This is a genomic window from Streptomyces sp. NPDC008125, from assembly GCF_042957125.1.
Classification (GTDB): domain Bacteria; phylum Actinomycetota; class Actinomycetes; order Streptomycetales; family Streptomycetaceae; genus Streptomyces.
In genome coordinates, this window is record NZ_JBIBHR010000007.1 from 254267 (window position 1) to 311937 (window position 57671).

Sequence of the window (57671 nt, forward strand, 5' to 3'; positions counted from 1 at the left end):
CTTCGGAACATCAGCGAGTGATCTTTCGAAGCGCTTCGATGCTCGGTGTCCGACGGGCAAAGTGTCAAGAGTGCAAGGGGGTTGACTCGGCCTGCCCGGCTCACGTGGGCCTCCCGGGAGCGCAGGAAACGTTACGGAAACAGCTCCGAGGAATGTGGGGACGAACCCTTGTGCGACCGGTCCCGTTCACTTAACCTCGCTGCAACATCGAAGCGCTTCGACAGCACTTCGAGGGTGCTCAGCCGGTGTCTCCGGACAGTGCCGCAGGTGGCCTGGTCCCCCGCGGTCCGTTCCCGGTCTCGCCGCCGGCGGTGGCTTCAAGCCGTCACCGCCCGGTCGGGTACCGCTCGATCCGAGTGGTTCCGTCCAGTTACGCCCACCTCAGACTCAGGAGCCGAACGGCGGTCGCCCGCCGGGTGTCGTCCTGGTGCGCCATGAAGGGTTGACGCAATGACGCCGAATTCCTCCCCCGCCATGAACCGGTCCGAGAACAACGCGACGGGCCTCAGCGCCATCACTCCGAACCGCCGGAGCTTCCTCGCTTCGAGCGCCTTCGCAGCGGTGGCCGTGGCGGGCGGCGTACCGCTGCTGGCCGCGTGCGGCGGCTCCGGATCCGACTCGGGGACCCGGGAGGGCACGACGACCGGCAAGGCGCTCAGCAAGGTCGTGCCGAGTTACGTCCCCTCCGACCTGGTGCAGCCCGACGTGGCCAGCGTCAACGGGTCGAGCCCCGGGTTCACCAAGCTGCCCGACCCGCTGGCGAAGTCGGTCAAGTCCGTTCCCGGCAAGGGCTCTTCCTTCCGGGTGATGACCCCGCTGTGGGGCACCGTCCCGAAGAAGAACAACCCGTACTACACGGCGGTGAACAAGGCGGTCGGCGCGACGCTGAACTTCGATCCGCAGGACGGCAACACGTACCAGGACAAGATCGGCGCCGTCCTGGCCGGTGACGACATCCCGGACGTGATGACCATCCCCGGCTGGAACATGCAGGGCCAGATCCGCAACGCCATCACCGCGAAGTTCGCCGACCTCAGCCCCTACCTGGCCGGCGACGCGGTGAAGAAGTACCCGAACCTCGCCAACATCCCCACCGGGTCGTGGCAGTACTCGGTTTTCGGCGGCAAGCTGCGCGGCCTGCCCATGCCCTCGCCGGTCATCGGCAACGCGATCTTCTACCGCAAGGACATCGTCGGCTCCGGCGCGGTCCCGGCCAGCGCCGACGACCTGCTCGCCTTCGGCAAGGAGTACACCGCGCCGAAGAGCAAGGTCTGGGCCTTCGACGACCTGTGGACCTGCATCCAGAGGATCTACGGCGTGCTGCCGGACGCTCCGCACTACTGGCAGCTCCAGGACGGCAAGCTCGTCCACAAGCTCGAGACGAAGGAGTACCGCGAGGCCCTGGCCTTCGCCCGCAAGCTCCACGACCTCGGCTACGTCCACCCGGACGCCGAGGCGAACAAGGACGCGGACTCCAAGATCCGTTTCACCAGCGGCCACATCGTCATGTACAACGACGGCACCGGCGGCTGGAAGGGCATGGTGACCGAACAGAAGACCGCCAACCCGAAGTTCGACATGCAGGCCCTCGACTTCTTCTCGGCCGACGGCGGCAAGCCGGTCCTCTGGCAGGACGACCCGGCCGGGATCTTCACCTTCCTCAGCAAGAAGCTCCCCAAGGCGAAGATCGAGGAGATGCTCGCCATCGCCGACTTCGCCGCCGCCCCGTACGGCACCGAGGAGTTCATGCTCACCAACTACGGCGTCCAGGGCACCCACTACGAGGTGAAGGGCGGCGTACCGACCTTCACCGACCAGGGCATCCAGGAGGCCCAGCCCTCCACCTTCCTCTTCCTCGCCTCTCCGCCGCACACCATCGCCTTCCCCGACGAGCCGAAGCTGGTCCAGGACTACGCGGGGTGGATGGCCCGGCAGGCGCCGAACATCAAGAAGCCGCTCTTCTTCGGCATGCAGATCGTCGAGCCCCAGCGGTACGCCTCCCTGTACACCCCCTTCGACGACCTGCAGAAGGACATCCGGCGCGGGCGCAAGAAGGTCAGCGACCTGGAGTCGGCGGTGTCGACCTGGAAGAAGAGCGGCGGCGACGAGCTCCGCTCCTGGTACCAGGACATCCTCGACAAGAACGGCTCCGGCAACTGACCGTACGCGGCAGACCGCAGGACCCACGCACGAACGGATAGTGGCCGCCGGGCGCAGTGACGCCCGGCGGCCGGGGCGGAGCAGCACGACATGGGGAGCTCACGGTGAAGCCACGGGCCACGGCGGCGGCCGGCACGGGCCGCGCGGCGGACGGGACCGACGTCCCGGCCGGCGAGGACGGCCGGCACGCCGCGCGGGACGGCAGTACGCCGGACGGCGGGGGCAGGGACGGCGGGGGCAGGGACGGTACGGACGGGCCGCGGGCCACCGGCAGGAGCGCGGTTTCCCGCGCGCGCGGCGGCCGGTCCGGCAAGGCGGCGGGGGGCGGCGGACGCCCGGCCTCCGGGCTGCCGTCCGGGGGCATCACCTGGCGGCACCGGCTGCGGCGGGACCGCACGCTGGTCCTGATGACGGTCCCCGCCATCGTGCTGTTGCTGATCTTCAACTACATACCGCTGCTCGGGAACATCGTCGCGTTCCAGAACTACGACGTCTACGACCTGGGCATCACCGGCAGTCCCTTCGTCGGCTTCGACAACTTCACGCGGATCTTCGACGACTACCGCTTCTGGGAAGTCCTGATCAACACGCTGGTCATCTTCCTGACGCAGCTGATCCTCTTCTTCCCGATCCCGATCGCCATCGCGCTGCTCCTGAACAGTCTGATGAGTGCACGGGTGAAGGCGTGGGTGCAGGCGATCGTCTACCTGCCGCACTTCTTCTCCTGGGTCCTCGTCGTCACCGTCTTCCAGCAGATGTTCGGCGGCGCCGGGCTCGTCGCCCAGTGGCTGCGCGAACACGGCCACGAGGGCTTCGACCTCATGACGAACCCCGGGTTCTTCAAGTTCCTGGTGACCGCGCAGGCCGTCTGGAAGGACGCGGGCTGGGGCGTCATCGTCTTCCTCGCCGCGCTCGCCGCCGTCAACACCGACCTGTACGAGGCCGCCGCGGTGGACGGCGCCGGACGCTGGCGCCGCATGTGGCACGTCACGCTGCCCGCGCTGCGCCCGGTGATCGCCCTGCTGCTGGTGCTGCGGGTCGGCAGCGCGCTCAACCTGGACTTCGAGCAGATCCTGCTCCAGCGCGACCAGGTGGGCGCCGGCGCCTCCGAGATCCTCGACACCTACATCTGGTGGACGGGCATCAAGACCGGCGACTTCGGCTACGCCGCCGCGGCCGGGATCTTCAAGGGACTGTTCAGCGTCGCCATGGTGCTGGGCGCGAACAAGGTCGCCCACATGCTGGGCGAGCAGGGGGTGTACTCCAAGAAATGACGACTCTCCTGGACCTCGAGAAGACCCCGGGCGGGTGGCCCGTGGACGCCCCGGCCCGCACACCGTTGCAGCGTCTTCTGGGCACCGAGCGACGCCCCGCCTGGGAGGACGAGCCGACGAAGGCCGGGCTCGCCTTCAAGGGCTTCGGCCTGGTGGCGATCTGCGCCGTGATCCTCATCCCCATCTGGGTGGTGGTCGTCACCAGCCTCTCCGACACCAAGGCCATCAACGACGCGGGAGGCCTGGTCGTCTGGCCGAAGAGCGTTACCTTCGTCGCGTACAAGGAGCTGCTGAGCGGCGGCGCGGTCACCCGGGCCGCGATGGTCAGCATCGGGCTGACCGTCGTCGGCACGGTGTTCAGCATGGTGATCTCGATCCTCTGCGCCTACGGACTCAGCCGGCGCGACTCCATCGCCCACCGGCCGCTGCTGATGACGCTCATGGCGACGATGTTCTTCGGCGCCGGTCTCATCCCCACGTACCTGCTGGTGACCGGGATCGGCCTGAGCGACAGTTACTGGTCGATGATCCTGCCGAGCGCGATCTCGGTCTTCAACATCCTGGTGCTCCGGGGCTTCTTCATGGACACCGCGCCCGAACTGATCGACGCGGCACGCATCGACGGCGCCGGCGAGTGGCGCATCCTGCTCCAGATCGTCATGCCGCTCTCCCGCGCCGTGGTCGCCGTCATCTCCCTGTTCTACGCGGTGGGTTACTGGAGCCAGTGGTTCAACGCCATGCTCTACATCCAGGACAGCGACAAGTACCCGCTCCAGATGATCCTCCGTCAGCTGGTGCTCCAGCACCAGGTGCCGCCGGGTGCGATGGGGGCGGCGGTGAGCAGCGGGCAGATCAACAGCCTCGCGGTGCAGATGGCCGTCATGGTCCTCGCGCTGATCCCGGTGGCGGTGCTGTCGCCGTTCGTCCAGAAGCACTTCCAGAAGGGGATGCTCACCGGGGCCGTGAAGGGCTGAGCCCACCGCGTTCTCCGCTGCCGTACGTGCCGCGCGCCGGTCCTCCCGCGCGCGGCACGGAGCGTCCTCGCCCCTCTCCCGCTCCCCTCTCCACCCGCTCCTCGCCCGCTCCCGGAAGGACTCCGCCATGCCCGCGTTCCGTTCCGATCCCGGTCCCACCGCCGCGACCGCCTCCACCGAGCCGTCGTCGCCCGGGCGACGCTCGGTGCTGGCCGGGGCGGCCGCCGTCGCCGCGGCCACCTGCGTGCTCCCCGCCGCCGGTACGGCTTCGGCGGCGGAACGGTCCTCCGGCCGGCCGAGGACCGAGGCGTACCGCTGGCGGACCGCCGCCATCGGCGGCACCGGGTTCGTCACCGGGCTGATGTTCCATCCGTCGGTGCGCGGCCTGGCCTACGCCCGGACGGACATCGGCGGCGCCTACCGGTGGGACGCCGCGAAGGCCCGCTGGACGGCGCTCACCGACTTCACCGGCTGGGACGACTGGAACCTGCTCGGCGTCGAGGCGATGGCCGTGGACCCGGCCCACCCGGACCGGGTGTACCTCGCGCTCGGTACGTACGCCCAGTCCTGGGCGGGGCCGGGTGCGGTGCTGCGCTCCGAGGACCGGGGCGCGACCTGGACCCGTACGGACCTGGCGGTGCGGCTCGGCGCCAACGAGGACGGCCGGGGTACCGGTGAGCGCCTGCTGGTCGACCCGCGCGACAGCGGGACCCTCTGGCTCGGCACCCGGCACGACGGGCTGCTGCGCTCCACCGACCGGGGCGCCACCTGGGCACCGGATTCCTCCTTCCCCGCCGTCCCGTCCGCCTCCGGCCAGGGGGTCACCCTGCTGGTGGCCGCGGGGCGGACGGTGTACGCGGGCTGGGGCGACGGCACCACTTCCCTGTACCGCTCGACCGTGTCCGGCGGATGGGAGCCGGTGCCCGGCGCGCCGGTGGCCGACGGAGCGACCAGGGTGCCGGTCCGCGCCGCGTACGACGCCGCCTCCCGCGCCCTGTACGTGAGCTGGGCGAACGGTCCCGGGCCCAACAACCAGAGCGACGGCGCGGTGCACCGCCTCGACACGGTGACCGGCGCCTGGTCGGACGTGACGCCCGTGGTGCCGGGCGGGGCGGACGCGTTCGGCTATGGAGGAATCGCCGTGGACGCGCGGCGCCCCGGAACGGTCGTCGTCTCCACCAACAACCGCTGGGGGCCGGTCGACACGCTCTTCCGCTCCACCGACCACGGGCGCACCTGGACCTCCCTCAAGGACACGGCGGTGCTGGACGTCTCGGAGACGCCGTACCTGCGCTGGGGCGGGGAGGCGAAGTTCGGCTGGTGGATCCAGGCAGTCGCGGTCGACCCCTTCGACTCGCGCCACGTCGTGTACGGAACCGGCGCCACGGTCTTCGGCACCCGGGACCTGGTGCACTGGGCGCCGGAGATCCGGGGCCTGGAGGAATCGTCGGTACGCCACCTGGTCGCGCCGCCCACCGCCCGGGGCGCCCGGCTCCTCAGCGGGCTGGGGGACATCGGGGTGATGTACCACGAGTCGCTCACCTCCTCGCCCTCGCGCGGGATGGCGTCGGACCCGGTCTTCGGCACCGCGACCGGCCTGGCCCTCGCGGCGCGCGTCCCCTCGTACGTCGTACGCACCGGCTGGCCCTCGGGGTCGGACGCCGCCGGGGCGTACTCCCTCGACGGGGGCGCCAGTTGGCGGCCGTTCGCGGCCCAGCCGGAGATCGCGGCGTCCGCGCCGGGACCGATCGCGCTGAGCGCGGACGGGAAGACCCTGCTCTGGACGTTCATCCACTGGGACGGCACGAAGTACCCGGCGCACCGGTCCGTGGACGGCGGCGCGAGCTGGAGCGAGGTGCCGTCGTTCCCGAAGGGCGCGACACCCGTCGCCGACCCGGTGGACTCCGCCCGTTTCTACGCGTACGACACGGACACCGGTACCGTCCACCGCTCCACGGACGCGGGCGCGAGCTTCACCGCCGGCGCGACCGGACTGCCCTCCGGGGACGCCCAGTTCAAGCTGGCGGCGGCGCCGGGCAGGACGGGCGACCTCTGGCTGTCGGCGAAGACCGGCGGGCTGCGCCGCTCGACGGACGGCGGCCGGACGTTCACCGCCGTGGCCGGGGTCCAGGAGTCGCACGCGCTGGGCTTCGGCAGGGCGGCCCCTTCCGCGAAGGGCCGGCCCGCACACCCGGGGTATCCCGCGGTCTTCCAGACGGGACGGGTGTCCGCGACCCACGACGGGGTGGCGGTACTGCGCTCCGACGACGCGGGCGCCACCTGGATACGCATCAACGACGACCAGCATCAGTGGGGGTGGACCGGCGAGGTGATCACCGGCGACCCCCGTGTCCACGGCCGGGTGTATCTGGGCACCAACGGCCGGGGCATCCAGTACGCCGACCCGGAATGAGGATCGAGAACACCATGCCGTCCCTGCGTGACGCCACCCGTGGCCGCCTGCTCTTCGGCGGCGACTACAACCCCGAGCAGTGGCCCGAGGAGGTGTGGGCCGAGGACGTGGCCCTCATGAAGGAGGCCGGGGTCAACTCGGTGACGCTGGGCGTCTTCTCCTGGGCGAAGATCGAACCCCGCCCCGGTGCACGGGAGTTCGGATGGCTCGACCGGCTGATGCGGCTCATGGAGGAGAACGGCATCGGGGTGGTCCTCGCCACCCCGACCTCCTCCCCGCCGCCGTGGATGGGCGCGCTGCACCCGGAGACGCTGCCGCGCGCGGAGGACGGTTCCGTCGTCTGGTACGGCTCGCGCCAGCACTTCTGCGCGAGTTCACCGGTGTACCGCCGGTACGCCGCAGCCCTCACCGAGGACCTGGCGGCCCGGTACGCCGGCCATCCGGCGCTGACCATGTGGCACATCAACAACGAGTACTGCACGCACTGCTGGTGCGACGGGACGGCGGCGCACTTCCGCCGCTGGCTCGCCGGCCGGTACGGCTCGCTCGACGCGGTCAACGAGGCCTGGGGGACGGCCTTCTGGAGCCAGCGGTACGACACCTGGGCGGAGATCCTGCCGCCCCGCAAGGCCCAGTACACGCGCAACCCCACACAGACGCTCGACTTCAAGCGGTTCACCTCGGACGCCCTGCTGGAGTGCTACTCGGCCGAGCGCGACATCGTGCGCCGCCACTCCCCCGCTCTTCCGGTGACGTCCAACTTCATGCCGCTCTGGTCGGGTCAGGACGCGTGGGCGTGGGCCGGGCAGGAGGACGTCGTCTCGGTGGACGTCTACCCGGACCCGGCGGACCCGGGCGCGGGGCAGTACAACGCGATGCTCGCCGACATGACGCGCTCGCAGGCCCGGGGGCCGTGGATGCTGATGGAGCAGGCCGCGAGCGCGGTCAACTGGCGCCCGGTGAACCACCCGAAGCCCCGCGGGCTGAACCGGCTCTGGTCCCTCCAGTCGGTGGCCCGGGGCGCGGACGCCGTCTGCTACTTCCAGTGGCGCCAGTCCCGGCAGGGCTCGGAGAAGTTCCACTCCGGGATGGTGTCGCACGCGGGCCCCGAGGGCCGATCCTTCCGGGAGATCACCCGCATCGGCGCCGAACTGGCCACCCTCGCACCGGAGGTGAGCGGCACCCACGCCCCGGCCGAGGTGGCGGTGCTGCACGACTGGGACGCCTGGTGGGGCAGCGCGCAGGAGGGCCGCCCCTCCTCGCACCTGGACTACCCGGAGATCGTACGGGCCTGGCACCGGGCACTCTGGGAGAACGGCACGGCGACCGATTTCGCCCGCCCGGAGGCGGACTTGAGCGGCTACCGGATGGTCGTGGTGCCGCAGCTCTACCTCCTGACCGACGCGGCCGTCGACAACCTGGTCGCGTACGTGGCGGCTGGCGGCACCCTGGTCAGCGGGTTCTTCACCGGCGTCGCCGACGTGGACGACCGCATCCGGCCTGGCGGCATGGACGCGCGGCTGCGCGAGCTCTTCTCGATCCGCACGCTCCACGAGTGGTGGCCCGTCGAGCCGGACGCGAGCGTCGCCTGCGACGGTTTCCGGGGTCTGCTGTGGTCGGAGGAGCTGGAGGCGGACGGCACCGGCGAGACCGTCGCCGCGTACCGGGGCGGCGAACTGGACGGACTGCCCGCCGTGCTCCGCAAGGGCGGCGCCTGGTACGTCTCGACGCTTCCGGAGCCCGGCGCCCTGCGCGATCTCCTCGCCCGGGTGGCCGGTGAGGCGGGCGTCGGTCCCGTGGTGACCGGACTGCCCGAGGGTGTCGAGGCGGTACGGCGCGGTGAGCTGCTCTTCCTCCTCCATCACGGGCAGGGCGCGGTGACCGTGCCACTGCCGGGCGTCCACGTCGACGTGCTCACCGGCGCGAAGGCGGACGGAGCGGTGGAGCTGGGGCGTTACGGCGTGGCGGCCCTGCGGCCGGCCGGTGCGGCATGAGCTCGGGCACCTGGGAGCCCCGGCCCGCGGCGCGCTGGGAGGACGCCTTCCTCAGCGGCAACGGACACCACGGGGCGATGGTGTACGGCGACCCGGTCGACGACCGGGTGATCGTCAACCACCACGCCCTCGTCCGGCCCAACGGCAGCGAACACCTCCGTCCGCCAGAACTCTCCGATGAACTCGGGCCGCTGCAGGACGCGTTGCTCGCCGGGGACACCGAGGCGGCCGAGCACTTCGGCGCGGGCCGGCCGCTGGTGTGGGTCCAGCCGTTCCATCCGGCGTTCCAGACCCGGGTGCGACGGAGCGGGGCGGAGGCCATGGCCGACGGGGACAACGGCACCCTCCCGTACGGCACTTCGACCGGGTCCGATGCCGGTTCCGCAGACCCGGCGCCCTACCGCCGCGCACTGGACTTCACCACGGGCGAGGCCACCGCCTCCTCGGGCCCGTGGCGCAGCCAGGTGTTCGTGTCGCGGGCCGACGACGTGATCGTGCAGCACATCACCGGACCGGCGCCGGACACCGTGGTCACGCTCGACCCGGCCCTGCCCGGCGCTCCGGCGGCACTCTCGATCGGCCGCTCCACCGTACTGACACCGCACGGCGCCCGGCTCGCGCTGCGGCTGCGGTACCCGGACAGCGAACTGTCCTGCGTCGGCGTGACCGTGCTGCGTACGGAGGGCGGCACGGTCTCGGTGGACGGCGACGGCGTACGCGTCACGGGCGCCCGGAGCCTGCTGCTGCTCACCCGGGTACGCCGGGGCCCCGGCGACCCGGACGTGGAAGCCGAGTGGGCGGCACTGCCGGTCGCCGACTATGCCGCGCTGATGGAACGTCATGCACCGCTCCATGGAGCCGCGTTCGCCCGGTGCTCACTCTCCCTGCACGACGGCAACCCGGACCGGCCGGACCTCCCCGGCAGTGAGCTGCTGCGCCACGTGGACAGCCCAGCGCTGCTGGAGCGGCTCTTCGCGGCAGGCCGCTACCACCTGCTCTCCGCTTCGGGGCTGTTGCCGCCCCGGTTGACCGGGCTGTGGACGGGAGACTGGAACACGGCCTGGTCGGGTGCGTTCACCACCAACGCGAACCTCAACCTCCAGCTGGCCTCGGCCGCCGCGGCAGGCCTGCCCGAGGTGCTCGACGCCCACGCCCGCCTGGTCGCGGGCCAGTCGGAGCACTGGCGGGACAACGCCCGCGCCCTCTTCGGCACCCGGGGCATCGTGGCGCCCTCCCATTCGGACGGCGAGTCCGGCCACACCCGCCACTTCCAGCGGGCCTATCCGCTGCACCTGTGGACGGCCGGCGCCGACTGGCTGCTGCACCCCTTGCTCGAACGCGCGGCGACCACCGGGGAGACCCCGGAGGCGCTGGTCTCCTCCTGTGTCGAGGTGGCCGACTTCTACACGGACTTCCTGACCCGCCGGGCCCCCGACGGGAGAGTGGCGATCGCCCCCTCGTACTCGCCCGAAAACCGTCCTTCGAACGCGAGTTGGGGCACCGTCAACGCCACGATGGACATCGCGGCGGCTCGTCACGCCCTGACGACGGCGGCGGAGCTCGCCCCCGCCCATCCGGACGCGGACCGCTGGCGCGCCCTGGCCCGCCGGCTCCCGCACTACCTGGTCAACGAGGACGGCGCGCTCGCGGAGTGGGCGTGGCCCGGGCTGCGCGAGACGTACGACCACCGCCACCTCAGTCACCTCTACCCGGTGTGGCCGCTCGACGAGATCAACCCGTACGACACTCCGGGACTGGCCCGCGCCGCCCACCGTGCGCTGGAGTTGCGGGGTTCGGAGAACGACTCGGCCCACGGCCATCTGCACCACGCGCTGGTCGCGGCGCGGCTGCGGGACGGTTCGCGGGTGTCCTCGGCGCTGGCGTCGGTCCTGGCCGGGGACTTCTTCCACGACTCGCTGATGAGCGCGCACTACCCGGGCCGCGACGTGTACAACGCGGACGCCGCCCACGCGCTGCCGGCGGTAGTGCTGGAGATGCTGGTCCAGTCGGCACCGGACCGCCTGGTCCTGCTGCCCGCGCTCCCGGCCGCCTACCCCCGGGGCTCGCTCCGGGGAGTGCGTACGAGGTTCGGCGCGACGCTCGACCTCGAATGGACCCCCGAGGAGGTCACCGCGGTGCTCCGGCCCGCCCGCGATGCCCGCGTCGAGCTGCGTACGGGGCCGCCACCGGGCGCCCCGGCGGGTGCGGCGGAGCCGGGCGCGGCGTCCTGGATCACACTCGGCGCGGGGGCCGACCGGGTCCTGACGGTGCCGCGCCGGGGGGCGGCAGACGGGTGAACGGCCGGGCGGCCCATCCGTGGGTGCGCTCCCGGCCGGTCGCGGCGTTCGCGCGACCGGCCGGGAGCCGACGGGCCCGCCGGGACGGCTCACACCGCGGGCGCCGGCCCCGTACTCGCCCGTATCGTCAACTCGGGTGCGATCAACTCGACTTCGTCCTTGCCGCAGCCGGTGAGCCTGGCCACCACCAGCTCGACCGCCCGGCGCCCCATCTCCTGGGCGGGGATGGCGACCGAGGTGAGCCGCACCGAGGCCTGCGCCGCCACCTGTTCGGGGCAGACCGCGACGACCGACACGTCCTCCGGCACGGCCCGGCCCTGCTGCTGGAGGAGGTTGAGCAACGGCTCCACGGCGGACTCGTTCTGGACGATGAACCCGGTGGTGGCCGGCCGTTCGTCGAAGATCCGGGACAGGGTCTGCGCCATCGCCGCGTAACCGCCCTCGCAAGGCCGGTGCAGCACGGTCACTCCGGTCTCCCGCGCCTTGGCGCGGATGCCGTCGATGGTGCGTTCGGCGAAGCCGGTGTGCCGTTCGTAGACGGCCGGCGCCTCACCGATCACCGCGACCTCGCGGTGTCCGAGTCCGGCGAGGTGATCCAGACACAGCGCCCCGGTCGCCTCGAAGTCGAGGTCCACACAGGTCAGTCCGGCCACGTCGGCGGGCAATCCGATGAGGACGGCGGCCCGTTCGGTGTCCCGGAGCACGGGGAGACGCTCGTCGTGCAGTTCCACGTCCATGAGGATCAGCGCGTCGGCGAGCGAACTCCCGGCGATCCGCCGGACCGCCGCCGGGCCCTCCTCGCCGGTGAGGAGCAGCACGTCGTAGCCGTGCGTGCGGGCGGTCGTGGCGACCGCGATGGCGATCTCCATCATCACCGGCACGTACATGTCCGTACGCAACGGCACCATCAGGGCGATGATGTTGGAGCGACTGCTGGCGAGCGCGCGGGCCCCGGCGTTGGGGTGGTAACCGAGTTGCTGGATGCTCAGCTCCACGCGCTCCCGGGTGGGAGCGGAGATGGACCGCTTCCCACTGAGGACGTAGCTCACCGTGCTCGCGGAGACTCCGGCGTGCTGGGCGACCTCGGCCAGGGTGACCATGCGCTCTCCCTTACGGGTGACAGTGACGAGTGGGGTGCGACGGAACAACAGAGAGAACGGAACATTTGGTGAAGCGCTTCGAAAGGAGCGACTTCCCCCTCAATTCCCCTCTGACATGCGGGGATTCAATCCAGGCTAGACGGACTCCTGTGAACTGTCCAGAGAGGTGTCGAAGCGCTTCGACACCATCCGGAACGTCAGGGAGCGGGAAGCCCCGCCCCGAACAGCCTGGGGAGCCCCACGGCTCCGGAGGGCCGGGAACACCCTCGCGTCGGGCCCGCCACCGCTCCGGCTCCCACCACCGCCGCCCGCTGACCCGGTGACCTGCGTCCGTACGGTGCCATGGGCTGTTCCGTTCCTCGGTCCCCCGTGAAGACAGGGGGTTCGGACTCGTAGTCGCCGCACGGAACCAAAAGGTTGCCGTCGGTTGACCACCCCTTCGAGAAATTCGCCCGATGCCGCCTCGGCGGAGCCCCTGCGCCGCGCGGGCCTCTTCGACCCATTCCTGCACCAGATCGTGGAGGTCGAGCAGGCGGACGCCCCGGACGAGCGCGTCCGGCGCACCGGGAGGGTCTGGCCCGGACTGTGGCTGGGGCCGCTGCTGTTCAGCCGGGCGGGAGTACGCGTCCGGGCCGGCGCGTGGCACGCGGCAGCGCGGCAGCGCGGCGTGGCCGACCGCTCTCCGCTCTGCCGGACCTTCCTGCGCCGCTACCAGCCCCCGGTCGACCTGTCGCGGGGCTGGGGCAGCAACGCGCAGTGGCCCACCTGGTTCCGCCTGACCACCGCCCGCTCCCGGGCAGACACCTCAACGCGGACGGCCGCCAGGACATCGACGCCGCAGAGCACCTCGACCCCTCCGAGGCACTGCCGGCTCCGGAGGAAAGGCGTCAACCGGTCCTGAACCGCTGCCTCTTGCGCACACCCGAGAACGCCGCCTCGCCGGCCTCGCACATCTCGCGGGAGAGGGACTTCCACCCGTACGGCCGGCGGGGCCCCTCCTCCGGAGAAGCCGCCGGCCGGGCGCCCCGGTAAGGGCGTCCCACCCGGCCCCGTCGTGGGCCGGGTGGGACGCCTCGGACCCGAGCCCCCGGCCCGCCCGTTCACCTCGCCGGGGCGGGCTTCTCCGGCTTGTTGCGCTCATGGGCTTCGAGTGCCGCCCTCGCCCGGTCGATCACCTCGTCGCCACGGCCCCGGGCCCGCCCCACCGCGAGGTCGATCGCCTTCCGCACCCGGAAAGCCTCACCGTGGACGTACGAAACCCCCGAGGACTTCTGGCGGTTGCTCACGGAGATCAGGGTGAGCCCGGCGCCCTCGTCGTGCTCGTGGCCGAGCCACTTCCCGTACGCCCACTCCCGCCGGCCTCCCGGACCGCTGAACAGGACGCGCCGGTCGGTGACGGCCAACTCCCCTGCCCAGGTGGTCTCCAGATGGCTGACACCCTGCCGGGTGCGCACCTCCACGAGGGAGGCGGGCGCGACGAACAGCACGCGCTCACCGGACTTGCGCGCCGCCCATCGGAAGTCCGCCGCGCTGTACTCCGTGCCGTCCAGTCCGCGCACGAAGTCGTGTTCCGCCGCGAGCCGTTCGCGGGTGCTCAGCCAGACGGCCAGCTGACGCCCGTGCGCCTCCTCGGCGCGGCGGCGCTCGTCCTCGCGCCGGCGTTCCTCGGCTTCCTGCCGGGCCACCACGGCCAGCGCCGCCCGCTCCCGGGCTGCGATCCGCGCGGATTCGCGGCGTCGGGCCCGCCACACGATGATGGCCCTGCGCCGCCGCCACAGAGTCGCGCCGACGGCGGCCGCCACGACCAGGACCGCGGCGAAGCCCAGCAGGGCGTTCCGGATCTCGGTACCGGTCATGTCGTCCGAGACCCGCACGACGAGTTCCCGCCCGGTGCTGTTGCCGTGCGCGTCGGTGAGCCGGGCCACCAGCCGGTGGTCGCCGGGATCGGCGTGCCAGGTCAGCACCTGGTGCCCGCGGTCCAGGGCCACGGAACGCCTCCGGTCCGCACCGTCGAGCCGCAGTGCGGCGCCTCGTTCGCCGGTCACCGTCAGCACCACGTCACCGTGGCGCGCCCGTTCCTCGTCGTAGCCGAGGTGCAGGGCCGGGGCGGTCGTGTCCACGACGAACTCCGCCGAGCGCGTGACCCCTTCACGCCCGAACGGGTCGGTCAGCGTCACCGTGGCCCGGTACGCCCCGTCCTCCAGCGGAAGGGTCACGCTGCCGTGCCCGTCGCCGTCCAGCCGGACGGACTCCGTCCCGTCCCCCGCGGCCACGGTCCCCGTCGATCCCGGCGGCCCGACGACCTCCACCCGGGTGCGGTCTCCTTCCTGGGCTTCCGTCAGCACCCGGGGCCGGAGCGCCTTCAGCGCGACGCGGACGCCCGCCTCCGTACGGGTGCGGTTGCCGGCCTCGTCCCGTACGACGGCGACGAGCCGATAGGAGCCGTCCGGCAGCCGGAGCGATCCGGTGACCGTTCCCGCGACACCGACGGTGCCGCTCAGCGCTTCCTCGCGGCCCTCGACCGTCACCTCGTACGAGGCGCCCGTCTCGGCGTCGAGGGACACCTCGGCCGCCCCCGTCTCCGGGTCCGTCGCCCCCAGGGCGGGCGTGCCCGCCTCGGGGGCGGTGCCGTCGACCGTCACCGTGAACTCGTCGCTCGCCTCGCTGGTGTTGCCCGCGGAGTCGACGGCCACGACGGTGTAGGCGTGCTCGCCGTCCTCCGCGTCGAAGGCGACCTTCTGCTCCGCCCCGGTGGCGGTGGCGCGGGCGACGACCGAGTCCGCCTCGTCCCGCACCTCGATCCGGGACTTCCTCTCGGCCGACACCACAACGCCGACGCGCCCACCGGCGCCCGCGTCCGCGCCGCGCGTGGTGGGCTGTCCGGGTGCCTCGTCGTCCAGGACCACATCGGCGTCCGCACCGGGGTCGGCGCCCGTGCCGGCGCCCGAGTCGCTTCCGCTGCCCGCTCCCGTTCCGGAGCCCGGCAGGGAGCTGTACCCGCATTCGGAGAAGTACCCGAGGTCGCCGCAGACGTACGAGCCCGTGTCGGAGGGGCAGGAATGCCATCGGTGGCAGCCGTCCCGGTGAGCGGCGGCGGGTGACGCCCCCACCCCGAGCGCGACGGCGGCGACGAGCAACGTGAACATGGCCATCACGGCACGTCGAAGGCTGGTGCGTATCCCCACGCGGCTGGTCCCCCCGGCTCAGCGACGGCATTCTGCACGCCGAAGGACGGGATCTTGTCAGGCGATGTGAAGGAATGGCAAATGACCCATGGAGTACCTGCGGTGCCGGGAGGCCGTCAGTCACTGTCCGCAGAGGAATCACCCCGGAGCGCGGTCCGGTGAGACGCTACGCACCGTACCCACAAGGGCTTCACCCCTGTGAAGGTTCGGGCGTAAATGTTCGAATTTCTCGACCTTCTCTTACGTTGGTCGTTCTCTCAAAGTAACTACATACTTCATGAACATCTTCAGCCGCAGCTCAACCCACCGACGCGCAGCGGATACGGGCGCGGGCACGACGGTCGCGCCTCCCGCCGCCGTGCTCCCCCATCCGGCGCTGAAGGGGCTCACCGGGGAATGGATGATCGATCCGGCGCACAGCAGGATCGGGTTCTCCGTGCGGCACGCCATGGTGACGACGGTGCGGGGCTCGTTCGCCGAGTACGAGAGTCTCCTCTACTTCGACGGCAGCAACCCCGCCCGCTCCCGGGCCGAGATCTCCATCGCCACCGCCAGCGTCGACACCGGGGTCGAGCAACGCGACGGCCACCTCGTCGGGCGGGAGTTCCTCGACGCCCGGACGCACCCCCGGATGGTCTTCACCAGCACCGCCGTGACCCTCCAGGCGGAGGACGTCTACCGCATGACCGGCGACCTCACCATCAGGGACACCACCAACCCGGTCGATCTGGAGCTCACGTACATCGGCCACGTCACCGACCCGTTCGGCTACGAGCGCGTCGGTTTCGACGGCACCACCACCATCAACCGCTCCGACTGGGGACTCACCTACAACGCCCGCCTCGCCGAAGGCGGTGCCATGGTCAGCGAACGGCTCCGCCTCCAGTTCGACATCGCGGCCATCCGGAAGCCGATCGAGGTGTGAGGGGTTCCGTCACGGCGGAACGACGGGGCCGCGACGGATCGACGGTTCGCAGCCGGTCGACGGGGTGACGGGCGGTCGGTGGGGTGACGGGCGGTCGAGGGGTGACGGCCGGTCGACGGGGTGACGGGCGGTCGAGGGGTGACGGCCGGTCGACGGGGTGACGGGCAGTCGACGGGGTGACGGCCGGTCGGTGGGAGCGGGACACCGGAGGGGCGCCGACGTACCCGGAATCCGCGATCCGCGACCCGGAACGCCGGCCTCGGAATCCGTAACACGCGCGTAGCAAAGCGGGCCGTCCCGCCCCCTAGGATCACCCCAACACTCCCACCTGCGGTTCCTCCTGCCGCAGGTGGTCCGTGTCCTCCCCCTCCCACCGACCGGGTACGGCCCTGCCCCGCCGTGTCCGCGACCCCGAAGGCGGCCTGCATGGTCTCTCCCGTACGCGTCTGGCTCAACCGCACGTACGCGGAGAACGTGTTCTTCATCGATCAGTTGCGGCGCAATCCGCAGGGCCGTCCCGTCGACGTCCACGCCACGCACGCCGACCCGGACTCCCCGGTGCTCGCGGCGGCCGACACCTCGGCGCCGGAGCCGGAGAACCTGTCGCCCGCCGCGTACGTCGAGTACGCGCTGGACCAGTGCGCGCGGCGCGGCATCGACGTGTTCGTACCCGTCCTCCACCAGGCGGCTCTGGCCGCGCATCGCGAGGACTTCGCGGCCCTCGGGACGACGTTGCTCGCGCCGCCCGCCGAGGCGGTCGGCCTCTTCGCGAACAAGGCGCTGGCGTACGAGACCGTGCGGCGGGTCGGCGCTCCCGTGCCGCCGTGGTGGCGGGTGCGCGACGAGACGCAACTGCTCGCGGCGGTCGACGCCATCGAGGCGGACGGCGGCAAGGCGTGCTTCAAGCCGACCGGCGGCGAAGGCGGAGTCGGGTTCCGGATCATCACCCGGGCTCCGTTCTCCATGCTGCACCTGACCGGATTCCCCAGCCCCTACGTGCCGTTGGAGCTGGTGACCCGGGCGTTGCGGCGCACCGAGCGGTCCGTCGACTGGCTCGTCATGCCGCGCCTGGACGAGCCGGAGGTCTCCGTCGACTGCCTCACCGGCCCCGACGGGGAAGTCCGCCTGGCGGTGGGCCGTACGAAGAACGGCCGGCGGCGCGGCTTCACGCTCGACCCCGCATGGATCGAGCCGGCCCGCCTGATCGCCCGGTCCTTCGGTCTGCACTGGCTGACGAACATCCAGTTCCGCGTGCACGCGGGCGAGCCCGTCCTGATGGACGTCAACACCCGCCCCGCCGGAGGCCTGCACCAGCTCTCCCAGTGCGGACTCAACGTGCCGTGGGCAGCGGTACGCCTCGCGCTCGGCGACGACCCCGGCGAGCTGACCCCGGACTTCCTCGGCTCCGACTACGCGGTGGTCCCGGGCCCCCGCGCCCTGAGCCCGTCGCTCCCGCAGCAGCGGACCCAGTCGCCGCCACCCGCGCTCGCGCTGCCGGCCGCCGAGGCCGGGCTCGGTATGGCGTCCGTTCTCCCGGTGGCGAGCACGCCGCAGGCGGCGGAGCTGCCTTGACGGGGGAGCGCGGGATCGCGAGAACCGAAGGCCGAACCCGCCGCGCGTCGTGACGCCTGCGGCGGAGGCGTCACGACGCGTCGGACGCGTTCTTCGTCCGGCGGTCCCCGAGCACGGCGTGATCCGGTCCGCCGGCCGGGGCGGCGGCACGCAGCGCCGCTTCGACCCGGCGGTTGCTCGTCATGGTCGCCGTGACGGCCGTCATCGCCAGGAGCAGGCCGGCGGCGGAGTAGAGCGGGGTGCGGAGGTCGTAGGCGGTGGCCAGCCAGCCGCCGACGAAAGCCCCGACGGGCGCGGCGCACATGGCCAGCATGCGGGAGGTGGAGGCGACCCGGCCCATGAGGCGGGGCGGGACGATCGCCTGCCGCAAGGAGGGCGCGAGCACCATCGTGGCGCCCATACCGGCCCCGCAGAAGGCGAGCGCCAGGCCGGCCACGTACGGGTTCGGGGCAGCGGCGAGGCCCAGGACGGCAAGCCCTTCGACCGCGGCTGTGCAGGTCAGCGCGGTGCCGGTGCCGAGACGCCGGCCGAGGCAGGAGGCGATCCCCGCACCGAGCAGACCGCCGGTTGCCTCCGCCGTGAGGAGCAGGCCGAAGCCGTAGGTGTCGATGCCGAGACGCTCGTGCGCGAAGAGGGCGAGGACGGTCTCCACGGCGACGAAGGCGACGTTCCCGACCGCCGGGCGGAGTGCGAGCCCGAGCAGCAGCCTGTTTCCGAAGACGTACGAGGCCCCGGCCCGCGCCTGTCGGAGGAGCGACTCGCGGACCTCCGGCACGGGCGGGGGCATGGCGGGCAGCGTACGGACCAAGAGGGCGGAGAGCAGGAACGACATCGCGTCGGCGAGCAGCGGTACCGCCCGCCCCAGTGCGAGCAGCGCGCTCCCGGCCGGCGGTCCCGCGAAGCCGGACATGGCTGTCTGGGCGCCGCGCAGGCGGGAGTTGGCGCGTTCCAGGTGTGCGGGGTCGCGGCCGAGCAGGTCCGGCAGGTAGGCCGTGGCAGCCGTGTCGAAGAAGAGCCCGCCGAGGCCGAGCAGGAAGGCTACGGACGCGAGCAGCGGAATGCTCAGCGCGTCGAGCGCGGCCGCTGCCGCCGGTATCGCGAGTAACGCCGCGCGCGCCGCGTCGGTGACCCACATCGTGCGGCGGCGGTCCCAGCGGTCCACCAGCGCACCGCCGAGCACCCCGAAGAGCAGCCACGGCAGCGTACCGGCCGCCGTGACGACCGCGAGCGCCATCGGGTCCCGCGTCAACGTCAACGCGATCAGCGGCAGCGCGGCGTGCGACACCCCGTCACCGAGCGAGGAGACCGTCTGCGCGGTCCACAGCCGCCCGAACCCGGTCGCCGGCCTCTCTTTTTCCACCGTCACTCGGCGCTCCCCTCACCCTGCTCGCGCGGTGCCGGGCGGAACAGCGCGAAGACGAACGACGCGTCCTCGCGCGACGGATCGGACAACTCCTGGTACTCCTCCGCCAGCGCCTGCAGCCGCGCCCCCAGCTCCGTGAACTGCGCCTCGGTGAGCCGCAGATGGGCCATCCCGATGTGCCGCTCGCCGTCCACCGGCGACGCCTCCAGGTCCGCCACCGCATGGCGCATCAGCGCGTCCGGCTCTCCCTGGCCCGGATCCGGCAGCACGATCGCCCGAGCGGCCATGGCGTAGTACCGCTCGGTGACCCCCCGGACCTTCCGGGTCCGTACCACCTTCACCAGGCCGGCCCGCTCCAGCAGCCGTACGTGGTAGCTGGAACTCCCCTTCGCGAGACCCACCCGCTCGGCGATCTGCGTGATCGTCGCGGGCTCGAAGCGGAGCACGGCCATGATCCGGTGGCGCGTGAGATTGGAGACGGCGCGCAACTGCTCGTCCGTCGTGACGTGGAACGCCTCTGGAAGCTCATCGGTTGGCATGTGAGCAATGGTCAACGATTCTTGACCATTGAGCAAGGGGAATGAAGCGTGGACTTTCTGAAGTCCCCTACCGTGAACCCGACTTCGGCGTCCGTGGTGCGCGGTCGCCCCGGCCGCGGCTACGCCGTGTCTGACCATGCGCGTCGGATCAGCGGGTGGTGTCCGGTGCGGTGCATCGCAAGGCGGAGGACCGCCCGAGTACTGGGTGTACTCGGGCGGTCCGACAACGCCGCGAGGTGCCGTGCCGGGCTCCGACCGCACGGCGGGGAATGGTCGGACACGGCCGGGGCGGCCGGGGCTGGTCAGGACTGGAGGTTCTCCTCCGTCCACGACTTCCTCTTCGCCCGTCATGTCCCGAGGTCGCGGGTCGTGGGACGGGTGTGCCTCGGTGGCCGGGCAACACGAAGCTGACGCACCGCAGCGGCGGGCTGGGGCGGGTTCACCGCCTGGCCGGTGTCAGGGGCAGGTGACGAGGATGATGGAGAGGGCGGTGCAGGTGGCGCTCGCGCTGTTGTTGACGGCGTTGGGGTCGGTGGGTGCGGAGGTGGTCCGCTGGCCGGTGACCGTGACCGGTCCAAGGGTCAGCAGACTCAGCGGGACGCGGAATGTCTTGTTCACGCTGGCGCTGTTGGCGATGGGCCCGTAGGAACAGGTCACGGTGGTGCCGGCGGTGGTGCATCCGGCGGAGAGGCTGGTGGCGGACGCGCCCGGCGGCAGCGTCGCGGTCAGGGTCGCGGACGTGACGGCGTTGGGGCCGGTGTTACGGGCGGTGAGGGTGTAGCTCAGGTAGGGCACCAGGATGCCGATGTGGGGCTGCGCGGTGAGATCGACGTCGATGTCCGCGGTCGGCGGGGTGGCGACGGTGGTGGACTGGGCGGCGGTGTTGTCGCCGGGGGCCGGGTCGGTCTCCGTGGCGGTGGCGGTGGCGGTGGCGGTCAGGGTGCCGGCCGCGGTCGGGGTCACGTGCACGGCGACGGTGGCCGACGCGCCGTCGGCGACCGTGCCCAGCGCGCAGGTGACGGTCGGCGCGGTGATGGCGCAGGAGCCCTGGGAGGCGGTCGCGGAGGTGATGGTGCGGGCGGTTCCGGAGAGGGTGATCGTGGCGGTGGTGCCCGTGGCGGCGTCCGAGCCGTTGTTGTTGACGGTGGCGGTGTAGGTGAGGGGGTCGCCCGCGTTGACGGGGTCGGGGGCATCGGTGACGGCGACGGTCAGGTCCGCGGTGGGTGCGGCGGCGACGGCCGGGGCGAAGGCGACAGCGTAGGGGAAGGAGCCGAGCGGGAAGCTCGTGGTCACGGTGTTGGTGGCGGTGTCGATGACCGAGACGGTGCCGTCGTAGCCGTTGGGGACGTACACCGAGGTGCCGTCGGGGGTGACCGCGGACTCGAACGGGCCGTTGCCGACGCCGACGGTGGCGACGACGGTGTTGCTGGTGGTGTCGATCACCGACACCGAGGACGCGCTGTTGTTGCTGGCGTAGGCGCGCGTGCCGTCCGGGGACAGCGAGAGGCCGAACGGGCCGATACCGACGGCGATGCCCTCGGTGACCGTGTTGGTGGCGGTGTCGATCACCGAGACGGTGTGGGAGTTCTGGTTGCCGACGTAGGCGCGGGTGCCGTCCGGGGTCACCTTGATGACGTTGGGTTTCAGGCCGACGCCGACGGTCGCGACGACGGTGTCGGTGACGGTGTCGATGACCGACACCGTGTTGCCGTTGTTGTTGGAGACGTAGGCCCGTGTGCCGTCCGGGGAGAGCGCGATGCCGAAGGGGAGGGCGCCGACCGCGACCGTCCCGGTGACCGCGTTCGTGGCGGTGTCGACGACGGAGACGGTGTTCGCGCCGGAGTCGGCGGTGTAGAGGGTACCGCCGTCCGGGGACACCGCGAGCTTGATGGGGCCGGCACCGACCGCGATGGTGGCGGTGACGGCGTTCGTGGCGGTGTCGATCACCGACACCGAGGCCGAGCCGTTGTTGGCGGTGTAGGCGCGGGTACCGTCCGGGGACACCGCCACACCGATCGGGGAGGAACCGACGGGGATGGTCGCGACCGCCGTGTTGGTGGCCGTGTCGAGCGCCGTCACGGTGTTGCCGAACAGGTCGGGGACGTAGGCCACCGGGGCGGTCGGCACCGCCTGCGCGGCGGGGGCGGGCAGCGCGACCAGACCGGCGACGGCGAGTGCGCCGGCGGCGACCAGCGCGGAGAATCTCCGTCGCGGACGCGACGGACGTAACACGGAACGTGAGGACATCAGGTGCCTCAACCCTTCTTCGAGGCCCGCCCCGCGTCAGGGCGCCGAAGGGGGGCGACTCGAGGGCGCCGCAACATCAACGGCCCCCGGTCACCGCCACCAGGACGTACCCGCGACGGAGCGAACATCCCTGGCGGCCAACGGCGTTGGCCCCCTCGACTCACCCAGCATGACACCCCGGGGCCCCGCGTCAGGCCGGAACAGGACATGCGTGCTCGCCGCGTCCGAGCAGACGGCCCCGCCCCACCCCACGCGCCAGGGACCACACGGTCCGGCTGCGGGCCTCCGGGCGCGGACACCTCTCGCAGCTCGCCTCAACTGTCGTGGTCCGAGGCTTCGCGGGACTCGGCAAGGCAAGCCCCCAGGCCCCGCACCTGCCCGCCGGTGAGCGCATGGGCGACTCGGCCGCGGGTCTCCTCCGCCACGGCCCGCGGCGCGCTGCCGGCCTTCTTCAGCAGCGAGACGCTGGTGCCGACGTCGCACCGGTGCGCAGGCGGTCTTCCGGCGCCGACGACCTCCCGGACAAGGAAGGCATGGCTCGAGTTGCCGGGATTCTCCCCTGGGGACGTCCCCACCGGGGTGTGCGCCTCCATCAGCAAGGCCACGGGGGGCGCAGGTGATTCCGTGCACTCGACAAGCAGCTTGCCGGGTCGGCTTCGTCTCCGATCTCTGCCGGGAACGCGCAGCTCAGCGGCGCAGTTGGACGAGGGTGGTGCGGCAGCTCGGGGGCGCACGGCCGGTCGGAGCAGGCGTCGGGCGTGCGCGAAATCCCTGCTGGACATTCACACCAGCCACACAACTGTCGGCTGTGATGCTCTGCGCCTCTGGTGGCGGCTCAGCGGCGCCCCGACGATGGCTCACGGTTCAGCCCGCCGGTACCTGGCGGCGTATCAAGGGCCGGGGTCCACCCGGTCTCTCCGCGCGCCAGGTCTGCCGTCAGTGGGCCTGGGCGCCCTTCGGAAGGTCGTCCATGTTAGGCAGACCCAGAGCTTTGCTCCGCCTGCTGGTGCCGGCGGTGCTCGCCGCCGGCGCGCTCGTGCCGCTCTCGGCAGGCACCGCCTCCGCCGCGCAGCCGATCTGCGCGAGCGGCACCCTGCAGTTCGGCTACCAGTCCGCCGAGGCGGGTACCGCGAAGCCGACGCTGACCCGGGCCGCCCGCAGCGCCTCGGTCGAACTGTGGGGTCGGGAGCTGGCGACCGAAACGGACCACAAGCTGAACACCGGCACGCAGTCGACCGGTGCGGCCGACGGCTCGTTCAGCCTCTGCTACACCCCGGTCAACTCCACGGCTCTGGACCACCTGTTCGTACGCTTCGCCACCCGCAACAACCAGGTGTGGCGGGTCGCCAACGCCGCCGGCACGGTCTACACCTACGACACGCCGACACAGTCGAACGTATCGACGAACGTGACTCTCGGTACCGTCAAGCCGACCACCGCGGCTCGCGCCTGGCACGCCTTCGACACCGTCAACCCGCTCTGGTCGCGCCGGGCCAACTCGACCACGCCGTGCTGGACGACCGCCGAGACCAACGCGGCCACCTGCACCACATTGACACTGCGCTGGCAGACCGGTTCCAACGACGGGCCGTACTACGACCTGTCGAACACCGTCCACCTGGCCGAGGGCGACCCGGACTCCGAACACACCGTGCTGCACGAAGCGGGCCATTTCTTCCAGCACCGGCTCTACAACGGCACGTTCCCCACCGTCACCAACTGCAACCCGCACTACATCCCGTTGGTGTCGTCCGCCACCTGCGCCTGGACCGAAGGCTTCGCCGACTCGGTGGCCGCCTACCTCCTGGGCGACCAGCGCTACGTGTTCCCCGACGGCTCGTCCTACCCGTTCACCACGGCCGCGGGCTGGCAGACCGGCGACCAGGTGCAGGGCAACGTGGACGGCGCGCTGCTCCAGCTGTGGAACCAGGTGGACGGAAGCTGGGACCGCACCATCGCCACCCTGGCCTCGCACACCCCCTCCACCTTCGCCGACTGGTTCAAGAACGTCCGCCCGACGGCCGTGCCGCCGCTGTCCACCACCGGGTCGGCGCTGACCGCGCTCGACACCTTCGCCATCAACTACGGCCCCACGGTCGTCGGCGACAACGCTTACCACGCACTCAGCAACGGCGGCGGCGTCGCGCTCCAGCGGGGGACGGGCTGCAGCATCGCCGTCTCCGCAGTGGCCCAGTTCGCCGCCCTGGACACCTCCCGGGCATCCCAGCGCTGGAAGTTCGCCGCCAACAGCGACGGCACCGCGCGGGTCTACGACAGCTGCCCGATCCCGCTGACCCTGACCGCCCCGACCACCGCCGGCGGCCAGATCTCCCTGCAGGCCATCAGCCTCGGTGCGGCCAACCAGCGCTGGCAGGTGACTCAGAACTCCTCCGGCACCTACACCCTGACCAACCCGGCCACCGGATTCGTCCTGGACGGCAACGCGACGGCAGGCCAGGCGGTCACCGCCACCACCGCATCCGCCGGCTCGGCCAGCCAGAAGTGGGCATCGGTCTTCTCCATCTCCTGACCCCGGTCCCCCGCCGACCCGCAGGTGCGAACTGCAGATTTCTGACGGGTCGGCGGGCGACACCGCCAACGGCGGCCTCCGCTCCGGCATCTGCGCCGCCGACACCCCGACCGGCTGCTGACCGCCGGCCCCTCTGGCAGGAGGGGCCCGGACACGACAACAGAGCCGGTCAAAGCGACAAACTGTCGCTTTGACCGGCTCTGTCTGGTCGGTTGACCGTGGTGTCCGAGGGGGGACTTGAACCCCCACGCCCGATAAAGGGCACTAGCACCTCAAGCTAGCGCGTCTGCCATTCCGCCACCCGGACAAGGTGTGTGTCGTTCGCGGCGTGTTTCCCGCGGCGACAAAGAGAACAATACCAGGGGTTTGGAGCTCCGATCACCATGTTTCCCGTGGTCAGTGCGGTGCGGGGCACCGAGGGGTCGAGTCCTGAACAGCGGGGCGCGATTCACCACGATGTGTCACCGGACCCGCACGCAACGTCGCGGGGGGCTACCTTCGCGGTCATGAACGTCCGGTACCACCTGCGCCCTTTCGCCCTCTCGGACCTGCGCGAGCACCTCCGGGACACCTTCTGGTTCGCTCCGGCCGCGGGGCTCCTGGGCGCCTTCCTCCTCTGGTGGGGGGCGTCGTCGCTGGATACGGCGATCGTCGCGCACCTGCGGGTCGACAAGGCGTACCGGGAGCTGGGCGATCTCGCCTCCTTCGCCAACGACGCCCGTACGGTCGTCACCACCGTCAGCGCGGCGATGATGACCTTCATCGGTGTCGTCTTCAGCATCTCGCTGGTGGCCGTGCAGATGGCGAGCGGGCAGCTGACACCGCGCATCGTCCGGATCTTCGTACGGAGCCGGATCACCAAGCTCACCCTGACGGTGTTCCTGGCGACCTTCGTGTTCTCGCTGCTGGTCCTGACCTCGTACGAGAGCGAGACCGAGATCCCGCGCCTGACCTCGGTGCCGGTGCTGCAGAGCCTGCTGACCCTGGCGATGGTCGCCCTCAGCCTGCTGCTCTTCATCACCTACGTGTCGTCGACCCTGCGGCTGCTCCAGGTCGGCCCGGTCGTCGACCGGATCGCCCGCGACTCGCTGCGCGCGCTGGAGCACCAGCCGGAGGAGGAGAACCGCGAGGCGGCCGCCGGGTCTCCCGGTCCGCCGACCCTGCCACCCGAGACCGGCAGAGTGGCGTACGGGGGCCGGGCGGGGGTGCTGCGGGACGTGGACGTGACGTTGCTCGTACGGGCGGCGCGGCGGCGGGGGGCCGTACTGCGGCTGCTCCCCCGCATGGGGGATTTCCTGGTGCCGGGAATGCCCCTGCTCGCGGTGCACGGCGGCGCCGGATCCGGGTCCGTCCCGGGCGACGCCGTGTCGGTGGGGGTCGAGCGCACGCTGCGGCACGATCCGTCGTTCGGCCTGCGGCAGCTCACGGACATCGCGCTGCACGCCTTGTCCTCTTCCGTGAACGACCCGACCACCGCGGTTCAGTGCCTCGACCGGACGGTGCAGTTCCTGGCGGCGTACGCGGACCGGCCGCTCGGTACGGTGCGCCACCGCGACCACCGGGGCGAGGTGCGGCTCGTCCTGGAGACGCCGGACTGGACCGACCTCGTGGATCTGGCGTTCGAGGAGGTCAGGCGGTGTGTGCCGGAGGCGGGACCGCAGGTCGTCAGGAGGCTGCTGGCCTGCCTGGACGACCTGCTGCTGTTCGTACCCGAGGAACGCGCGGCGCCCCTGCTCAGGCACCGCGCGCTCCTGCTCCTGGCGGTGGGTCGGACGTCGCCGGAGCGTGCCGAGCGGACGTTCGCGCTGGTCCCCGACCGGAAGGGCATCGGCTGACGGGCCGACCGCCACCCGCCCGGGCCGCCCGGCCGTGCCAGGGGCCGGGGACCGCGGGCCGGGTCAGCCCTTCTCGCGCTGGTGGTACGTCCGGCGGGTGTGCTCGGTGTGCGCCCGCATGGCCTCCGTGGCGCGGCGCTCGTCGCGGGTGGCGATGGCGGCGATCAGCTCTCGGTGCTCGATCCAGGACTGCTTCCCGCGTCGGCGGGCCACCGGAGTGTAGTACCAGCGGACCCGGCGTCCGACCTGCGCGGCGAGCGCCGAGAGCACGACGTTTCCGGCCAACTCCATGACCTTGTCGTGGAATTCGGCGTTCAGCGCGACCGCGAGGTCGACGTCGTCCTCGGCGACCGCCGCCTCGCCCCGGTCGCAGAGCTCCTCCAGCGCCGCGACGCCGTCCGCGTCCGCGTGGGCGGCGGCCAACCGGCCGGCCTCGGCCTCCAGGAGGGTACGGACCGAGAGGAGCTGGTCGGCCTCCTCCTCGGTCGGCTCGTGCACGAACGCGCCCTGCGCGGGGCGCAGGTCGACCCAGCCCTCGGTGTTGAGCCGCTGGAGCGCCTCGCGTACCGGCTGCCGGGACACGCCGAGTTGGCCGGCCAGCTCACTCTCCACCAGATGCCGGCCGGGCTGAAGAGCGCGGATGGTGATGAGTTCGAGCAGCGCGTCGTACACGCGTTCACGCAGCGGGCCCGGTCGTTCCAGCTTCGGCACGGCCCCCTGCGGCAGTCCGTCGAACAACATCGCGCTCCCCCTCCGGGCGGCGAGTAATTGCTTATCGTCTACAGTCTACCGATCAAGATCCGCAGGAACACAGTTGTCTCACGGACAGCGGATGACCTGGCCGGCGTAGGAGAGGTTGCCGCCGAAGCCGAAGAGCAGGACGGGCGCGCCGCTCTCGATCTCGCCCCGTTCCACCAGCTTGGACAGGGCCATGGGGATGGACGCCGCGGAAGTGTTGCCGGAGTCCACCACGTCCCGGGCGATGACCGCGTTGACGGCGCCGATCTTGCGGGCCACCGGTTCGATGATCCTGAGGTTGGCCTGGTGGAGCACGACGGCCGCCAGGTCCTCGGGGGCGATCCCCGCCTTCTCGCACACCCGGCGCGCGATCGGCGGCAGTTGCGTGGTGGCCCAGCGGTAGACGGACTGGCCCTCCTGGGCGAAGCGGGGCGGCGTCCCCTCGATGCGTACGGCGTTGCCCATCTCGGGGACCGAGCCCCACAGCACGGGGCCGATGCCCGGTGCGCCGCTCTCCCCCTGGTCCGCCACGACCACGGCGGCTCCGGCTCCGTCGCCGACCAGGACGCAGGTGCTGCGGTCGGTCCAGTCGGCGATGTCACCCATCTTGTCCGCGCCGATGACCAGCGCGCGGGTCGCCGCTCCGGCGCGGATCGCGTGGTCGGCCGTGGCGAGTGCGTGGGTGAAGCCCGAGCAGACCACGTTGATGTCCATCACCGCCGGGGAGCCCATGCCCAGCCGGGCGGCGACCCGTGCCGACATGCTGGGCGAGCGGTCGATGGCGGTGGAGGTCGCGACGAGGACGAGATCGATGCCGGAGGCCTGGAGTCCGGCCGTCGCGAGGGCCTTGGCGGCGGCGTGCGCGGCCAGTTCGTCCACCGGCTCGTCGGGACCTCCCACGTGGCGGGTCCGGATGCCGACGCGGCTGGTGATCCACTCGTCGCTGGTGTCGACCATGGCGGCAAGGTCGTCGTTGGTCAGCACCTTCGCGGGCTGGTAGTGGCCGAGCGCCACGACACGTGAGCCGGTCATGTACGGGTTCCCCTCGCTACGTATGGCAGGAACCATCCAGTCTTGGTCGCTACCGTCCGGTACGGGGGCACGTGATCCGACAGGAATACGGACCGCGGGTTGGAGCCTTAGGGCTGTCCCTCGATTCCTGGCGGGCGCACGGCGACCGTTGCGGCACCTCGCCGCATCGTCGAAACGCCCGAACCCATCCGGTATTCGGGCGTCTCTCCGCCTTGCGGTGCACCGGGTCCGACGCCGTGCGCCGATCCACCAGGACCTGCGGGACAGCCCTTCGGCGACCGACCCGCTCCGGAGGGGCGGTGGCGCACCCCGTGCTGCCGGCCCGTCAGGTTCGCTGCCGCGCGGCGGCCCGTCCGGGGCGGGCCGTGCGCGGTACGGGGAACGGGACCTGAGTGTGCGGGGACGGGGGCCCTGCGGTCCCCGGCACGTGTGGCGGAGAATGAGAAGGTGAAGGTGACCGCGGCCGCGCGACGGCCGGGAGGGCGGCCGCCTCCGCCGCGCAAGGGCCGCCGAGGCCTCCCCACGTACAGGAATCGGGTCTGAGCCATGGGACGGGTCACCGAGCGACGCCGCACTCTCCGCATCCGGGACGGGGCGGTGTCGAGCCGTGCCGACACGCTGGTCGCCGAGGAGCCGCTGGAGATCCGCCTCAACGGCAGGCCGCTCGCCATCACGATGCGTACCCCGGGCGACGATTTCGCTCTGGCGGCGGGGTTCCTGGTCAGCGAGGGGGTCATCGGCGCCGGGTCCGAGGTCCGGTCGATCGTCTACTGCGCCGGTGCGACGGCGGACGGCGTCAACACGTACAACGTGGTGGACGTGCAACTGGCGCCGGGCGTGGTGGTCCCGGACATCACCCTCGAACGCAATGTGTACACGACGTCCTCGTGCGGCCTCTGCGGCAAGGCCAGCCTCGACGCGGTACGGACGACGACCCGGCATCCGGTCGCCGACGAGCCGCCGGTACGGCTCACCCCGGAGCTGCTCTCGGTCCTGCCGGACCGGCTCCGCGCGGCGCAGCGGGTCTTCGACCGGACCGGCGGACTGCACGCCGCCGCGCTCTTCTCCGAGGAGGGCGAGCTTCAGGACGTCCGGGAGGACGTCGGCCGTCACAACGCGGTCGACAAGCTGGTCGGGCGGGCGCTGACGGACGACCGGCTGCCGCTGTCGCGGTCGGTGCTGCTGGTGTCCGGCCGGGCGTCGTTCGAGCTCGCGCAGAAGGCGGTGATGGCCGGGATTCCGGTCCTGGCGGCGGTGTCGGCGCCGTCGTCGCTCGCCGTCGACCTGGCGGCGGAGAGCGGGCTGACCCTGGTCGGCTTCCTGCGGGGGCCGTCGATGAACGTGTACGCGGGCGAGCACCGGATCGCACTGGAGTCCCCGGTCGCCGGAGGCTGATACCGCCCGCGGTACGGGCCGGAGCAGCAGCACGTACGTGTGCCCGGGAACGACGGGCGGGGCCCCGGTTCTCCGGGGTCCGGCCCGTCGTTCCGCCCGTCAGCTCGCGGTGGCCGCCGCGCTCGGGGCGGACGCACCGGAGACCGGCCGCGCCGGCTCCTCGGGGTCGCGGGAGCGGCGCTTGGCGATGACCGCGCAGACCATCAACTGCATCTGGTGGAAGAGCATCAGCGGCAGGACGGCGAGGCTCGCGTGCGCGCCGAACAGGACACTGGCCATCGGCAGCCCGGACGCCAGGCTCTTCTTCGATCCCGCGAACTGGATGGCGATCCGGTCGGCGCGGTCGAAGCCGAGCCGCTCAGCTCCGTACCAGGTGACCGCCAGCATGACGGCCAGCAGGACCGCCTCGGCGGCCAGCAGCGCGACGAGCCGCAGCGGGGTCACCTGGTGCCAGATACCGGCGACCATGCCCTCGCTGAAGGCGGTATAGACGACGAGCAGGATCGAGCCCCGGTCGACGTAACCCAGGATCTTCTTGTGGCGGCCGAGGAAGCCGCTGGTCCAGCGGCGCAGCAGCTGCCCCACGACGAAGGGGACGAACAGCTGCAGGACGATCTTCACCAGGGAGTCGGCGGAGAAGCCTCCGGCGGAGCCGCCGAGCAGCAGGGCGGCGAGCAGCGGGGTGATCACGATCCCGGCGATGCTGGAGAAGGAGCCCGCGCAGATCGCCGCAGGGACGTTTCCGCGCGCGATCGAGGTGAAGGCGATCGACGACTGGATGGTGGACGGCACCAGGCAGAGGAAGAGGAACCCGGACTGGAGCTGCGGGCTCAGGACGAAGGGCACGAGGCCCTTGCTCGCCAGTCCCAGCAGGGGGAAGACCACGAAGGTGGAGCAGAGCACCGTCAGGTGGAGCCGCCAGTGACGCAGGCCGTCCATCGCCTCGGCCGTGGAGAGCCGGGAACCGTAGAGGAAGAACAGGAAGGCGACCGCGGCGGTGGAGGTGTCGCCGGCCACGTCGGCGGCGGTGCCCGACGCGGGGAGCAGCGCGGCGACCACGACTGTCCCGATGAGCGCCAGGATGTACGGGTCGACGGGCAGCCAGGACGGCAGTCTCGGGGTGCGGGGGCTCATGTGCTCCACGTTCGTCTCACGGTCGAATGTATACAGTCGCCATTCTGCTCCTGCCCCATCCCATCGGGAAACCCGCATACCGAACTCACTGTCATCACGTATCGCGATAACCTGAACTCCATGTACGACCCCGCACAGCTCCATACCTTCCTGGCGGTCGCCCAGACCCTGAGCTTCACGCAGGCCGCCCGACGGCTCGGCGTCCGGCAGTCCACGGTGAGCCAGCACGTGCGGCGGCTGGAGGAGGCCACCGGCCGGCAGCTGTTCACGCGGGACACCCACCGGGTGGACCTCACGGAGGACGGCGAGGCGATGCTCGGGTTCGCCGGCACGATCCTGCGGGCACACGAACGCGCCTCCGCGTTCTTCGCCGGCACTCGGCTGCGCGGCAGGCTGCGCTTCGGCGCCTCGGAGGACTTCGTCCTGACCCAGCTGCCGGAGATCCTGGAGAGCTTCCGCGAGGAGCACCCGGAGGTGGACCTGGAGCTGACGGTGGAGCTGTCCGGCTCGCTCCACCAGTCGCTCGCGGCCGGCCGGCTGGACCTGGTCCTGGCGAAGCGGCGGACCGGCGACACCCACGGAGAGCTCGTCGGGCGGGACGCTCTGACCTGGATCGGGGCGCCGCAGCTGCGGATCGACCCGGAGCGGCCGTTGCCGCTCATCGTGTTCCCGCCGCCCGGCATCACCCGGGCGCGCGCGCTGGAGGTGCTGGAGCGGCACGGCCGGTCCTGGCGGCTGGCGTGCACGAGCACCAGCCTCAGCGGACTGATCGCAGCGGCCCGCGCCGGGCTGGGCGTGATGGCGCACACCCGCGGCCTGATCCCGCCGGGGCTGGTGGAGGTGCCGGTGGGAGCCGGGCTGCCGGACCTCGGCGACGTCGACTTCGTCCTGCTCCACGGCCACCGGCGGGGTGGCTCGCCGGAGGCGGCGGACGCCCTGGCCGCCGCGATCCTGGCCGGCGGGGACCGGCTGCACCGGAGGTTCGGCGGTCCGGGCGACGCACCGGCCTGAGGCACCCCCTCGGGCCCCGGGCTCGCGTCCGTGGCACGGTCTCGCACCGGCGCACCAGCGCACCGGCCGGAACCGGCCCCCGGCCGCCCGCGACGACATCGGAAAACGCCTCGCCGGAACGGCAGATCGCCCTTCACCAGCGCTCGCACGGCGGCCTCCACGGCGCGTGCGCGAGGCTCCCACCTGTACAGATTCTGTGCAGAAAGGGCGACGCGTGCTTACTCCACGGTCAGAAGTCCGCCCGAGCCTTGCCCATCTGGCCGGATTTCGACGCATGCCGGGCGCCCGGGGCCCGCGCGGGCGGGCCCTTTCCCCTCCCACGGGCTCCCGGGTTGGGGTAGCGTCGCGGCGCTGTGCGGAGCGCCGTAAGGAGCAGGTCATTGCGCGAGTTCACCGTCCCACCCATGGCAGCCGCACGACGTCCGGTCGGGGGCCTCGCCGACACCGTCTTCGAACAGGCGCACGATGATCCGCAACGGGTGTCGTTCGGCCGGAAGGATGCGGACGGGCAGTGGCAGGACGTCACCGCCGAGGCCTTCCGCGACGAGGTGCTGGCGCTCGCGCGGGGGCTCGTTGCGCACGGCATCCGGTTCGGCGACCGGGTCGCCCTCATGTCCCGTACGCGGTACGAGTGGACGCTCTTCGACTTCGCCCTGTGGACCCTGGGCGCCCAGTCCGTGCCGGTCTATCCCACGTCCTCGGCCGAGCAGGTCCTGTGGATGCTGCACGACGCCGAGGTCTCCGCGATCATGGTCGAGCACGAGGACCATGCCATGACGGTGGGCTCGGTGATCGACCGCTTGCCCCGGCTGAAGCGGCTGTGGCAGCTCGACGGCGACGCGGTCGCCGAGCTGATGGAGGCGGGCACCCGGATCGACGACGAGGTGGTGCACCGCCACCGGCGTGCGGTAACACCCGACTCGGTGGCCACGGTCGTCTACACCTCGGGGACGACCGGCCGACCGAAGGGCTGCCTGATCACCCACGCCAACCTGATGTTCGAGGCCGACACCATGGCCCAGCGGTGGGAGCCCGTCTTCCGCTCCAGACCGGGCGACGAGCCGTCCACCCTGCTCTTCCTGCCGCTCGCGCACGTCTTCGGCCGCATGGTGGAGGTCGCCTCGCTGCGCAACCGCGTGACCCTCGCCCACCAGCCGGAACTCTCCGCCCACGCGCTGATGCCGGATCTGGAGTCGTTCCGGCCGACGTTCGTCCTGGCCGTCCCCTACATATTCGAGAAGCTCTTCCACGGCGCCCGCCGCAGGGCCGAGGCGGAGGGACGGATCGGCCCGTTCGACAAAGCCGTGGAGGTCGCCGTCCGGTACGCGGAGGCGATGGAGCAGCGGACCTTCGGTACCGGCCCCGGCCCTTCGGCGGGCCTTCGGATGCAGCACCAGTTCTTCGACAAGGTCGTGTACAAGAAGTTCCGCGACGCGATGGGCGGCCGGATACGGCACTCGATGTCCGGCGGCTCCGGCATGGAACGCCGGCTGGGGCTGTTCTTCGCGGGCGCGGGCATCGAGATCTACGAAGGGTACGGGCTCACCGAGACCACCGCCGCCGCGACGGGCAACCCGCCCGGCCGGGTCAGGTACGGAACCGTGGGCCAGCCCATCCCCGGCACCACCGTGCACATCGCCGAGGACGGCGAGGTCTGGGTCCACGGAGGCCAGGTGTTCGCGGGGTACCTGGGCAATCCCGAGGCGACGGCGGCGGTCGTGCACGACGGCTGGCTCGCCACGGGCGACCTCGGCGCGCTGGACGAGGACGGCTACCTGACGATCACCGGGAGGAAGAAGGAAATCCTCGTGACGTCGGGCGGCAAGAGCGTCTCCCCCGCCGGACTGGAGGAACGGGTGCGGGCGCACCCGCTCGTCGCCCAGTGCATCGTGGTCGGCAACGACCGCCCGTACATCGCGGCGCTGGTGACGCTGGACCAGGAGGCCGTGGACCACTGGCTCGCGATGCAGGGCCGGGCCCCGCTGCCGCCGGCCGAGCTCGTCCGGGACCCGGACCTGGAGATGGAGGTGCGCCGCGCGGTGGTGGCCGCCAACACCGCCGTCTCGCAGGCGGAGTCGATCCGTACGTTCCGCATCCTGGCCCACCGGTTCAGCGAGGAGCGCGGCCTGCTGACGCCGTCGCTGAAGCTGCGGCGGAAGGCGATCGAGACGGCGTACTCGATCGAGGTGGACGCTCTCTACGGCTGAGCGCCTGCCGTCGAGCCCCGCCACGCACCCCGTTCCTGGGACCTGTCCTTCCCAGCCCGCCCCGGGAACCTGGCGGATCGCGGGGAACCGGGGGACGCGGGGGACGCGGGGGACGCGGGGGACGCAGGGGACGCGGGGGACGCAGGGGACGCAGGGGACGCGGGGGACGCAGGGGACGCAGGGCGCGATCCGGGAATGGATCGGACGCGCCGATCGTTCTCCGTGGGAGTAATGACCACCGACGTAAGGATCGACCGCTCGTGAGCAAGGTCCCCTCCCTCAGCCTCAACAATGGCGTCGACATGCCGCAGCTCGGTTTCGGTGTCTGGCAGGTGCCGGACGACGAGGCGGAGCAGGCGGTCACGACCGCGATCGAAGCCGGATACCGCAGCATCGACACCGCTGCGATCTACGGGAACGAGTCGGGCACGGGCAAGGCCATCGCCGCATCCGGTGTCGCCCGCGACGAACTCTTCGTCACCACGAAGCTGTGGAACGCCGACCAGGGCTACGACGCCACGCTGGCGGCCTTCGACACCTCGCTGGACAAGCTGGGCCTGGACTATGTCGACCTGTACCTGATCCACTGGCCGACGCCCGAGAAGGACCGTTACGTCGACACGTACCGCGCCTTCGAGAAGATCTACGCCGACGGCCGCGCGAAGGCGATCGGCGTCTCGAACTTTCTGCCGGAGCACCTGGAGCGGCTGATCGGCGAGACCTCGGTGGTCCCGGTGATCAACCAGATCGAGCTGCACCCCCAGCTTCAGCAGGCCGAGTCCCGGGCCGCCCACGCCAAGCACGGCATCGCCACCGAGGCCTGGTCCCCGCTCGGCTCCGGCCGGGGCCTCCTGGAGGTTCCGACGGTCGTCGCGGTCGCCCAGAAGCACGGCCGCACGCCGGCCCAGGTGGTGCTGCGCTGGCACCTCCAGCTCGGCAACGTCGTCATCCCTAAGTCCGTGACCCCGTCGCGGATCGCCGAGAACATCGACGTGTTCGACTTCGAGCTGGACGCCGACGACCTGGCCGCCTTCGCCGCGCTCGACGAGGGTAAGCGCCTCGGCCCGAACCCGGCCGAGTTCAACTGACCCCTTCCGACGCGCGGCTCCGACGCGCGCGTACGGCTCGACGGCGTCCCCCCGCTGCGGCGGGGGGACGCCGTCGGCGTCTCCGGGCCTGCGGGCGGACCGGCCGGACCTGCGCACCGACCGCCCGGCGTGAGTGCGTTCCAGCCCGGTCAGGACGCTCGGACACGACGGCGTGCGCCCCGACGAGCCCCCGCGGGACGTGTTCCTTCGTCCCGGACGCCCCCGAAGTCTGTCCCGCACCTCCTGCAGGAGGTGCGGGACAGACTTCACTCGGCCCCGTGGGCGGGCGCGGCGGCCGTCACCCGGGCGGCCAGGGCAAGGTCCTTCGCGGTGACCGCACCGCCCGCGTCATGGGTGTGCACGGCGAGGGAGACGGTGTTGTACCCGAGCGTCAGGTCCGAGTGATGGTTCAGTTCGTCCTGGATCCGGGCGACGTGGACGGTGAACGCGGCGGCGGCGAAGTGCGACGGAAGCCGGTAACCACGCGTCAGCCGGCCCCCTTTGTGCTCCCATCCGGGCAGTTCGCCCAGGCCTGCCTCGATCTCGGTGGGTGTCAGCGGTTCGGCGGGCATGCGTGACTCCTTCTCGGGCGGTACGGGCCGCCGGTGCGGCGGCCCGGAACAGCGGTTCGGAACAGCGGTTCGGAACAGCGGTTCGGAACAGCGGTTCGGAACAGCGGTTCGGAACAGCGGTTCGGAACAGCCGGGCGGCGGTTCGGGACGGCCGACGCCGTGTCGGGCCTCCGCCGGCTCCGGTCATGATCCGCCGGACGGCCCCCGGCCGACGCGCCCGACACGGCCCCCGGCCCCCGGCCCACGCCCCACGGCCCACGCCCTACGGCCCTCGGCCTCGGCCCTCGGCGGATACGCGCTGGGCCGCGTCGTGGATCCGGGCTAGGGTGCGCCGATGCCCACGCATCTGCCCCACCCGCCCCACCTGCTCGCCGCGGTCCCGCTGACGACATCACGCCTCGTCCTGGAACCGCTCACCGTCGAACACGCGCGTGAGGCGTTCTCCGTCTTCGACGACGTCCGGCTCCACACCTGGACCGGCGGGTCGCCCTGCTCCGTCGCGCAGCTCGAAGCCCGTTACGTCCGCCAGTCGGCGGGCCGGTCGCCGGACGGCACGCAGGGGTGGCTGAACTGGATGCTGCGCAGGACCTCGGACGGGGTGCTGATCGGCACGGTCCAGGCCACGTCGTACCGTCGGCCGCCCACCGGGGACGCCGTGGAGGCGTCGCTCGCCTGGGTGGTCGGCGTCGACCACCAGGGTGCGGGCTACGGACGTGAGGGAGCGCTCGCCATGGCGTCCTGGCTGCTGGCACGGGGAGTGGACGGGCTGGCCGCGTACATCCGCCCCGGGCACACCGCGTCGGCGGCCATCGCGCGGGCGCTCGGGCTGCGGGCGACCGACGCGGTGCTGGACGGCGAGGTCCGGTGGAGCGACTCCGGGAGGTAGGGCCGCGCGCCAGGAAACCGTCCACCACACGCGCGACACCTACACCCCGCACAGCGCCCCGGCCGCCACGCGCGACACCCCGCCCGACACCCTGCACCCCGGCCACCGCACGCGCGGAGCCGGCGCGCCTCTGCCTCAAGCCGTCTCCTTCTCCGCCTCCTCCGCCTCCAGGTGCGCGGCGACGAGTACGGCGAACTCCTCCGGCGTGGCGATCCGGACGCCGAGGCCTTCCGCCTTGGTGCGCTTCGAGCCCGCCTTCTCCCCGGCGACGAGCAGGCTGGTGCGCCCGGAGACGCTGGACGAGGACTTCCCGCCCGCACGCTCGACGAGTTCGTTCATCTGGTTGCGGGAGAGCTTCTCCAGCGCGCCGGTCATCGCCCCGGTGACCACGACGGTCATCCCGGCCAGGGGCAGTTGCGACGCGCCGTCGCCGCCCGGGCCGACGTCCCCGACGGCGTCCCCGTCGGTGGCGGTGGCCGATTCCTCCGTGCCTGGCTCCGGCGGCGGGGTGGCGCCCGGCTCCGTCATGTTGACGCCCGCCTTCACCAGCTTCTCGATCAGTGGGGCCAGTTCCACCAGTTCGGCGACGACGGCCGACGCCTTCTCCGTGCCGATGCCGTCCACCCGCTGGAGCGTCTCGGAGTCGGCGGCGGTGATCCGGTCCATCGTGGCGAAGTACCGGGCGATGCGGCGGGACATGGAGCGGCCGGTGCCGCGTATGCCGAGGGCGCAGAAGACCCGGGAGAGCGGGCGGGAGCGCGCGGTGTCGATGGCCGTGAGGAGGTTGTCCGTGGAGGTCTCGCCCATGCGCTCCAGGCCGAGCAACTGTTCGCGTTTCAGGGTGAAGAGATCGGCGAGGTCCTGGACGAGCCCCGCTTCGACGAGCTGGACGACCCGGGTGGCGCCCAGCCCCTCGATGTCGAGCTGGTCCCGTCCGGCCGCGTACGAGAGGGAGGCGACCAGGCGGCAGTCACGGCCCCGGACGCACCGCCAGCGCTGCTCGCTCGTGTCGATCGCGGAGCCGCACTGCGGGCAGAACTCCGGGAACTCGATCGGCCTCTCCTCACCCGTCCGGAGGTGGACGGCGGGGGCCTCCACGCGGGGGATGATGTCGCCCGCCTTGTGGACCATCACCATGTCGCCGAGGCGCAGGTCGCGGCGGGTGATGTCGGCGGGGTTGTGCAGGGTGGCGAAGCCGACCGTGGAACCGTCGATCTCCACGGGCTCCAGCACGGCACGCGGGGCGATGATGCCCGTACGCCCGACGTTCCACTCGACGGAGAGCAGCCGGGTGACCTTCTCCACGGCGGGGAGTTTGTACGCGATGGCCCAGCGCGGCGCGCGCGTGCCGTTGCCCGCGGCGCGCTGGTCGGCGGCGAGGTCCGCCTTGATGACGATGCCGTCGATGCCGAAGGCCAGCGAAGCCCGGAGCGCGCCGATCTCCTCGACCCGGGCGAGTACGTCCTCCACCGTGCCGAGGGTGCGCGGGGCGACCGGGGTGTCCGCCGCCGTGTGCACGCCGAGGTCCGCGACGTACCCGAGGATCTCGCTGTGCGGCAGTTCGGCCAGTCGCTCGGCGAGCTCGCCGGAGTCCGGGAGCGGGAGCGCCCCGTACGCGAAGAAGGTCATCTCGACGCGGTAGGGCCGGTCCTTGGCGCGCAGGGTGCCCGCGGCGCCGTTGCGCGGGTTGACGAAGGGGGACCCTCCGTGGGCGGTACGGACCGTGTTGGCCTGCTCGAACTGCTCGGTGGTCATGAGTATTTCGCCGCGCACTTCGACGGTGACCGGCGCCGCGAGCTTCTCGGGCAGTCCGAGGACGGTCCCGATGGCGTGCGAGACGTCCTCGCCGGCGGTGCCGTCGCCGCGGGTGACGAGCTGCTCCAGCCGGCCCGCGCGGTAACGGGCGGCAACGGCGAGGCCGTCGAGCTTGGGCTCGACGCTCCACGCCTCGACGGGTCTGCCTATGCGGCGCTCCAGGGAGGCGGTCCAGCCGGCGAACTGCTCGCCGGAGAAGACGTTGTCCAGCGAGAGCATCGGAGCGGTGTGCGGGACGTCCCCGACCGCCGCGCCGCCCGCGACCTTGCCAGTGGGCGAGGCGGCCAGCACGTCCTCGGGGTGCGCCGCCTCGTACGCGGCGATCGCGCGCGCCAGGCGGTCGTACGCGTCGTCGTCGAGCGCGCTGTCGCCGGAGGCGTAGTACGCGGCGGCGGCGCGGGCGGCCTCCTCGACGGCGGCGGCGTAGGCGGTGGCGTCGGCGAGCGGGACGGCTGAGTTCGTCATGGCCACCATCCTGCCGCCCACCACTGACAACGGCCCCGGCGAGCGGTGTCGGCCGGTCCCTCCGCCCCGAAGATCGCCTTCTGCCGCGGGCGCACGGGCCGGGCCCCCACCGGTCCCGGTATAAATGCTGCATGACTGCCGATGTGTCACCTCCCCTGCGTCCCGCGACCCTGGAGGACGTCGCCGCGGTGGCCGGTGTTTCCCGGGCCACCGTCTCCCGGGTGATCAACGGCGCGACCACGGTCGATCCGGTGCTGCGCCAAGTCGTCGAGGAGGCGGTCGTCGCCACGGGGTACGTACCGAACCGCGCGGCGCGTTCGCTGGTGACCCGGCGCACCGACTCGATCGCACTGGTGGTCTCCGAGCGTGAACGCCGCACGGTGGCCGAGCCGTTCGTCGGGCGGATGTTCTCCGACCCGCACTTCGGGCGGGTCGTCACCGGTCTGCTGGACGTGTTGCGCCCGGCGGGCATCCAGATGGTGCTGATGCTGGCGGACGACGCGGTCTCCCGTGGGCAGTTGCTGTCGTACCTGCGGCAAGGGCATGTCGACGGAGTGGTGTTGATCTCCTCGCACGCCGACGACCCGTTGCCCGGGCTGTTGCACGGGACGCGGCTGCCCGCCGTACTGGCGAGCGCGCCGGCGCAGCCCACGCCGCTCACGCACGTGGAGGCCGATCAGCACGCCGGGGCGGGTCTCGCGGCGGACCATCTGGTGGCGCTGGGGCGCCGGCGGCTGGTGACGGTGGCGGGTCCGCAGGACCGGCCCGCGGGCCGGGCCCGGCTGAGCGGGTTCCTGGAGGCGCTGGCGGCGCACGGGATCACGGACGTACCGAGCGCCGAGGGCGACTTCACGCACGCGGGCGGGGCGTCGGCGATGAAGCGGCTGCTGGGCGACCGTCCCGATCTGGACGGGGTGTTCGTCGCGTCGGACCTGATGGCGCTGGGCGCGCTGCCGGTCCTGCTGCGGGCCGGTCTCGACGTGCCGTCCGACGTGGCGGTGGTGGGGTTCGACGACAGCAGCGCGGCGCTGGCCTGCGATCCGCCCCTGACGACGGTGCGCCAGCCGGTGGAGGAGATGGCGGCCGAGATGGCGCGGCTGCTGCTGCGGCAGATACGCACCTCCGAGGCGCCCGCGCCGTCCGTCGTGTTCCCGCCGGTGCTGGTGGGCCGGGAGTCGGCCTGAGCGGGCCGGAGACCCGAACGGGCCGGAGACCCGAACGGGCCGGAGACCCGAGCGGGCCGGAGGGCCGTGAACGGCCCGGCGCCGTCAGCCCCGCGGGGGATGGACCCTCCCGGCGCCGGGGTCCGGCGGCGTGGTGTCCGCGGCAGGCGGGTCCGCCTCGCCCCGCGCGCCCGGCAGCGGCCGGTCGGGGTGGGAGAGGCCCGCGACACCCTCGGGGCGCAGCGGCACCTGGGGTCCGGAGGGTTCCCGCAGCCAGCGTCTGAGCACCCGGTGGACGGCCTCGGCGCCGACCGGGCCGATGTGCGGCGCCGTGACCGGGGCGCCCGGCCCTTCCGTACGGGACGCCTTCGCTTCGGCGGCGAGTACGTCGAGCGGGTCGGTCATCCCGCGCGGCCACAGCAGGAACGGCCGTGACTGCGGGCCGCCGAGTCCGCCGTGCGAGCCGATCTGCTCCTCGAAGGCGTGCACCCGGTCCGTCGCGGGGTCGTACATCGAGTTCACCATGACGTCGGCGACGTGCGGGAACGTGTCGGTGCGGCGTATCGCGTCCGCCGCGCCGGGGCCAAAGCCGGTGAGGGGTCCCTCGTCGTCACGCAGTCCGGCCACCGGCACTTCGGCCCCGCCTGCTCCGAGGACGACCGAGCCGTGCCGCTCGCTGCGGACCAGCAGGAAGCCGATCCCCGGGTGGTTCGCCAGGGTGCCGAGCAGGGCCGGGTGGCGGCGGTCGATCTCCTCGCGGGAGGCGCGGCCCCCGATGCCGGGGAACGAGATGAGGCCGAGGTTGCCGGAGGCCAGGACGACCGGGTCGGACGCGGCGGAGGCGGGCTCCGTCTCCGTCCCCTGCACCGGCCGGTGGAGTGCGATGCGCACCGCGTCGCGGGCCTCGGAGGCGCTGAGGGTGCGCTGTGCGCGCCGGGGCACCGGAAGGCCGCAGCCCGCCCGTACGAGGTCCTTCAGCGTCAGCCCGTACCGGCCGGCGAAGGTCTCTCCGAGGCTCTGGCCGTGATCGGAGAGGAGCACGATCCGGTACGCGCGCGGGGTGTGTTCGGTGATCTTGGTGATGAGGGCGAGGGAGCGGTCGAGCCGGGCGAGGACCTTGTCGGCGTCGCGGCTGTACGGCCCCGAGTGGTGGGCCACCTCGTCGTAGGCGACGAGGTCGGCGTAGACGGCGGTCCGTCCGGCGAACATGTCTCCGATGACGGCGGCGACCACGACGTCGCGTTCGAGGACGGTCGCGAAGGCCCGGATGAAGGGGTAGAGGCCGCCGCGCTTGATGCGCGGGGTCTCCTTGCGCAGCCTGGACCGGGTGGACTGGCCGATCTCGCGGCCGACCTCGGCGACGAAGGAGAGGGCGGTACGGACGGCGTTGGCCGGGTCGGAGAAGTAGGCGAAGTAGCCCGCGCGCGACCTGCGGCCCTTGCCGCGCCGCCCGGCCATCGACAGGACGAGGGCGAGCTGGTCGGCTCCTCCGCTGAAGAGGTTGCCCCGGCTGGCGCCGTCGAAGGAGAGCAGGCCGCCGTCGTGGGTGCGCGCGAGGGCCCGGCGCTGGAGTTCGAGGGCGCTGGCGGGGCGGCTGGAGACCATCACGGTGCCGGTCTCCTTCTCGTACCACCGGAAGGCCGGCACGTCGTGGTTGGTGCCGTGCAGCAGGGCGAGCTGGCTGGCGCCGGTCTGGCTGGACCAGTCGGTGCGCCAGGGGGTGATCCGGTGTCCGCCGGGGTCGGCGAGCCAGCCGGCCACCGTGGGCATCAGTCCCCCGGCGGCGGCCCTCGTCAGGACGTCGTGGCCGACCCCGTCGAGCTGGATGAAGACCGTGCCGGGCGGTCCGCTCCGGCCGTTCCCCTCGGTTCCGGGGAGACGTTTGCGCCGCCGGTCGGCGAGGCGGGAGAGCCGCCGCCGGTAGGCGTCGTCGTCCCGGACCGCGAGTGCGGTGGAGGCCGCCGAGGCGACCGCGGACATCACCGCCGCCACGACCACGGCGGTCTCCGGGTTCGCCGTGCCGCGCCCGTCCGGAATCAGCCGGAGGGCCAGGATCAGCAGGGAGCCGTTGAGGAAGAACACCAGCGCGCCGAGGACGAACGCGGGGACCACCAGCAGCGCTCGGACCACGACGGGCCAGACGAGGGCGGAGAGGAGTCCGAAGGCGCCCGCTCCCCAGGCGGCGGTGAACGCGGTCTTGGTGATGGTGTCGCCGTTGTCGGACTGGAGCTGGAAGTCGGGGAGGACGCCCGCCAGGGCGAGCATCGTCAGGGCGGACACCGCCCACACCGCCGTCACCCGCAGCAGGGCACTTCCCGCCCTGCGCCATCGCCCGGCTCCCACGCCCGCTCCGCCTTCCCTGCGTCCGGGCCGGTCGGTCCAAGGCGTGCCCCGGGACACCTCCGGGGCCCGCCCACCAGCTTCGCACAGCCTTTCCCCGACGTCGGTGGTCCGGTCCCCGGGCACAGGTGTACGCCCGGCGGGAGGGGGCAGACCCCGGGTCGGCGCCCGATGCGGGAGGCATAGGCTCGTACGGGCTGCCCGCACGCGGAAAGCGGCGGCGGAGCGGGCCGGGAAGAGCGGACAGAGGAGGCGGGGCGCCGGTGGAGGTCACCTGGTGGGGTCATGCCACCTGCACGATCGAGGACTCCGGGGTGCGGGTGCTGACCGACCCGCTCTTCGTCCGCCGCTTCGCGCACCTGCGCCGCAGGGCCGGAGCGGTCCCGCCGCCGTCGGCGGCGCTGGCCGATGTGGTCCTCGTCTCCCACCTCCACTCCGACCACCTGCACCTGCCGTCGCTGGCACGGGTCGCCCCCGGTACCCGGCTGATCGTGCCGGGCGGAGCGGTCCGCTCGGTACCCGGTCTGCGGGTGGTGCGGCGGATGCGCGATCTGCGGATCACCGAGGTGGCGCCCGGGGACACGGTGAGGATCGGTGCGGTGACCGTACGCGCCGTGCCCGCCGAGCACGACGGCCGCCGCCTCCCGGTCGGCCCGCGACGGGTCGCGGCGCTCGGCTACGTGGTGGAGGGCGAGGCCCGTACGTATTTCGCCGGGGACACCGGCCTGTTCGAGGAGATGGCGAAGGAAGTGGGTCCGGTCGACGTGGCGCTGCTGCCGGTGGGCGGTTGGGGACCGAATCTGGGGCCCGGCCATCTGAACGCGGCCCGGGCGGCCGAGGCCCTGGCGCGGCTCGCTCCCCGCTCGGCGGTGCCGGTGCACTGGGGCACGTACTGGCCGGTCGGCATGGACGGGGTCCGCCCGCACGAGTTCCACTCCCCCGGCGCCGAGTTCGTACGGCAGGCGGCGCTGCTGGCGCCCGAGGTGGCGGTCCACCTGCCGGCGCACGGCGAGCCGGTCCTGCCGGAGGTCCACCGGTGATCATAAACCAACTGGCGCAGCTGCCGACCGAGGGGACCCAGCAGGCCGTCGGGTATCCGACGCTCTTCGCGCTGGTGGCGCTGGGCTCCCTGGTGCCGGTGGTGCCGACGGGAGCGCTGGTGAGTTCGGCGGGCGTCGTGGCGTTCCACCAGACCTCGCCGTTCTCCCTGCTGTTCGTCTTCCTCACCGCGGCCACGGCGGCGTTCCTCGGTGACATCTGCCTGTACTGGCTCGGCAAGCGCGGTGTCCACTCCCGGAGCGGCTCGAAGTGGCTGAAGGTCATCACCGACCGGGCCGCTCCGGAACGGCTGGCGCAGGCGCAGCGGAAGCTGGACGAGCACGGGGTGATGGTGCTGGTGCTGTCGCGGCTGGTACCGGCGGGCCGGATACCGGTGATGCTGGCGTGCCTGCTGGGCGAGATGCCGCTGCACCGGTTCGCCCGGGGTGACGTTCCGGCCTGTCTCGCCTGGGCGGCCACGTACCAGCTGATCGGCATCCTGGGCGGTTCGCTCTTCCCGGAACCGTGGCAGGGCGTGGTGGCCGCGGTGGCGTTGACCCTGCTGATCAGCGGGGTGCCGGCCGGGTGGCGCGGCCTGCGGGCGCGGTTCGGGCACTGAGGGACCCGCGGGAACACGTGCCGGCGCCCCCGAGCGGCGCACCCCCGGGAAGGGCGTACCGGGCGGGCGGCGCCCCGTCAGAACGCGAGGGCGTTTCCCCTTCCCGTCCCCCGCGCCCCGGCGTACGCGACGGCCGCCGCGGCCACGTCGAGCGCGGCGTGCCCGGTGGACTTGAAGACCGTCAGCTCGGCGGCGGTGCGGCGGCCCGGGTGACTGCCGGAGAGGACCGCGCCGAGGAGGGTGGCCCGGCCGGGCGGCAGGCCCTGGAGTTCGTGGGCACCGGCGGGCAGCGGGGCGGTGGCGGCTCCGGCCCACTCGACGAAGAGCGAGCCGTCGTCCACGGTCCGGGCGTCCAGCTCGGGCCCGTGGGAACCGCCGACCGAGCCGACGTGGGCCCCCTCGGCCAGCCAGGAGCGCCGGAGCACCGGTTCGCGCGCTCCGGTGCAGCAGAGGACCGCGCCGGAGCCGCGTACGGCGCCCTCGACGGTGTCGGCCGTGGCGCGCGGGTGCCGGGCGGCGAGGGCCCGGGCGCGTTCCGGGTGCCGGCCGCCGACCACGACGGGGGTGTCCGGGTCCTGCCGGGCCAGCAGGTCGAGCTGGGCGGCGGCCTGGACGCCGGTACCCAGTACGGCGATGCGGTTCAGGTCCGGCCGGGCGAGGGTGCGCAGGGCGAGCGTCGCGGTGGCGGCGGTGCGGACGGCGGTGATGCTTCCGGCGTCCATCACCGCCAGCGGCCGTCCGTCCCGCTCGTCGAAGAGGGCGACCACGCCCCGGTGGGAGCTGCGTCCGGGGTTGGCGGGGTCGGCGAAGACGGAGACCAGCTTGGCGGCGAGGCCGAGGCCGGGGACGTGCGCGGGCATCACGCCGAGAAGCCCGGCCGGGGCCTCGGCGGCGATCCTCGGCGGGGCGGACACCGTTCCCCCGGCCACCGCGACGAGCGCGTGGGTGAGCGCCTCGGCCAGCCGGTCCGGGTCGAGCCCGGCCCGGGTCTGTGCCGCGTCCAGGACGAGCACCTCGTCGGTCATGCGTCCTCTCCTTCGTCGGCCCGCTCCACGGGCTCCGCCGCCACCGCGTCCACGCCCAGGATCTCCGCGAGGGCGGCGGTGGCGTCCAGCAGCGCGGCGCGCAGCGCGGTCAGCGACGGCTCGTCGAACTCCGCGTCGGGTCCGACCACGGTGAGTGCGCAGAGCGGCCTGCCGGGGCCGGCGAGTACCGCGCGGCCGACGGAGGCGACGAGAGCCTCGTTGCGGCCGCGCTCGACCGCGAAGCCGGTCAGCTCCGCCCTGGCCAGGTCGCTGAGCAGTCCCTCGGGGCCCTGCATCGGGTGTCCGGCTTCCGAGGCGGGCCGCAGGTAGGGGGCGCGTGCCCCGGGCGGCAGGGCGGCGACCAGGGCCAGCGGTCCGGCGAACCGGTGCACGGGCAGCGTCCGATCGGTGAGCAGGCTGATCATCTCCAACCGCGCGGGCCGGACCGCGTCGAGTACCCGGGAGCGGTCGTGCTCCAGCACCTGGAGGTTGACCATCATGCCGGTGCCGGCGGCGAGCGCCTCCAGTACCGGGCGGGCCAGCGTCACGAGGGAGTTGGCGACGGCGGTACGTGAGAACCGTAGCGCCGCCGCACCCGGCAGGTAGTGGTCCCCCGAGCGCAGCACCCAGCCGCGGCGGACCAGGTCGGCGAGGACCCGGTAGGCGGTCGGCCGGTGCAGCCCGACCTCGTCGGCGATCTCGCTCAGCCGGAGCGGACGATCGGAGCGCGAGACCGCTTCCACGAGGTCGAGCGCCTTGTCGACGGCCGAATTGGAGGACTTGGGCATCCTCGTCCCGCCTCTCCTCAACTGGTGTTCGGCTCCCGGATTCACGGCACAACCTTGCCGGTCACGGGAGTAAGGACGGTAGCGTACGTTTCCACAGACGGAACCAGCATGACAACAGATGTAATTCACCAGGCCGCGGATGCGGTGTTGACGAGAGGTGTGACCCGATGGCTCACGAGGATGTCGGCGCTCCCGCCCCCTTCGCCGCTCCGGCGGAGGGGACCGTGGTGCTGTACCGGGGGGCCACGCTGATCGACGGCACGGGCGGCGGCGCGCGGCCCGGCACGTCGATCGTGGTGGACGGCGAGCGCATCAGGACGGTCGCGCCGGACGGCGGGATCTCCGTCGCCCTGCTCGCGGAGGCCGAAGTCGTCGATCTGCAGGGCGCGTTCGTCGTGCCGGGGCTGATCGACTCGCACCAGCACATCGCCACTCCCCCCAACCGCCCCGTCGCCGAGGCCGCGTTGCGCCGCCAGGTCTACGGCGGCGTGACCGCGATCCGCGACATGGCCGACGACCTGCGGCACATCGCCGACCTGGCACGGGGCACGCTGGTGGGCGAGATCCCCGGCCCGGACATCCACTACGCGGCGCTCACCGCCGGTCCCGGGTTCTTCGACGACCCGCGCACCTGGCAGGTCTCGCAGGGCGCGGAGCCCGGTCGGGTGCCGTGGATGCAGGCGATCACCGAGGAGACCGACCTGCCGCTGGCCGTCGCGCGGGCCGCGGGCACGTACGCCACCGCCGTCAAGATCTACGCGGACCTCCCGGCTCCCCTGGTCGCGGCGATCACCGCCGAGGCCCACCGGCAGGGGCTCGGCGTCTGGGCGCACGCGGCGGTGTTCCCCGCCTCCCCGGCCGAGGTGGTGGCGGCCGGGGTGGACTCGGTCTCCCATGTCCACCTGCTGGTCCACGAGTTCGCCGAGCGGGCGCTGACCACGTACAAGGACAAACCCCCGGTGGACCGGAACCGCTTCCTGGGCGGCGACGACCCGGAGATGGCCGGTCTGTTCGCGCGGATGCGGGAGCGGGGCACCGTGCTCGACGCGACGAACACGCTCTGGGAGTGGCTCGCCGACGACGCGGACACCCCCGGGGAGAAGACCCGGGCCCAGGAGAACGCGGAACTCTCGGCGGCCCTCACGGCGCAGGCGTACCGGGCGGGCGTGGAGATCAGCACCGGCACCGACTGGGAGACCGCCCCCGGGCAGCCTTTCCCTTCGGTGCACGACGAGTTGGTCTTCCTGGTCGAGCGGTGCGGCATGTCCGCCGCGCACGCCATCCGTTCGGCCACCCTGGTCGGGGCGCGCAGCATGGGCGCGGAGGACTCCATGGGGACCGTCGCCGAGGGCAAGCTCGCCAACTTCGTGGTGCTGAAGGACGATCCGCTGGCCGACATCCGCAATCTGCGTACCGTCGTCTCGGTGGTGAAGCGCGGACTGCGTCTCGACCGGGCGGAGTTCACCTCGGAGAACACTCCGATCACGGCACAGGAAGGAACGAACCTCCGATGACCACCTCCTCCACCTCTGTCAGCGGCATGCTGATCGTCAACGCCTTGGGCGAGCTGCAGAACCCCAACGCCCCCGAGGCCGCCGAGGGGGCGGGCCGGCTCCTCCAGACCGTCGACGAACTGGCCGTCGACGGACGGGCCATCGCGGAGGCGCACGCCTCCGGGATGAACGCCGTCAACATCACGCTCGGTTACGTGATGGGCGACATGCCCCCGTACGAGCACACGCTGCACGAACTCGACGTGTGGGACGGGCTGATCGCCACGCACCCGGACGATCTGCTGCACGTGCGCACCGCGTCCGATCTCCACCGGGCGAAGGACGAGGGCCGGATCGGGGTGATCTACGGCTTCCAGAACGGCGTCGCGGTCGGTGACGACCTCGGCCGCATCGCCACCTTTCAGCAACGCGGCGTCCGGGTCTTCCAGTTGACGTACAACCAGGCGAACCACCTGGGCGACGGCTCGATGGCGCCGGAGAACCGGGGGCTGACCCCGTTCGGCCGCGAGGTGGTCGAGGCTCTGGGAGAGAGCCGCATGATGGTGGACCTGTCGCACAGCGGCGAGAACACCTGCCTGGAGGCGGCACGGATATCCTCCCAACCCGTTTCGATCAACCACACGGGCTGCCGGGCGGTCACCGACCTGCCGCGCAACAAGACCGACGAGGAGCTGCGGCTCGTCGCCGGGCGCGGGGGCTTCGTCGGGATCTACTTCATGCCCTTCCTCAATTCCACCGGTCACGCCACGGCCGCCGACGTGGTCGAGCACATCGCGCACGCGGTGGACGTCTGCGGCGAGGACGCCGTCGGCATAGGCACCGACGGCCCGGTCACCGCCATCGACGACCTGGACGCCTACGCCGCCACGCTCGCGGCACACGTCGCCGAGCGGCAGGCCGCGGGCGTCGGCGCCGCGGGCGAACGGGCCGACACCTACCCCTTCGTGGTCGACCTGCGCGGGGTGGAGCAGTTCCGCGAGCTGATCCGGCTGCTGGAGAAGCGTGGGTACGGCTCCGGGCGCATCGAGAAGATCCTCGGCCGGAACTTCGCCGCCTACGCGGAGCGCGTCTGGGGCTGACGGCGGTGTGGCGGTACGGCCGTTCCCACGCGGTTCAGGCCGGCTCGCCGAACACGCGCGAGCCGCCGATGGGCAGGTCCCAGAGGCGCTCGCGCGGGTGGCCCGCACGGTGCCAGGCGGCCCGCAGCCGCACCAGAGGTTCCAGTACGGGCTCGGCGGAGAGCAGGAAGGTCGCCCAGTGCATCGGCGCCATCGCCCTGGCACCGAGGTCCTCGTACGCCCGCACCGCCTCCTCGGGGTCGGTGTGCACGTCGGCGAGCCACCACCGGGGCGCGTACGCGCCGATCGGCAGCAGCGCCAGATCGATACCCGGGTGGTGGCGGCCGATCTCCCGGAACCAGTGGCCGTATCCGGTGTCCCCGGCGAAGTAGACCTTGCGTCCCGGCACCCCCGGGGCGTTCGTCGTGTCGGTGAGGACCCAGCCGCCCCACAGCGACCGGCAGGTGTCGAAGAGGGTGCGCCGCGACCAGTGGTGCGCGGGGACGAACGCGAAGCGCACGCCCCTCAGGTCGGCCGTCTCCCACCAGTCGAGCTCGGTGACCCGGGTGAACTTGCGGCGCCTGAACCACCGGGCGAGCCCGGCCGGCACGAACACCGGTGTGTCGCGCGGGAGTCGGCGGAGCGTGGGTGCGTCCAGGTGGTCGAAGTGGTTGTGGCTGACGACGACCGCGTCGACCGGCGGGAGGGCCTCCCAGGCCACGCCCACCGGGGTGATCCGCGCCGGGGTTCCGAGGATGCGCCGGGACCACACGGGGTCGGTGAGGACGGTCAGCCCGCCGATGCGGACGATCCAGCTGGCGTGCCCGGCCCAGGTGACGGCGTCCTGGCCGGACGGGGGCAGCGGGGCCGGGTCGAACGGCAGCAGGTGGACGCCCCGGAGCCCTGCCGCGTCGGGCCGCAGCGAGCGTTCGCGGACCAGACGGGTCATGGCTCTGATGCCCGGCAAAGGCGCGGTGAGCCGGTCGGCGAAGCTCCTCGGCCAGACGCGCTCGCCTGCGGGCGGGCGTCCGGTCCGCGCGCCGGTGTCCTCCTGGGGCTCCCGGTCCGCGTCGGTACGGAAGGGCCCGGTCTGTTCGGTCATCGCGGGTCTCCCGTCACCGGAGTTCGTCGAAGGCCGCTGCGAACATGCTCAGCGCGTTTGCGACGTGCGGCAATTCCAACGGCGCCGCTGCGGTGAGGGAGGCGGCCCTCTGGTCGGGCGTCGCGCCCACCAGATGGCCGGTTCCCAGGCGTGCCCGCAGCGCGCCCAGCTCGTCGCCGAACCGGTGCCCGCCCGGGGCCGGGGCACCGAGCCGTTCGGTGAGGTACTCCTCCAGCTCCATGGAGTCCGTGACCCCGCGCCCGGCCAGCCCGGTGCGCAGCGGCCCGAGGTCGGCGTAGAGGTGCCGGCCCGCCTGCGGGGGCCTCGCCAGGGCCCCGGCGGCCAGCAGGGCTCGATGGGCGGCGGCGGCGATCTGTGACTGGAGCCGTGCGGCCTGCCGGATCCGGCAGGCGACCGCCTCCGGCTCGCGCAGGGCGTGCGCGGCGGCCCGGGCGACCGGCGTCGCGACGAGGGCGCCCAGCGCGGTGAGCACGTCGAGGGTACGGGCGCGGTGTGCGGCCCCCCGGCGGGTGGCGGGGAACCGCGCCACCGCGGCGGGCCAGGCGGCGGGGGCGAGGGCGCCCGAGAGGTCGGTGAGGACGGTGACGTCGTCGGGGCACATCTCGGCGGGGCTGAGCAGCACGGTGTCGTACGGCCGGTGCAGGGTGTCGCGCCAGGTCTCGTCGCTGATGATGTGCAGGCCCTCGGCGACGGCCGCCTCGCACGCCTCGCGGACGAGTTCGGGCGGCGCGACGGTGGCGGTGGGGTCGTCGGCCACGGAGAGCACGAGCAGACGCGGGCGCCCGCCCTCGGCGCGTACCCGGCGGACGGTCTCCAGCAGGGCGTACGGGTCGGGTACACCACCGCATTCGGCGGGCGTCGGTACGTGGTAGGCGGGCCGGCCGAGCAGTCCGGCCGGTGGGATCCAGGCCGCCGGGCAGGGTCTGGGCATGAGGACGTCTCCGCCGTGGGCGGCGATGAGCCCGAGCAGCAGCGCCCGGGTGCCCGGGGCGGCGGCGATGTCCGAAGGGTTGCCGCCCAGTCCCCGCCGGGCCCAGTAGGCGCAGGCCGCCTCACGCAGGACCGTTCCGCCACCCGGGGGTTCCGGCCGGGTGTCTCCCGCGGCGGCGGCCAGCACGCCGACCAGTCCGGGGAGGGCGGGGAGCCCCGGGTCGGGGACGGGCGGGCCGTAGCGGACCGGGCCGTGGTCCTCCCGCGCGTCGTGCGGGCCGTGGTCGTCCGGCATGCCGTGCGGGCCGTGGTCGTCCGGCATGCCGTGCGGGCCGTACTCGGTCCGGTGCATGGCCCTCCTCGTCCGCCTCCGCCCCCGTGTGGTTCCCCGAGTCCGTCGGGCCCTTTATACGGAGGTTTCGGCCGGAGTGCCCGCGCAGCGCACCAGCCAGGACAAGGCGGGCGCGGGGCGTGGAGCGGGGCGCCCCGCCCGGAGAAGCGGGCGATCACTGTCAGTCGTGCGCACTAACATCACCTCATACGCTTGATGATCCCTTGGGTGAAGTGAGAGCTTTTCTTGAAGATATCCAGAGTCGGCACCCTGCTCGCCGCCGCAGCCGTCGCCCCTGCCTTCCTGCTGTCCTCCCCCGCTTCTGCGGCGGAGACGACCGACGGGACCACGGCCGCAGCCGCAGCCGCAGGCACCTCGTCGTCGTCCTCGGACGGTGAGGACCAGGACCAGGCGGAGAAGGACCGGATCGAGATCCTTCGGCTCATCGGCGCGGCGGAGAAGGGCTCCGTGGTGGCCGAGGAGGGCAGCGCGGCGATCGACGGAGGTCCGGAGGCGATGCGCGCGTTCCTGACGACCGGCCAGTTCAGCGCCCGGGACACGGACAACCGGATCGCCGTCGCACGCATCATCGGCGTCGGCGGCCGCGGAGTGCAGGAAGCGGGCAAGGCCGCACTCAGGGGCACACCCGAGGACCGCGTCGCCTTCCTGGAGACGGGGCAGTACGAGGCCCGCGACGACGACAACCGGGTGCTCGTCGCCCAGCTCATCGGTCAGGGCGGCCCCTCGGTGCGGGAGGCTGGCAAGGCCGCACTCAGGGGCACGCCCGAGGACCGCGTCGCCTTCCTGGAAACGGGCCAGCACGAGGCCCGCGACACGGACAACAGTGTGCTGGTCTCGCAGATCGTCAACGCGGGCGGACCCCACGTCAGGGAGGCGGGCGAGGCGGCCCTGAAGGGCACGCCCGAGGACCGCGTCGCCTTCCTGGAAACGGGGCAGTACGAGGCCCGCACGCAGGACGAGAAGGACGCCGCGGCACCGGGCACCGGCTCCACGGACGGTGACGGCGGGACCACCGGCACCGACGGCACGGGGCCCGGCACGGGAAGCGGTGACCTGACCGGCGGGACCACCGGCGCCGACTCGGGCGCCGCGTCCACCGGCGGCGGCACGGTCGAACCCGTCTCCGACGACAAGGGCACGGACGCCACCGCCGCCTCTGCTTCCGGCGCGGGTTCGGCCGGTCCGGACGGCAACGCGAACGTGACGGCGCAGGGCGGCGGACCGCTCGCCTCCACCGGCACGGAACCCGCCACGGGTCTCGCCCTCGGCGGCGGAGCCGCCGCGATCGTGGCCGGCGGAGCCCTGGTGGTCGCCGCGCGCCGACGCCGTGCGGGTGCGGCGGGCTGACGGTACGACCGACAGGACGGCCGGTGCACCTCTGAGCGGGGAGGCACCGGCCGTTCGCGTGGCCGGGCGCGCGCCGGCCGGTTGCCGCCGCGAGGCGCTGACGAACGCTCGGCCGGCCCCGACGCGCCCGGGGCGAACAGGCACCGGCCGCCCCGGGCACACGCCCGGACGGCCTCTTCCGCGCGCCTCCTGGTTCAGGGCGGCGGGACCGGGTATCCGCTGAGCCATGTCCACACGCCCTCTGCCCACCACCTTCACCTCGTCCGACCGGCTCAAGGGCTGGCTCCAGCGGCGCGACCTGAGCGCGTTCCAGGGGGTCGCCGAACGGCACTGGCCGGGCGCCGAAGCCGTACTGCCCCGACTCAGCCGGAGCGCCAACCATGGCCTGCTGTGGTTCGGCGCCGCCGCGGGCATCGCCACGCTGGGCGGCAGCGCACGGGCACGCCGGGCCGCGCTGCGCGGCGTGGCCTCGCTCGCCCTCGCCTCCGCCGCCATCAACACGGTCGGCAAGGGCGCGGTGCGGCGGGACCGGCCGGTGCTCGACATGGTTCCGGTGATACGGCGGCTGAAGCGGCAGCCGATCACCACGTCCTTCCCGTCCGGGCACGCCGCGTCCGCCGCCGCGTTCGCCACCGGGGTGGCCCTGGAGTCCCTGGGCTGGGGCGCGGTCGTCGCCCCGGTGGCCGCGGCGGTGGCGGCTTCCCGGGTCTACACCGGGGTGCACTATCCGAGCGACGTCGTGGCGGGCGCCGCGCTCGGCGTGGGCGCGGCCTTCGCGCTGCGCGGGGTGGTACCGACCAGGGGTCAGCTCCCCGCCCCCGGCCGGCCGCCCACGGAGGCCCCGTCGCTCCCCGCCGGCGAGGGCCTGGTGGTGGTCGTCAACGAGCGGTCGGGGACCGCGAGGGGTACGGCTTCACTCGTCCGGGACGCGCTGCCGATGGCCGAGGTGGTGGAGTGCGCACCCGAAGCCCTGGCGGACGCGTTCGCCGAGGCGGTCTCCAGGGGGCGGGCGCTCGGGGTCTGCGGCGGCGACGGCACGGTCAACCTGGCGGCGTCCGTCGCCGCGACCCACGGGGTCCCGCTGGCGGTGTTTCCCGGTGGCACCCTCAACCACTTCGCGTACGACCTCGGCATCGAGACGGTGCACGACACGGTGGCGGCCATGAAGGCCGGTGACGCGGTCCGGGTCGACCTCGGACGCTTCCGTCCCGGCCCGCACGGGCCCGAGGGCGCGGACGGTTACTTCCTCAACGCCTTCAGTCTCGGCGTCTATCCGGAGCTCGTACGGAAGCGGGAGCACTGGGCGCCCCGGATCGGCGGGTGGCCCGCCGGGATGCTCGCGGCCTTCCAGGTGCTGCGCGGGGAACGCCCCCTGGAGGCGGAACTCCAGGGCAAGCGACGCCCGTTGTGGCTGCTCTTCGTCGGCAACGGGCTCTTCCAGCGGGTCGGCCCCGCGCCCGGCAGGCGCCACAACCTGGCGGACGGCCTGCTGGACGTACGGGTGGTCCACGGCGGCCGGACCCCCGGGCTGCGGCTGATCGCGGCGGCCGTGGCCGGCCCGCTCACCCGCTCCCCCGTGCACGCGGCGGAACGGCGCCGGCGGGTCAGGATCGCCGGGCTGCCGCCGGGGACTCCGTACGCGTACGACGGTGAAGTGGCCCACTCGGGCACGGAGCTGCTCGTCGACAAGCTTCCCGAGGCGCTGACGGTCTACTGCCCCATGCCGGTCTGACCCTTTGCGGGCGGGCCGGGCCTCACCGGTGCGCGCCCGGAGCCTTCGGCCGGCACGTACCGCCCGGACCGGCCGTACGGGTCGGCCCGGGGCGGTACCCGCTCTCCCGCGTACGGCCCCTGCCCCTCACACCCCCGTGCGGGCCCGGGGCCGTACGCGGGCGAACGGGGCGCCCGTGGGGCGCGCGCGGAGGGCGCGGGGTGGGGCAGCGGCCGTAGCCGCCACGAGACGGTCAGGCGTCAGGGTCGGCTTCGGGGTGTGTGAACCGCAGCGGTTTGGCCAGCGACCGGGCGTAGGCGATCTCGGCCCGGGTGCTGTCCCCGACGTAGTCGCCGACGACGAGCACCTCGTCCGCGAGCCGGATCTTCGCCCGGTGAAGATCGTCGAGTCGGGCCTTCAGTGCCTCGGCCTCGACAGGATCGGACCAGAGTCCGTGCGGCGACTTCAGGTCACAGCCCGGCCTGACGACGATCTTCCCGGCTCCGGTCTCCAGCAGATCCGCCTCGGTCATCTCGGCCATGAAGCGGGTGGAGCCGCAGATCACCACGATGTGCGGGAGGTTCAGCAGCTTCTTCGCATCGGCGAGCTTCTCCTCGGGGGTGGGCAGGTTCGGGTACGACACCGGTTCCTCCTGGTGGTGCGATTGAAGTGCCTGCGGAGACAAGAACGAGGGTGCCGGCCGGCAGCCACTGGACCAGTGCTCCGATGCGGGGGAGGACGCCGTCCTGGAACGGTTCCACCTCGACCGGCAGCGCGGAGAGGCCCTGCCCCACGGGCCCGGCCCACCGCCTCTCGCCGAGGTCTTCGGACTCGGCGAGAAGACCCCGATGCGCTGCGCGGACTCCGCACGGTCCCTGCTGGAACAGGCCGCTGAACAGAACCTCCGGTGAAATCTGCTCGACCGGGACGCACCTGGAGGGGAATCATGAGCGAATGACGTCGACCGAAGCGGCGGCGATCGCTCTGCAGGACCATGCCGCCCTCTGGAGTGCAGGAGAAGTCCGCGCGGGTGATGTCGTCGACGCCGCCTGTGAGGCGCTCGTCGCCGGACTCGACTCCCCCGGCCTTCGGATTCTCGCCGCGTGCACGCGCGCCGAGGCGGACTACGAGCTCCACGACCTGCTGCCCGCGGCACTCGGCGAACTCGGCCTCAGCTTCCATCCGGCCGGCAGTGAGGCCGGCCAGGAAGCAGCCGTGCGAGCGCTCGCACGGCGCATGCTCGCCGGAGAGCTCACGCCTCGGGAGTTCACCTTCCGGATTCACCAGCGCCACGGACATGAGCTGCCCCTGACCGAGCGCCTCGCCGCACTCGACGACGAGTACGACATCCTCGACTACGGCGACAGAACCTCGGACCAGGTCGATGCCGAGGTCACGGTCGAAGCCCGCCGCCTCGCAGGCCGCCCGGCGGTTCCCGCCGGGCCCGCGGATGCGCCCGACCGAGCCGCACGGACCGACCCGCGAGTTTCCCGCTGAACCGACGTCCGTTTCCCCGAGCCACAGGGCTCCGAGGACCCGGGGAACCACGCGACCGTTCACAGGACCGCAGGACGAGGCGTACCGGGGTTCGGGTTCCCTGCACGTCCCGTTCCGCGGAACGCATCCGTGCGCCCGGCACCGGCCCCGCACCGCCCACACCAGGACCCGCAGTTCGGCGACCGTGCAGGTCGGCTCGGTGCGGCACCGGTTCAGCACCCCTTCTCGCGACGATCACCCCGAGCAGGCATCTGGAGCCACCATCAATGTCTCACATGACAAGACGCGTATCTCATCATGCGGCACACGGCGTACCGTGGGGACATCGCTCGACGTAGCGCTCGGAGAGAGGACATTCGGCATGCCGAAGGAAACCGCCGTCTACACCCATGGCCACCACGAGTCGGTGCTCCGCTCGCACCGCTGGCGCACCGCCGAGAACTCGGCGGCCTATCTGCTCGGTGAACTCAAGCCGGGAATGTCCGTACTGGACGTGGGCTGCGGGCCGGGGACGATCACGGCCGATCTGGCCGCCCTGGTCGCGCCGGGCGTCGTGACCGGCGTCGAGACCAACCAGGACATCCTCGACCAGGCTGCCGGTGCCGCCCGCGAACGCGGGCTGGAGAACGTCTCGTTCGCCGTCGCCGACGTCCACGCCCTGGACTACCCGGACGACTCCTTCGACGTGGTCCACGCCCATCAGGTGCTCCAGCACGTCGGCGACCCCGTCCAGGCGCTGCGAGAGATGCGCCGGGTCTGCCGCCCCGGCGGGATCGTGGCCGCCAGGGACAGCGACTACGCGGCGATGACCTGGTATCCGGAAGTACCGGGCATGGAGGCGTGGTTGACCCTGTACCGGCAGGTGGCCCGCGCCAACGGCGGCGAGCCCGACGCCGGGCGCAGACTCCTCTCCTGGGCCCGGCAGGCCGGCTTCACCGACATCACCCCGACGGCCGCCGCCTGGTGTTACGCCACGCCGGAGAGCAGAAGCTGGTGGAGCGGGCTGTGGGCGGACCGTACCGTCGCCTCCGCCTACGCGAAGAGGGCGATCGAGGGCGGCCACGCCACGGCGGAGAGTCTCACGGCGGCAGCGGCGGCGTGGCGCGCCTGGGGCGAGGCGGGCGACGGCTGGTTCATGGTGCCGCACGGTGAAGTGCTCTGCCGGGTGTGACCGGGGGCGGGGTTCCCCGGCCCCCGCTGGCCGGCGGCCTCGCGGACCGACGTCCCCACGCCCCCGCGGCCCGTCGCGTCGGTCCGGACCGGCGCGCCCGGTCGGACCGGCTCGCCCGGTCGGACCGCCGCGAATCGATCACGCGGCCCCGGAGCCCCAACTAACCTCGTGGGCATGGACATCCTGGGAACCACGCTACGCATCTGCGTCGACGACCTGGAGGCCTCGGTGGCCTTCTACGAGGGCATCACCGGCACCCGAGCACTGCGCTTCGAGCGCGGCGGGGTGTCGGTCGCCGCGATCGGCTGCTTCCTGCTCATGAGCGGGCCCGAGACCGAGCTGGAGGTGCTGCGCAAGGTGGCGGCCACCATCGCGGTCAAGGACGTGGACGAGGCCCGCGAGGCGCTCACCCGGGCGGGTGCGCACATCGTCGCGGGGCCTGTCCCGACGCCTGCGGGCCGCAACCTGATCGCCCTGCACCCGGACGGCTCGGTCTTCGAGTACGCGGACCGCAACGCCGTCGTCTGACCCGCCCCCGGTGCGTGCGAGCCCGCCGGCCCGGCCGCCGACCGGCGTCCTTCGCTCCGCCGGGCTCGTGCGGAACACACGGGACCGTGGACCCGGGGCGGTCTCCGGGCCCACGGTGCCACCCTCAGGGCTGTCCCGCGAACGCCCTCACCACCAGGGCCGTGAGGAGCGCAGCCGCCGTGCCCAGTTGGCCGGGACAGGGATCGTGGATCGTGACGTCGCGCCACGCACCGGGACGAGCCGGCTTCCGTACGATTCCCTGCTCGCGCGAGCCCCCGCGCGCGCTCGCGGCGACCGGGTACGCCGCCAGGGGCGGGGCCTCGCCCCCGGGTCGGAGGGTGCGTCGACGACGATATTCCGCACGCCTCCCGTCCTTCCCGCCGTAACCTGGGCCGCGAACGGATGTCGCCGCGGGACGTACGCGTGGGAATCACACCCTCGCGCGGCGGAGATCCGGCACGGCCGGAGAGCCGCCGGCAGAAGTACGGCTCGGAAGAAGTACGGCGCAGGAGAAGGCAGGGCACCACGATGGGTACGCAGCACACATACCGGGTGATCGTCCGGGGCACCTGGGACGGGCTGACGGACGAGGCGCGGTCCCGGCTGCTCGCCGAGGTGGCGGATCACGGCCTCACCTCCATGCAGTTCACCGAGGAGGGTTCGCTCACCTACGACACCGTGCTGAAGCACTTCAGCTTCCGGTACATCGTCGTGTC

43 protein-coding genes and 1 tRNA gene (1 of these 44 cut by a window edge) are annotated in these 57671 nt (G+C 72.6%); 27 read left to right on the forward strand and 17 right to left on the reverse strand.

Annotated elements, in window-relative coordinates; genetic code table 11:
• Window positions 1–450 precede the first annotated feature (450 nt).
• The 6 genes from ACFZAX_RS14770 to ACFZAX_RS14795 all read left to right on the forward strand — a co-directional run bounded on the left by ACFZAX_RS14770 (window position 451) and on the right by ACFZAX_RS14795 (window position 11112).
• On the forward strand, window positions 451–2160 hold the full coding sequence (locus ACFZAX_RS14770) for an extracellular solute-binding protein (protein ID WP_390961772.1): 1710 nt from the start codon (window positions 451–453) through the stop codon (window positions 2158–2160).
• 104 nt (window positions 2161–2264) lie between these two features.
• Window positions 2265–3434, forward strand: coding sequence for an ABC transporter permease subunit (locus ACFZAX_RS14775; protein WP_390961773.1), 1170 nt, complete (start codon window positions 2265–2267; stop codon window positions 3432–3434).
• On the forward strand, window positions 3431–4408 hold the full coding sequence (locus ACFZAX_RS14780; protein ID WP_390961774.1) for an ABC transporter permease subunit: 978 nt from the start codon (window positions 3431–3433) through the stop codon (window positions 4406–4408). The genes ACFZAX_RS14775 and ACFZAX_RS14780 overlap by 4 nt, the downstream gene beginning before the upstream one ends.
• 127 nt (window positions 4409–4535) lie before the next feature.
• Complete coding sequence (locus tag ACFZAX_RS14785; protein WP_390961775.1) at window positions 4536–6821, forward strand: 1,4-beta-glucanase; 2286 nt, start codon at window positions 4536–4538, stop codon at window positions 6819–6821.
• Between the two features lie 14 nt (window positions 6822–6835).
• The gene (locus ACFZAX_RS14790; protein WP_390961931.1) at window positions 6836–8815 is read left to right on the forward strand and encodes a beta-galactosidase; all 1980 of its coding nucleotides are present in this window, start codon (window positions 6836–6838) and stop codon (window positions 8813–8815) included.
• Complete coding sequence (locus tag ACFZAX_RS14795) at window positions 8812–11112, forward strand: glycoside hydrolase N-terminal domain-containing protein (protein WP_390961776.1); 2301 nt, start codon at window positions 8812–8814, stop codon at window positions 11110–11112. The genes ACFZAX_RS14790 and ACFZAX_RS14795 overlap by 4 nt, the downstream gene beginning before the upstream one ends.
• Window positions 11113–11201: 89 nt before the next feature.
• On the opposite strand, the gene ACFZAX_RS14800 is transcribed toward ACFZAX_RS14795, so the two are convergent.
• Window positions 11202–12212, reverse strand: coding sequence for a substrate-binding domain-containing protein (locus ACFZAX_RS14800; RefSeq protein ID WP_390961777.1), 1011 nt, complete (start codon window positions 12210–12212; stop codon window positions 11202–11204).
• 427 nt (window positions 12213–12639) lie between these two features.
• Here ACFZAX_RS14800 and ACFZAX_RS14805 point away from each other — a divergent pair, with 427 nt between their 5' ends.
• Window positions 12640–13113 carry a hypothetical protein gene (locus ACFZAX_RS14805; RefSeq protein ID WP_390961779.1) on the forward strand — a complete coding sequence of 158 codons (474 nt, stop codon included), beginning with the start codon at window positions 12640–12642 and terminating at the stop codon, window positions 13111–13113.
• Window positions 13114–13312: 199 nt separating this feature from the next.
• Here the strand turns inward: ACFZAX_RS14805 and ACFZAX_RS14810 are convergent, their stop codons facing one another.
• Window positions 13313–15358 (reverse strand): hypothetical protein, encoded by a 2046-nt coding sequence (locus ACFZAX_RS14810; RefSeq protein ID WP_390961781.1) that lies wholly within the window; start codon window positions 15356–15358, stop codon window positions 13313–13315.
• Window positions 15359–15674: 316 nt separating this feature from the next.
• Between ACFZAX_RS14810 and ACFZAX_RS14815 the strand changes: the two genes are divergently transcribed.
• Window positions 15675–16322, forward strand: a complete 648-nt coding sequence (locus ACFZAX_RS14815) for a YceI family protein (protein WP_390961783.1) — start codon at window positions 15675–15677, stop codon at window positions 16320–16322.
• Between the two features lie 426 nt (window positions 16323–16748).
• Entirely contained in the window at window positions 16749–17894 is a 1146-nt protein-coding gene (locus ACFZAX_RS14820; protein ID WP_390961784.1) for an ATP-grasp domain-containing protein, read from the forward strand.
• Window positions 17895–17964: 70 nt separating this feature from the next.
• Here ACFZAX_RS14820 and ACFZAX_RS14825 read toward each other — a convergent pair whose 3' ends face one another.
• From ACFZAX_RS14825 to ACFZAX_RS14835, 3 genes are all read right to left on the reverse strand, one after another.
• A complete protein-coding gene (locus ACFZAX_RS14825; RefSeq protein ID WP_390961785.1) occupies window positions 17965–19260 on the reverse strand; it encodes an MFS transporter in 1296 nt (431 codons plus the stop codon).
• Window positions 19257–19796, reverse strand: coding sequence for a helix-turn-helix domain-containing protein (locus tag ACFZAX_RS14830; protein WP_390961786.1), 540 nt, complete (start codon window positions 19794–19796; stop codon window positions 19257–19259). The genes ACFZAX_RS14825 and ACFZAX_RS14830 overlap by 4 nt, the downstream gene beginning before the upstream one ends.
• Before the next feature lie 456 nt (window positions 19797–20252).
• Window positions 20253–22043 carry a CARDB domain-containing protein gene (locus ACFZAX_RS14835; protein ID WP_390961788.1) on the reverse strand — a complete coding sequence of 597 codons (1791 nt, stop codon included), beginning with the start codon at window positions 22041–22043 and terminating at the stop codon, window positions 20253–20255.
• A gap of 970 nt (window positions 22044–23013) precedes the next feature.
• On the opposite strand from ACFZAX_RS14835, the gene ACFZAX_RS14840 reads away from it, so the two are divergent.
• Window positions 23014–24573: an RICIN domain-containing protein gene (locus ACFZAX_RS14840; protein WP_390961789.1), complete on the forward strand. Its 1560-nt coding sequence runs from the start codon at window positions 23014–23016 to the stop codon at window positions 24571–24573.
• A 219-nt stretch (window positions 24574–24792) separates the two neighbouring features.
• On the opposite strand, the gene ACFZAX_RS14845 is transcribed toward ACFZAX_RS14840, so the two are convergent.
• Window positions 24793–24880: transfer RNA gene (locus ACFZAX_RS14845), tRNA-Leu, on the reverse strand.
• A gap of 199 nt (window positions 24881–25079) precedes the next feature.
• On the opposite strand from ACFZAX_RS14845, the gene ACFZAX_RS14850 reads away from it, so the two are divergent.
• A complete protein-coding gene (locus ACFZAX_RS14850; protein ID WP_390961790.1) occupies window positions 25080–26408 on the forward strand; it encodes a DUF2254 family protein in 1329 nt (442 codons plus the stop codon).
• Between the two features lie 63 nt (window positions 26409–26471).
• Here the strand turns inward: ACFZAX_RS14850 and ACFZAX_RS14855 are convergent, their stop codons facing one another.
• Both ACFZAX_RS14855 and ACFZAX_RS14860 read right to left on the reverse strand, forming a co-directional pair.
• Window positions 26472–27149, reverse strand: a complete 678-nt coding sequence (locus ACFZAX_RS14855) for an FCD domain-containing protein (protein ID WP_390961791.1) — start codon at window positions 27147–27149, stop codon at window positions 26472–26474.
• A 78-nt stretch (window positions 27150–27227) separates the two neighbouring features.
• Window positions 27228–28178 carry a beta-ketoacyl-ACP synthase 3 gene (locus tag ACFZAX_RS14860; RefSeq protein ID WP_390961792.1) on the reverse strand — a complete coding sequence of 317 codons (951 nt, stop codon included), beginning with the start codon at window positions 28176–28178 and terminating at the stop codon, window positions 27228–27230.
• Between the two features lie 546 nt (window positions 28179–28724).
• Here ACFZAX_RS14860 and fdhD point away from each other — a divergent pair.
• Window positions 28725–29573: a formate dehydrogenase accessory sulfurtransferase FdhD gene (fdhD, locus tag ACFZAX_RS14865; protein WP_390961794.1), complete on the forward strand. Its 849-nt coding sequence runs from the start codon at window positions 28725–28727 to the stop codon at window positions 29571–29573.
• A 99-nt stretch (window positions 29574–29672) separates the two neighbouring features.
• On the opposite strand, the gene ACFZAX_RS14870 is transcribed toward fdhD, so the two are convergent.
• On the reverse strand, window positions 29673–30707 hold the full coding sequence (locus tag ACFZAX_RS14870; RefSeq protein WP_390961795.1) for a bile acid:sodium symporter: 1035 nt from the start codon (window positions 30705–30707) through the stop codon (window positions 29673–29675).
• 111 nt (window positions 30708–30818) lie between these two features.
• On the opposite strand from ACFZAX_RS14870, the gene ACFZAX_RS14875 reads away from it, so the two are divergent.
• From ACFZAX_RS14875 to ACFZAX_RS14885, 3 genes are all read left to right on the forward strand, one after another.
• Window positions 30819–31718: a LysR substrate-binding domain-containing protein gene (locus tag ACFZAX_RS14875; RefSeq protein WP_390961933.1), complete on the forward strand. Its 900-nt coding sequence runs from the start codon at window positions 30819–30821 to the stop codon at window positions 31716–31718.
• A gap of 404 nt (window positions 31719–32122) precedes the next feature.
• A complete protein-coding gene (locus tag ACFZAX_RS14880; protein WP_390961797.1) occupies window positions 32123–33925 on the forward strand; it encodes an AMP-binding protein in 1803 nt (600 codons plus the stop codon).
• Window positions 33926–34185: 260 nt separating this feature from the next.
• Complete coding sequence (locus ACFZAX_RS14885; protein WP_390961799.1) at window positions 34186–35013, forward strand: aldo/keto reductase; 828 nt, start codon at window positions 34186–34188, stop codon at window positions 35011–35013.
• 266 nt (window positions 35014–35279) lie between these two features.
• Here the strand turns inward: ACFZAX_RS14885 and ACFZAX_RS14890 are convergent, their stop codons facing one another.
• Window positions 35280–35585, reverse strand: coding sequence for a 4a-hydroxytetrahydrobiopterin dehydratase (locus ACFZAX_RS14890; RefSeq protein WP_390961802.1), 306 nt, complete (start codon window positions 35583–35585; stop codon window positions 35280–35282).
• 334 nt (window positions 35586–35919) lie between these two features.
• Between ACFZAX_RS14890 and ACFZAX_RS14895 the strand changes: the two genes are divergently transcribed.
• Complete coding sequence (locus ACFZAX_RS14895; protein ID WP_390961804.1) at window positions 35920–36471, forward strand: GNAT family N-acetyltransferase; 552 nt, start codon at window positions 35920–35922, stop codon at window positions 36469–36471.
• A 135-nt stretch (window positions 36472–36606) separates the two neighbouring features.
• Here the strand turns inward: ACFZAX_RS14895 and ligA are convergent, their stop codons facing one another.
• Window positions 36607–38760: an NAD-dependent DNA ligase LigA gene (gene ligA, locus ACFZAX_RS14900; RefSeq protein WP_390961805.1), complete on the reverse strand. Its 2154-nt coding sequence runs from the start codon at window positions 38758–38760 to the stop codon at window positions 36607–36609.
• 122 nt (window positions 38761–38882) lie between these two features.
• Between ligA and ACFZAX_RS14905 the strand changes: the two genes are divergently transcribed.
• Window positions 38883–39935, forward strand: a complete 1053-nt coding sequence (locus ACFZAX_RS14905; protein ID WP_390961806.1) for a substrate-binding domain-containing protein — start codon at window positions 38883–38885, stop codon at window positions 39933–39935.
• A gap of 84 nt (window positions 39936–40019) precedes the next feature.
• Here ACFZAX_RS14905 and ACFZAX_RS14910 read toward each other — a convergent pair whose 3' ends face one another.
• Complete coding sequence (locus ACFZAX_RS14910) at window positions 40020–42257, reverse strand: phage holin family protein (protein WP_390961808.1); 2238 nt, start codon at window positions 42255–42257, stop codon at window positions 40020–40022.
• A gap of 260 nt (window positions 42258–42517) precedes the next feature.
• Between ACFZAX_RS14910 and ACFZAX_RS14915 the strand changes: the two genes are divergently transcribed.
• Together ACFZAX_RS14915 and ACFZAX_RS14920 are read left to right on the forward strand one after the other, a co-directional pair.
• Complete coding sequence (locus tag ACFZAX_RS14915; RefSeq protein WP_390961810.1) at window positions 42518–43294, forward strand: MBL fold metallo-hydrolase; 777 nt, start codon at window positions 42518–42520, stop codon at window positions 43292–43294.
• A complete protein-coding gene (locus tag ACFZAX_RS14920) occupies window positions 43291–43911 on the forward strand; it encodes a VTT domain-containing protein (RefSeq protein ID WP_390961811.1) in 621 nt (206 codons plus the stop codon). Before ACFZAX_RS14915 ends, ACFZAX_RS14920 begins: the two co-directional genes overlap by 4 nt.
• Before the next feature lie 77 nt (window positions 43912–43988).
• On the opposite strand, the gene ACFZAX_RS14925 is transcribed toward ACFZAX_RS14920, so the two are convergent.
• On the reverse strand, window positions 43989–44936 hold the full coding sequence (locus ACFZAX_RS14925; protein ID WP_390961812.1) for an NAD(P)-binding domain-containing protein: 948 nt from the start codon (window positions 44934–44936) through the stop codon (window positions 43989–43991).
• Complete coding sequence (locus tag ACFZAX_RS14930) at window positions 44933–45724, reverse strand: helix-turn-helix domain-containing protein (protein ID WP_390961813.1); 792 nt, start codon at window positions 45722–45724, stop codon at window positions 44933–44935. Before ACFZAX_RS14930 ends, ACFZAX_RS14925 begins: the two co-directional genes overlap by 4 nt.
• A 167-nt stretch (window positions 45725–45891) precedes the next feature.
• Here ACFZAX_RS14930 and ACFZAX_RS14935 point away from each other — a divergent pair, with 167 nt between their 5' ends.
• Both ACFZAX_RS14935 and ACFZAX_RS14940 read left to right on the forward strand, forming a co-directional pair.
• On the forward strand, window positions 45892–47238 hold the full coding sequence (locus ACFZAX_RS14935) for an amidohydrolase family protein (RefSeq protein WP_390961815.1): 1347 nt from the start codon (window positions 45892–45894) through the stop codon (window positions 47236–47238).
• Window positions 47235–48317, forward strand: a complete 1083-nt coding sequence (locus tag ACFZAX_RS14940; RefSeq protein ID WP_390961817.1) for a membrane dipeptidase — start codon at window positions 47235–47237, stop codon at window positions 48315–48317. Before ACFZAX_RS14935 ends, ACFZAX_RS14940 begins: the two co-directional genes overlap by 4 nt.
• Window positions 48318–48351: 34 nt before the next feature.
• On the opposite strand, the gene ACFZAX_RS14945 is transcribed toward ACFZAX_RS14940, so the two are convergent.
• The gene (locus ACFZAX_RS14945; RefSeq protein ID WP_390961818.1) at window positions 48352–49398 is read right to left on the reverse strand and encodes an MBL fold metallo-hydrolase; all 1047 of its coding nucleotides are present in this window, start codon (window positions 49396–49398) and stop codon (window positions 48352–48354) included.
• A 13-nt stretch (window positions 49399–49411) separates the two neighbouring features.
• A complete protein-coding gene (locus ACFZAX_RS14950; protein ID WP_390961935.1) occupies window positions 49412–50644 on the reverse strand; it encodes an aminotransferase class I/II-fold pyridoxal phosphate-dependent enzyme in 1233 nt (410 codons plus the stop codon).
• Window positions 50645–50926: 282 nt separating this feature from the next.
• Between ACFZAX_RS14950 and ACFZAX_RS14955 the strand changes: the two genes are divergently transcribed.
• Entirely contained in the window at window positions 50927–52048 is a 1122-nt protein-coding gene (locus ACFZAX_RS14955; protein ID WP_390961819.1) for an LPXTG cell wall anchor domain-containing protein, read from the forward strand.
• A 226-nt stretch (window positions 52049–52274) separates the two neighbouring features.
• Window positions 52275–53780, forward strand: a complete 1506-nt coding sequence (locus ACFZAX_RS14960; protein WP_390961820.1) for a phosphatase PAP2 family protein — start codon at window positions 52275–52277, stop codon at window positions 53778–53780.
• A gap of 232 nt (window positions 53781–54012) precedes the next feature.
• On the opposite strand, the gene ACFZAX_RS14965 is transcribed toward ACFZAX_RS14960, so the two are convergent.
• Complete coding sequence (locus tag ACFZAX_RS14965; protein ID WP_390961821.1) at window positions 54013–54402, reverse strand: hypothetical protein; 390 nt, start codon at window positions 54400–54402, stop codon at window positions 54013–54015.
• 311 nt (window positions 54403–54713) lie between these two features.
• Between ACFZAX_RS14965 and ACFZAX_RS14970 the strand changes: the two genes are divergently transcribed.
• From ACFZAX_RS14970 to ACFZAX_RS14985, 4 genes are all read left to right on the forward strand, one after another.
• Window positions 54714–55256, forward strand: coding sequence for a hypothetical protein (locus ACFZAX_RS14970; protein WP_390961823.1), 543 nt, complete (start codon window positions 54714–54716; stop codon window positions 55254–55256).
• A gap of 361 nt (window positions 55257–55617) precedes the next feature.
• Complete coding sequence (locus tag ACFZAX_RS14975; RefSeq protein ID WP_390961825.1) at window positions 55618–56427, forward strand: methyltransferase domain-containing protein; 810 nt, start codon at window positions 55618–55620, stop codon at window positions 56425–56427.
• Window positions 56428–56601: 174 nt separating this feature from the next.
• Window positions 56602–56955 carry a VOC family protein gene (locus tag ACFZAX_RS14980; RefSeq protein WP_390961826.1) on the forward strand — a complete coding sequence of 118 codons (354 nt, stop codon included), beginning with the start codon at window positions 56602–56604 and terminating at the stop codon, window positions 56953–56955.
• A 528-nt stretch (window positions 56956–57483) separates the two neighbouring features.
• Window positions 57484–57671 carry the 5' portion of a DUF6204 family protein gene (locus tag ACFZAX_RS14985; RefSeq protein WP_390961936.1) on the forward strand. Its footprint extends 166 nt past the window's final position, so only the first 188 of its 354 coding nucleotides appear in the window; its start codon is at window positions 57484–57486; its stop codon lies beyond the right edge, outside the window.

Coding starts and splice junctions, on each gene's coding strand:
- ACFZAX_RS14770 (WP_390961772.1), top strand. CDS start 451: ATGACGCCGAATTCCTCCCCCGCCATGAACCGGTCCGAGAACAACGCG.
- ACFZAX_RS14780 (WP_390961774.1), top strand. CDS start 3,431: ATGACGACTCTCCTGGACCTCGAGAAGACCCCGGGCGGGTGGCCCGTG.
- ACFZAX_RS14785 (WP_390961775.1), top strand. CDS start 4,536: ATGCCCGCGTTCCGTTCCGATCCCGGTCCCACCGCCGCGACCGCCTCC.
- ACFZAX_RS14790 (WP_390961931.1), top strand. CDS start 6,836: ATGCCGTCCCTGCGTGACGCCACCCGTGGCCGCCTGCTCTTCGGCGGC.
- ACFZAX_RS14795 (WP_390961776.1), top strand. CDS start 8,812: ATGAGCTCGGGCACCTGGGAGCCCCGGCCCGCGGCGCGCTGGGAGGAC.
- ACFZAX_RS14800 (WP_390961777.1), bottom strand. CDS start 12,212: ATGGTCACCCTGGCCGAGGTCGCCCAGCACGCCGGAGTCTCCGCGAGC.
- ACFZAX_RS14810 (WP_390961781.1), bottom strand. CDS start 15,358: ATGTTCACGTTGCTCGTCGCCGCCGTCGCGCTCGGGGTGGGGGCGTCA.
- ACFZAX_RS14815 (WP_390961783.1), top strand. CDS start 15,675: ATGAACATCTTCAGCCGCAGCTCAACCCACCGACGCGCAGCGGATACG.
- ACFZAX_RS14820 (WP_390961784.1), top strand. CDS start 16,749: ATGGTCTCTCCCGTACGCGTCTGGCTCAACCGCACGTACGCGGAGAAC.
- ACFZAX_RS14830 (WP_390961786.1), bottom strand. CDS start 19,796: ATGCCAACCGATGAGCTTCCAGAGGCGTTCCACGTCACGACGGACGAG.
- ACFZAX_RS14835 (WP_390961788.1), bottom strand. CDS start 22,043: ATGTCCTCACGTTCCGTGTTACGTCCGTCGCGTCCGCGACGGAGATTC.
- ACFZAX_RS14840 (WP_390961789.1), top strand. CDS start 23,014: ATGTTAGGCAGACCCAGAGCTTTGCTCCGCCTGCTGGTGCCGGCGGTG.
- ACFZAX_RS14850 (WP_390961790.1), top strand. CDS start 25,080: ATGAACGTCCGGTACCACCTGCGCCCTTTCGCCCTCTCGGACCTGCGC.
- ACFZAX_RS14855 (WP_390961791.1), bottom strand. CDS start 27,149: ATGTTGTTCGACGGACTGCCGCAGGGGGCCGTGCCGAAGCTGGAACGA.
- ACFZAX_RS14860 (WP_390961792.1), bottom strand. CDS start 28,178: ATGACCGGCTCACGTGTCGTGGCGCTCGGCCACTACCAGCCCGCGAAG.
- fdhD (WP_390961794.1), top strand. CDS start 28,725: ATGGGACGGGTCACCGAGCGACGCCGCACTCTCCGCATCCGGGACGGG.
- ACFZAX_RS14870 (WP_390961795.1), bottom strand. CDS start 30,707: ATGAGCCCCCGCACCCCGAGACTGCCGTCCTGGCTGCCCGTCGACCCG.
- ACFZAX_RS14880 (WP_390961797.1), top strand. CDS start 32,123: ATGGCAGCCGCACGACGTCCGGTCGGGGGCCTCGCCGACACCGTCTTC.
- ACFZAX_RS14890 (WP_390961802.1), bottom strand. CDS start 35,585: ATGCCCGCCGAACCGCTGACACCCACCGAGATCGAGGCAGGCCTGGGC.
- ACFZAX_RS14895 (WP_390961804.1), top strand. CDS start 35,920: ATGCCCACGCATCTGCCCCACCCGCCCCACCTGCTCGCCGCGGTCCCG.
- ligA (WP_390961805.1), bottom strand. CDS start 38,760: ATGGTGGCCATGACGAACTCAGCCGTCCCGCTCGCCGACGCCACCGCC.
- ACFZAX_RS14905 (WP_390961806.1), top strand. CDS start 38,883: ATGACTGCCGATGTGTCACCTCCCCTGCGTCCCGCGACCCTGGAGGAC.
- ACFZAX_RS14925 (WP_390961812.1), bottom strand. CDS start 44,936: ATGACCGACGAGGTGCTCGTCCTGGACGCGGCACAGACCCGGGCCGGG.
- ACFZAX_RS14930 (WP_390961813.1), bottom strand. CDS start 45,724: ATGCCCAAGTCCTCCAATTCGGCCGTCGACAAGGCGCTCGACCTCGTG.
- ACFZAX_RS14935 (WP_390961815.1), top strand. CDS start 45,892: ATGGCTCACGAGGATGTCGGCGCTCCCGCCCCCTTCGCCGCTCCGGCG.
- ACFZAX_RS14940 (WP_390961817.1), top strand. CDS start 47,235: ATGACCACCTCCTCCACCTCTGTCAGCGGCATGCTGATCGTCAACGCC.
- ACFZAX_RS14945 (WP_390961818.1), bottom strand. CDS start 49,398: ATGACCGAACAGACCGGGCCCTTCCGTACCGACGCGGACCGGGAGCCC.
- ACFZAX_RS14950 (WP_390961935.1), bottom strand. CDS start 50,644: ATGCCGGACGACCACGGCCCGCACGACGCGCGGGAGGACCACGGCCCG.
- ACFZAX_RS14960 (WP_390961820.1), top strand. CDS start 52,275: ATGTCCACACGCCCTCTGCCCACCACCTTCACCTCGTCCGACCGGCTC.
- ACFZAX_RS14970 (WP_390961823.1), top strand. CDS start 54,714: ATGACGTCGACCGAAGCGGCGGCGATCGCTCTGCAGGACCATGCCGCC.
- ACFZAX_RS14975 (WP_390961825.1), top strand. CDS start 55,618: ATGCCGAAGGAAACCGCCGTCTACACCCATGGCCACCACGAGTCGGTG.
- ACFZAX_RS14980 (WP_390961826.1), top strand. CDS start 56,602: ATGGACATCCTGGGAACCACGCTACGCATCTGCGTCGACGACCTGGAG.